Origin of the sequence: Falsiruegeria litorea R37 (assembly GCF_900172225.1) — a bacterium.
GTDB lineage: Bacteria > Pseudomonadota > Alphaproteobacteria > Rhodobacterales > Rhodobacteraceae > Falsiruegeria > Falsiruegeria litorea.
Genome location: NZ_FWFO01000005.1, coordinates 55,781 through 111,707 on the forward strand (window position 1 = coordinate 55,781; position 55,927 = coordinate 111,707).

Annotated in this window: 55 protein-coding genes and 1 riboswitch (2 of these 56 cut by a window edge); of the genes, 36 read left to right on the forward strand and 19 right to left on the reverse strand. The window is 58.8% G+C overall.

The window, feature by feature from the left end:
• Positions 1–726, forward strand: partial view of an NADP-dependent malic enzyme gene (locus TRL7639_RS20090; RefSeq protein WP_085797684.1) — the 3' end only. It extends 1,530 nt beyond the left edge of the window; the window shows 726 of its 2,256 coding nt (coding positions 1,531–2,256); its start codon lies beyond the left edge, outside the window; its stop codon occupies positions 724–726.
• Positions 727–729: 3 nt separating this feature from the next.
• Positions 730–1,602, forward strand: coding sequence for a ribokinase (locus tag TRL7639_RS20095; RefSeq protein ID WP_085797685.1), 873 nt, complete (start codon positions 730–732; stop codon positions 1,600–1,602).
• Here the strand turns inward: TRL7639_RS20095 and msrA are convergent.
• Positions 1,599–2,273, reverse strand: coding sequence for a peptide-methionine (S)-S-oxide reductase MsrA (gene msrA / locus TRL7639_RS20100; RefSeq protein ID WP_085797686.1), 675 nt, complete (start codon positions 2,271–2,273; stop codon positions 1,599–1,601). The genes TRL7639_RS20095 and msrA overlap by 4 nt on opposite strands.
• 107 nt (positions 2,274–2,380) lie before the next feature.
• Positions 2,381–3,019 carry a thiopurine S-methyltransferase gene (gene tmpT, locus TRL7639_RS20105; RefSeq protein WP_085797687.1) on the reverse strand — a complete coding sequence of 213 codons (639 nt, stop codon included), beginning with the start codon at positions 3,017–3,019 and terminating at the stop codon, positions 2,381–2,383.
• 141 nt (positions 3,020–3,160) lie between these two features.
• On the opposite strand from tmpT, the gene TRL7639_RS20110 reads away from it, so the two are divergent.
• Together TRL7639_RS20110 and TRL7639_RS20115 are read left to right on the forward strand one after the other, a co-directional pair.
• Positions 3,161–3,874: a sulfotransferase-like domain-containing protein gene (locus TRL7639_RS20110; RefSeq protein WP_085797832.1), complete on the forward strand. Its 714-nt coding sequence runs from the start codon at positions 3,161–3,163 to the stop codon at positions 3,872–3,874.
• Between the two features lie 287 nt (positions 3,875–4,161).
• Positions 4,162–4,341 (forward strand): YegP family protein, encoded by a 180-nt coding sequence (locus TRL7639_RS20115; protein ID WP_085797688.1) that lies wholly within the window; start codon positions 4,162–4,164, stop codon positions 4,339–4,341.
• Positions 4,342–4,375: 34 nt separating this feature from the next.
• On the opposite strand, the gene TRL7639_RS20120 is transcribed toward TRL7639_RS20115, so the two are convergent.
• Positions 4,376–4,660, reverse strand: a complete 285-nt coding sequence (locus tag TRL7639_RS20120; protein WP_085797689.1) for an SCP2 sterol-binding domain-containing protein — start codon at positions 4,658–4,660, stop codon at positions 4,376–4,378.
• A gap of 221 nt (positions 4,661–4,881) precedes the next feature.
• On the opposite strand from TRL7639_RS20120, the gene TRL7639_RS20125 reads away from it, so the two are divergent.
• Both TRL7639_RS20125 and TRL7639_RS20130 read left to right on the forward strand, forming a co-directional pair.
• The gene (locus TRL7639_RS20125; protein WP_085797690.1) at positions 4,882–5,832 is read left to right on the forward strand and encodes a Hint domain-containing protein; all 951 of its coding nucleotides are present in this window, start codon (positions 4,882–4,884) and stop codon (positions 5,830–5,832) included.
• A complete protein-coding gene (locus TRL7639_RS20130; protein ID WP_207559701.1) occupies positions 5,829–6,347 on the forward strand; it encodes a toxin-activating lysine-acyltransferase in 519 nt (172 codons plus the stop codon). The genes TRL7639_RS20125 and TRL7639_RS20130 overlap by 4 nt, the downstream gene beginning before the upstream one ends.
• Before the next feature lie 79 nt (positions 6,348–6,426).
• Here the strand turns inward: TRL7639_RS20130 and TRL7639_RS20135 are convergent, their stop codons facing one another.
• Positions 6,427–7,653 (reverse strand): argininosuccinate synthase, encoded by a 1,227-nt coding sequence (locus tag TRL7639_RS20135; protein WP_085797692.1) that lies wholly within the window; start codon positions 7,651–7,653, stop codon positions 6,427–6,429.
• A 144-nt stretch (positions 7,654–7,797) separates the two neighbouring features.
• Here TRL7639_RS20135 and TRL7639_RS20140 point away from each other — a divergent pair, with 144 nt between their 5' ends.
• From TRL7639_RS20140 to ilvA, 3 genes are all read left to right on the forward strand, one after another.
• Positions 7,798–8,568, forward strand: a complete 771-nt coding sequence (locus tag TRL7639_RS20140) for a hypothetical protein (RefSeq protein ID WP_165759856.1) — start codon at positions 7,798–7,800, stop codon at positions 8,566–8,568.
• Between the two features lie 104 nt (positions 8,569–8,672).
• On the forward strand, positions 8,673–9,437 hold the full coding sequence (locus TRL7639_RS20145) for a hypothetical protein (RefSeq protein WP_133057682.1): 765 nt from the start codon (positions 8,673–8,675) through the stop codon (positions 9,435–9,437).
• 50 nt (positions 9,438–9,487) lie between these two features.
• Complete coding sequence (ilvA, locus tag TRL7639_RS20150; RefSeq protein ID WP_085797695.1) at positions 9,488–10,714, forward strand: threonine ammonia-lyase IlvA; 1,227 nt, start codon at positions 9,488–9,490, stop codon at positions 10,712–10,714.
• On the opposite strand, the gene TRL7639_RS20155 is transcribed toward ilvA, so the two are convergent.
• Positions 10,715–11,041: an Hpt domain-containing protein gene (locus TRL7639_RS20155; protein ID WP_085797696.1), complete on the reverse strand. Its 327-nt coding sequence runs from the start codon at positions 11,039–11,041 to the stop codon at positions 10,715–10,717.
• 176 nt (positions 11,042–11,217) lie between these two features.
• On the opposite strand from TRL7639_RS20155, the gene TRL7639_RS20160 reads away from it, so the two are divergent.
• A complete protein-coding gene (locus TRL7639_RS20160; protein ID WP_235820470.1) occupies positions 11,218–12,486 on the forward strand; it encodes a PP2C family protein-serine/threonine phosphatase in 1,269 nt (422 codons plus the stop codon).
• Positions 12,487–12,537: 51 nt separating this feature from the next.
• Here the strand turns inward: TRL7639_RS20160 and TRL7639_RS20165 are convergent, their stop codons facing one another.
• Positions 12,538–12,984, reverse strand: coding sequence for an NUDIX hydrolase (locus TRL7639_RS20165; RefSeq protein ID WP_085797698.1), 447 nt, complete (start codon positions 12,982–12,984; stop codon positions 12,538–12,540).
• Between the two features lie 77 nt (positions 12,985–13,061).
• On the opposite strand from TRL7639_RS20165, the gene hslO reads away from it, so the two are divergent.
• The 8 genes from hslO to TRL7639_RS20205 all read left to right on the forward strand — a co-directional run bounded on the left by hslO (position 13,062) and on the right by TRL7639_RS20205 (position 22,318).
• Entirely contained in the window at positions 13,062–14,048 is a 987-nt protein-coding gene (hslO, locus tag TRL7639_RS20170) for an Hsp33 family molecular chaperone HslO (RefSeq protein WP_085797699.1), read from the forward strand.
• Between the two features lie 25 nt (positions 14,049–14,073).
• Positions 14,074–14,637 (forward strand): CoA pyrophosphatase, encoded by a 564-nt coding sequence (locus tag TRL7639_RS20175; protein ID WP_085797700.1) that lies wholly within the window; start codon positions 14,074–14,076, stop codon positions 14,635–14,637.
• Positions 14,634–15,788 carry a CCA tRNA nucleotidyltransferase gene (locus TRL7639_RS20180; RefSeq protein WP_085797701.1) on the forward strand — a complete coding sequence of 385 codons (1,155 nt, stop codon included), beginning with the start codon at positions 14,634–14,636 and terminating at the stop codon, positions 15,786–15,788. The genes TRL7639_RS20175 and TRL7639_RS20180 overlap by 4 nt, the downstream gene beginning before the upstream one ends.
• A gap of 197 nt (positions 15,789–15,985) precedes the next feature.
• The gene (locus TRL7639_RS20185) at positions 15,986–17,824 is read left to right on the forward strand and encodes an ABC transporter ATP-binding protein (RefSeq protein ID WP_085797702.1); all 1,839 of its coding nucleotides are present in this window, start codon (positions 15,986–15,988) and stop codon (positions 17,822–17,824) included.
• A complete protein-coding gene (locus tag TRL7639_RS20190; RefSeq protein ID WP_085797703.1) occupies positions 17,821–19,653 on the forward strand; it encodes an ABC transporter ATP-binding protein in 1,833 nt (610 codons plus the stop codon). The genes TRL7639_RS20185 and TRL7639_RS20190 overlap by 4 nt, the downstream gene beginning before the upstream one ends.
• A 41-nt stretch (positions 19,654–19,694) precedes the next feature.
• A complete protein-coding gene (locus TRL7639_RS20195) occupies positions 19,695–20,927 on the forward strand; it encodes a class I SAM-dependent RNA methyltransferase (RefSeq protein WP_085797704.1) in 1,233 nt (410 codons plus the stop codon).
• Positions 20,928–20,949: 22 nt separating this feature from the next.
• Entirely contained in the window at positions 20,950–21,735 is a 786-nt protein-coding gene (locus tag TRL7639_RS20200; protein WP_085797705.1) for an ion transporter, read from the forward strand.
• A 61-nt stretch (positions 21,736–21,796) separates the two neighbouring features.
• Entirely contained in the window at positions 21,797–22,318 is a 522-nt protein-coding gene (locus tag TRL7639_RS20205; protein ID WP_085797706.1) for a L,D-transpeptidase family protein, read from the forward strand.
• Here TRL7639_RS20205 and TRL7639_RS20210 read toward each other — a convergent pair.
• From TRL7639_RS20210 to cysQ, 6 genes are all read right to left on the reverse strand, one after another.
• The gene (locus TRL7639_RS20210) at positions 22,315–23,748 is read right to left on the reverse strand and encodes a sulfotransferase domain-containing protein (protein WP_085797707.1); all 1,434 of its coding nucleotides are present in this window, start codon (positions 23,746–23,748) and stop codon (positions 22,315–22,317) included. The two genes, TRL7639_RS20205 and TRL7639_RS20210, sit on opposite strands and share 4 nt — an antisense overlap.
• A gap of 6 nt (positions 23,749–23,754) precedes the next feature.
• The gene (locus TRL7639_RS20215) at positions 23,755–25,452 is read right to left on the reverse strand and encodes a DUF5927 domain-containing protein (RefSeq protein ID WP_085797708.1); all 1,698 of its coding nucleotides are present in this window, start codon (positions 25,450–25,452) and stop codon (positions 23,755–23,757) included.
• Positions 25,449–26,435, reverse strand: coding sequence for a glycosyltransferase family 2 protein (locus TRL7639_RS20220; protein WP_085797709.1), 987 nt, complete (start codon positions 26,433–26,435; stop codon positions 25,449–25,451). The genes TRL7639_RS20215 and TRL7639_RS20220 overlap by 4 nt, the downstream gene beginning before the upstream one ends.
• A 213-nt stretch (positions 26,436–26,648) precedes the next feature.
• Positions 26,649–27,686, reverse strand: coding sequence for a glycosyltransferase family 2 protein (locus TRL7639_RS20225; protein ID WP_085797710.1), 1,038 nt, complete (start codon positions 27,684–27,686; stop codon positions 26,649–26,651).
• An 11-nt stretch (positions 27,687–27,697) separates the two neighbouring features.
• Positions 27,698–28,498, reverse strand: coding sequence for a 3-deoxy-manno-octulosonate cytidylyltransferase (locus TRL7639_RS20230; RefSeq protein WP_085797711.1), 801 nt, complete (start codon positions 28,496–28,498; stop codon positions 27,698–27,700).
• A complete protein-coding gene (gene cysQ, locus TRL7639_RS20235) occupies positions 28,498–29,295 on the reverse strand; it encodes a 3'(2'),5'-bisphosphate nucleotidase CysQ (protein ID WP_085797712.1) in 798 nt (265 codons plus the stop codon). Before cysQ ends, TRL7639_RS20230 begins: the two co-directional genes overlap by 1 nt.
• A gap of 169 nt (positions 29,296–29,464) precedes the next feature.
• Here cysQ and TRL7639_RS20240 point away from each other — a divergent pair, with 169 nt between their 5' ends.
• A complete protein-coding gene (locus TRL7639_RS20240) occupies positions 29,465–30,238 on the forward strand; it encodes an ABC transporter permease (RefSeq protein WP_110647194.1) in 774 nt (257 codons plus the stop codon).
• Between the two features lie 56 nt (positions 30,239–30,294).
• Complete coding sequence (locus TRL7639_RS20245) at positions 30,295–30,828, forward strand: SH3 domain-containing protein (protein WP_165759857.1); 534 nt, start codon at positions 30,295–30,297, stop codon at positions 30,826–30,828.
• On the opposite strand, the gene TRL7639_RS20250 is transcribed toward TRL7639_RS20245, so the two are convergent.
• On the reverse strand, positions 30,825–31,427 hold the full coding sequence (locus tag TRL7639_RS20250) for an alpha-ketoglutarate-dependent dioxygenase AlkB family protein (RefSeq protein WP_085797715.1): 603 nt from the start codon (positions 31,425–31,427) through the stop codon (positions 30,825–30,827). The genes TRL7639_RS20245 and TRL7639_RS20250 overlap by 4 nt on opposite strands.
• A 213-nt stretch (positions 31,428–31,640) precedes the next feature.
• Between TRL7639_RS20250 and dnaK the strand changes: the two genes are divergently transcribed.
• The 13 genes from dnaK (at position 31,641) to radC (ending at position 43,223) form a co-directional block, all read left to right on the forward strand.
• Positions 31,641–33,551 (forward strand): molecular chaperone DnaK, encoded by a 1,911-nt coding sequence (gene dnaK / locus TRL7639_RS20255; RefSeq protein WP_085797716.1) that lies wholly within the window; start codon positions 31,641–31,643, stop codon positions 33,549–33,551.
• Between the two features lie 74 nt (positions 33,552–33,625).
• Positions 33,626–34,774: a molecular chaperone DnaJ gene (gene dnaJ / locus TRL7639_RS20260; protein ID WP_085797717.1), complete on the forward strand. Its 1,149-nt coding sequence runs from the start codon at positions 33,626–33,628 to the stop codon at positions 34,772–34,774.
• Between the two features lie 139 nt (positions 34,775–34,913).
• Positions 34,914–35,015, forward strand: a riboswitch (TPP riboswitch).
• A 46-nt stretch (positions 35,016–35,061) separates the two neighbouring features.
• Complete coding sequence (thiD, locus tag TRL7639_RS20265; protein WP_085797718.1) at positions 35,062–35,862, forward strand: bifunctional hydroxymethylpyrimidine kinase/phosphomethylpyrimidine kinase; 801 nt, start codon at positions 35,062–35,064, stop codon at positions 35,860–35,862.
• Positions 35,859–36,836 (forward strand): FAD-dependent oxidoreductase, encoded by a 978-nt coding sequence (locus TRL7639_RS20270; protein WP_085797719.1) that lies wholly within the window; start codon positions 35,859–35,861, stop codon positions 36,834–36,836. Before thiD ends, TRL7639_RS20270 begins: the two co-directional genes overlap by 4 nt.
• Entirely contained in the window at positions 36,820–37,014 is a 195-nt protein-coding gene (gene thiS, locus TRL7639_RS20275) for a sulfur carrier protein ThiS (protein ID WP_085797720.1), read from the forward strand. Before TRL7639_RS20270 ends, thiS begins: the two co-directional genes overlap by 17 nt.
• Before the next feature lie 4 nt (positions 37,015–37,018).
• Positions 37,019–37,783: a thiazole synthase gene (locus TRL7639_RS20280; protein WP_085797721.1), complete on the forward strand. Its 765-nt coding sequence runs from the start codon at positions 37,019–37,021 to the stop codon at positions 37,781–37,783.
• On the forward strand, positions 37,780–38,376 hold the full coding sequence (locus TRL7639_RS20285; protein WP_085797722.1) for a thiamine phosphate synthase: 597 nt from the start codon (positions 37,780–37,782) through the stop codon (positions 38,374–38,376). Before TRL7639_RS20280 ends, TRL7639_RS20285 begins: the two co-directional genes overlap by 4 nt.
• Complete coding sequence (locus tag TRL7639_RS20290; RefSeq protein WP_085797723.1) at positions 38,373–39,338, forward strand: HesA/MoeB/ThiF family protein; 966 nt, start codon at positions 38,373–38,375, stop codon at positions 39,336–39,338. The genes TRL7639_RS20285 and TRL7639_RS20290 overlap by 4 nt, the downstream gene beginning before the upstream one ends.
• 19 nt (positions 39,339–39,357) lie before the next feature.
• Complete coding sequence (locus tag TRL7639_RS20295) at positions 39,358–40,293, forward strand: ABC transporter substrate-binding protein (RefSeq protein ID WP_085797724.1); 936 nt, start codon at positions 39,358–39,360, stop codon at positions 40,291–40,293.
• Positions 40,290–40,973, forward strand: a complete 684-nt coding sequence (tenA, locus tag TRL7639_RS20300; protein WP_085797725.1) for a thiaminase II — start codon at positions 40,290–40,292, stop codon at positions 40,971–40,973. The genes TRL7639_RS20295 and tenA overlap by 4 nt, the downstream gene beginning before the upstream one ends.
• A complete protein-coding gene (locus tag TRL7639_RS20305) occupies positions 40,973–41,698 on the forward strand; it encodes an ABC transporter ATP-binding protein (protein WP_085797726.1) in 726 nt (241 codons plus the stop codon). Before tenA ends, TRL7639_RS20305 begins: the two co-directional genes overlap by 1 nt.
• Positions 41,695–42,432 (forward strand): ABC transporter permease, encoded by a 738-nt coding sequence (locus tag TRL7639_RS20310; protein ID WP_085797727.1) that lies wholly within the window; start codon positions 41,695–41,697, stop codon positions 42,430–42,432. The genes TRL7639_RS20305 and TRL7639_RS20310 overlap by 4 nt, the downstream gene beginning before the upstream one ends.
• A 35-nt stretch (positions 42,433–42,467) precedes the next feature.
• Positions 42,468–43,223 (forward strand): RadC family protein, encoded by a 756-nt coding sequence (gene radC / locus TRL7639_RS20315; RefSeq protein ID WP_085797728.1) that lies wholly within the window; start codon positions 42,468–42,470, stop codon positions 43,221–43,223.
• Positions 43,224–43,283: 60 nt separating this feature from the next.
• On the opposite strand, the gene TRL7639_RS20320 is transcribed toward radC, so the two are convergent.
• The 3 genes from TRL7639_RS20320 to secA form a co-directional block, all read right to left on the reverse strand.
• A complete protein-coding gene (locus TRL7639_RS20320; protein ID WP_085797729.1) occupies positions 43,284–44,843 on the reverse strand; it encodes a substrate-binding domain-containing protein in 1,560 nt (519 codons plus the stop codon).
• Between the two features lie 24 nt (positions 44,844–44,867).
• The gene (locus tag TRL7639_RS20325) at positions 44,868–45,854 is read right to left on the reverse strand and encodes a hypothetical protein (protein ID WP_085797730.1); all 987 of its coding nucleotides are present in this window, start codon (positions 45,852–45,854) and stop codon (positions 44,868–44,870) included.
• Positions 45,855–45,982: 128 nt separating this feature from the next.
• A complete protein-coding gene (gene secA / locus TRL7639_RS20330) occupies positions 45,983–48,700 on the reverse strand; it encodes a preprotein translocase subunit SecA (protein ID WP_085797731.1) in 2,718 nt (905 codons plus the stop codon).
• A gap of 177 nt (positions 48,701–48,877) precedes the next feature.
• Here secA and TRL7639_RS20335 point away from each other — a divergent pair, with 177 nt between their 5' ends.
• The 3 genes from TRL7639_RS20335 to mutT are packed head-to-tail and all read left to right on the forward strand — an operon-like array spanning position 48,878 to position 51,356.
• A complete protein-coding gene (locus TRL7639_RS20335) occupies positions 48,878–49,729 on the forward strand; it encodes a peptidylprolyl isomerase (RefSeq protein ID WP_085797732.1) in 852 nt (283 codons plus the stop codon).
• Between the two features lie 5 nt (positions 49,730–49,734).
• Positions 49,735–50,961, forward strand: a complete 1,227-nt coding sequence (argJ, locus tag TRL7639_RS20340; protein ID WP_085797733.1) for a bifunctional glutamate N-acetyltransferase/amino-acid acetyltransferase ArgJ — start codon at positions 49,735–49,737, stop codon at positions 50,959–50,961.
• Positions 50,958–51,356: an 8-oxo-dGTP diphosphatase MutT gene (gene mutT, locus TRL7639_RS20345; RefSeq protein ID WP_085797734.1), complete on the forward strand. Its 399-nt coding sequence runs from the start codon at positions 50,958–50,960 to the stop codon at positions 51,354–51,356. The genes argJ and mutT overlap by 4 nt, the downstream gene beginning before the upstream one ends.
• Before the next feature lie 463 nt (positions 51,357–51,819).
• On the opposite strand, the gene infB is transcribed toward mutT, so the two are convergent.
• The 3 genes in view from infB to nusA are tightly spaced (at most 23 nt apart) and all read right to left on the reverse strand, a layout consistent with a single transcriptional unit that may run on beyond the window.
• Positions 51,820–54,294 carry a translation initiation factor IF-2 gene (gene infB / locus TRL7639_RS20350; protein ID WP_085797735.1) on the reverse strand — a complete coding sequence of 825 codons (2,475 nt, stop codon included), beginning with the start codon at positions 54,292–54,294 and terminating at the stop codon, positions 51,820–51,822.
• A 9-nt stretch (positions 54,295–54,303) separates the two neighbouring features.
• Positions 54,304–54,927: an RNA-binding protein gene (locus tag TRL7639_RS20355; RefSeq protein ID WP_085797736.1), complete on the reverse strand. Its 624-nt coding sequence runs from the start codon at positions 54,925–54,927 to the stop codon at positions 54,304–54,306.
• 23 nt (positions 54,928–54,950) lie between these two features.
• Positions 54,951–55,927: the 3' portion of a transcription termination factor NusA gene (nusA, locus tag TRL7639_RS20360; RefSeq protein ID WP_085797737.1), read on the reverse strand. The gene runs 658 nt beyond the window's last position; the window shows 977 of its 1,635 coding nt (coding positions 659–1,635); the start codon falls outside the window, past its right edge; the stop codon is at positions 54,951–54,953.

Genomic DNA, 55,927 nt, shown 5'->3' on the forward strand with positions numbered 1-55,927 from the left:
AACTTCCTCTACAAACGCCTGCAGCGTAAGGGGTTTGACGGCAAGGATATTCATCGCTTGGCTGCACGTGATCGACATGTGTTCTCGGCGTTGATGTTGGCGCATGGGCATGGCGATGGTCTGGTAACCGGTGCGACGCGCAAGTCGGCGCATTGCCTGGATCGGATCAACCACGTGTTTGACGCCGACGCTGACCACGGCGCAGCCGGTGTGACGGCGCTGTTGCACAAGGGCCGGATCGTACTGATCGGTGATACGCTGGTGCATGAATGGCCGGACGAGAACAACTTGGCCGACATTGCAGAACGCGCAGCCGAAGTGGCCCGCCACATGGGGCTTGATCCGCGCGTGGCCTTTGTCAGCTTCTCGACCTTTGGTTATCCGGTGTCGGAACGTGCTGAAAAGATGCACATTGCGCCCGAAGTGCTAGATCAACGCGGCGTTGATTTCGAATACGAAGGCGAGATGACCGTCGATGTGGCCCTGAATGCGCATCAGCAAGAGGCCTATCCGTTTTCACGTCTGACAGGCCCGGCCAACATTCTGATCGTACCGGCGCGCCACTCGGCCAGCATCTCGACCAAGCTGATGCAGGAAATGGGCGGCGCGACTGTGATCGGTCCGATCCTGTCGGGTGTCGACAAGCCTATTCAGATCTGCTCGACTGGTTCGACGGCCAACGACATTCTGAACATGGCCATTCTGGCCGCTTGCGACATCGGGTAAGCCATGGCGATCTGGAACCTGGGCTCGATCAATGCGGATATGGTCTATGCCGTGCCGCATCTGCCCGGACCGGGGGAAACCTTGGCCGCAACTGAACTCTCGCAGTTTCTGGGCGGCAAAGGGGCAAATATGTCAGTTGCGGCTGCGCGGGCCGGGGCGCATGTGTGCCACATTGGGGCTGTGGGTGCTGACGGGCGCTGGGCGGTTGATCGCCTGACCGAATACGGGGTGGACACCCGGCAGATTGCTGAGGTGTCGGCACCAACCGGCCACGCCATCATTGCGGTCGAGGCGTCAGGCGAAAACCAGATCCTGCTGTTTGCCGGAGCGAACCATGCGATCACGACCGATCAATTGGGGCAAGCGATGTCTCAAGCCGGGGCAGGGGATATTCTGGTTCTGCAGAACGAAACCAACGCACAGGTCGAGGCGGTCAAAATGGGCCGCGAGTTGGGGCTGAAGGTTTGCTATGCCGCTGCTCCCTTTGATGCGGATGCGGTGCAGGCGGTCTTGCCGTATCTGGATTTTCTGATCTTGAACGAGGTTGAAGCGGCGCAGCTTCAAGAGGCGACGGGCATGGCGCCTCAAGACCTTCCTGTGGCGCAGGTCATCGTCACTTTCGGGGCGGATGGCGCGCGGTATTTTGACACTAACACAGGCGAAAATCAGGTTTTCCCAGCCTTCAAAGTCAAGGCCGTGGACACCACCGGGGCAGGCGATACCTTTACCGGCTACGTGCTTGCAGGGATGGATCGGGGCTTGCCAATGCCACAGGCGATCAGTCAAGCAATGCGTGCCGCAGCCATCATGGTCACGCGGCACGGGACGGCGGATGTGATCCCGGACCTCAAAGACGTCCAGGACGCCATTCTTTAGCTGCCAACAAAGGGTGCGTCGCTGCCCCAAAGCTGTTTCACACGCTGATCGCGACCACAGGCGTTGCGATAGGCCTTGTAGGCCGACGCCTGACGTTTGGGACCAAAGCGGGTAAAGACCAGTTTCGAACCTTTGTAGTAATCCTGGTGATATTCCTCAGCCGGATAGAACGTGCTTTCGGACAGGATGGGCGTCACGACGTTCTGGCCCAATGCACTCTGTGCCTCGGCCTTGATTTTGTCTGCGAGGGTCTTTTCGCCCGAGTTAGAGACGAAAATCGCGGTGCGATAGCTTTCCCCGCGGTCGCAGAACTGACCGCCTGCATCTGTCGGATCAACCGAGCGGAAAAACATGGTCAAAAGCTGCTCGCGCGAGACTTTGGCGGGGTCAAACGTGATCTGCACCGCCTCATAATGTCCGGTTCCGCCTGCTGTCACTTGCTTGTAGGTCGGGTCCTTTGCCTTGCCGCCGGTATAGCCCGAGACGGCCTCGATCACGCCGGGGACGCTTTCGAAATCGGATTCGACGCACCAAAAGCATCCCCCGGCAACCGTCAGGGTTTCCGTACCCGCTGCCGAAGCCGCACCAACGCGCAGCAGCGAGGCGGCGGTAATCAGGATCACAAGTGCGATCACTTTGAAGTCGGATTTCAGATCGTGGGTCAGGGTCATGGCAAATCTCCTTTGAGCACAGGCTGACAGTCGATTAATCACGCAGCAAGTCACTGTCATGTCAGGTCACGCCGAGGTGAGGGCAGGTGATCTGTGGTGACGGATTGTTACCGCCTTTCCAGCAACCAGGCTTGTTCTTGCGCCGGGGCAACACCCTTGAGTCCGCCAGGGATGTCATGGGTGAACAACAGCGTCTTGGTGTATCTGCCCCCGTACATTGCCTTGATCTGGCCTTCAGGCACCGAAAACGGCGGACCCGCAATCAGGCTTTGGTCATAATCGAACGAGATGACGAACTGCCGCGCTTGGTCGGTGATATTGGCCAGATGTGCGACGTATCTGGCGCGCATATCATCCGGCAACGCAACCATGGCAGCGCGGTCGTGGGTAAGGTCGACGGGGCCAAGCTGTTCGGGGTTAATGTCAAAGACATCGCCAACAAATACATCCAGATCCGGCGCCTTGAAATGTTTCAGGGTGCCCAAATCCTTAACCTCTGGTGTGAACCCCAGATCGTCGAACAATTGGCGGATTGCGATTTCACTCAGTTCTGCTGCGACGACGCGGTAACCTTTGGACAGCAACCAACCGATGTCGCGGGTTTTGCCGCACAGGGGCACAAAGACCCGAGAGCCTTGGGGCAGGGGCGCGGCGTCAATAAACTTGACCAGCAGATGGTGCGCATCCACTTGATGCCAGCCCAGGCGATTTTCTTCCCAGCGGTTGATCCAGAAACTGCGGTCCATTCCAGCCTTCCTTTGTGATTGTCTGACGCAGATGGAATGCGGAACCGCGTGCCGTCAAGGGACCCCAGCATTCCGATTGCAATGCGCGTCAATTCGGCGTTTGGTGCGGAGACAGGCAATCACCAATCTATCGAGGGCAGAATGCGTATAGCGATGTGGTCTGGTCCGCGGAACCTTTCGACGGCCATGATGTACAGCTTTGGCGCGCGCACCGACTGCGCCGTCGTGGATGAGCCATTTTATGCGGCCTATCTGCAGATGACCGGGCTGGACCACCCTATGCGAGAGGAGATCCTGACCTCGCAACCCCAAGACCCGGCGCAGGTGGCGTCAGCTTTGGTTGGTCCGACCCCGGGCGCGCGGCCGGTCTGGTATCAAAAACACATGACCCAACACATGATCCCCGGTGTTCCGCGCGACTGGATGCGCAAGGTGCGCAATGTGTTCCTGATCCGCCACCCGGCGCGGGTGATCGCCAGCTATGCGGCCAAACGCGAGAACCCGACGCTGGATGACATCGGGTTCTGGCAACAGGCCGAGTTGTTTGATGAGGTGCAGGGGTGGGGCGGTGATCCGGTGGTGATCGATAGCCACGACATCCGTGATGATCCGGCAGGCATGCTGGAACGGTTGTGCGTTGCGATTGATCTGCCGTTTTCGCCCGAAATGCTTGGTTGGCCACAGGGCGGGCATCCACAGGACGGGGTCTGGGCGTCGCATTGGTACGGCGCGGTCTGGCGCAGCACCGGATTTGCCGAGCCCGAAGAGGGCTTGCCCGAGGTACCGGAGCATTTGCAGCCCGTGTTACAGGCAGCGCTGCCGTTTTATGAGAAGATGAAGGCGATAAAAATCTAGTTTGATTGCCCTAGCCGCACACACAACATTTCGTACTTTCTGCCAGCGTGGGTAGATATATTGTGCATCAACACCAAAAAAGACTCGACTCTCAATGCGGGACTCGGAATCATAAGGGCACCTACTCGCTCAAGTAGGTGCCCAAGACTGCCGTAGACGACAGCCAGTCCTGTTAAGACACTGTGACGATCACAGTTTTGGTTTCTTTCGTCAAGCATGATGCGGCGTCCTAATCGTATCCGGCAATGATGCCGGGTGCGATACTCTGCTGATGAAAGGATTTGAACATGTACTTTGTTCTATTCAAAGACGTCGCTGGTTATTGGCGTTGGACGCTTAAGGCATCCAATCACGAGCCAATTGCAGTATCGTCAGAAAGCTATGTCCGAAAATCGGACGCCGAATACTCCATTCGGCTTGTAAAGTCTGCAAGCAATGCTCCGGTCTATGACCGCGCCGCAGCCTAAGAAAGAAGAGGGCCATCTGCTCGGCCCTTTTCACTTAACCCAAAAGCGATCCCAGTTTCATCGCAACACCCATATTACCCGAGATCTTGAGCTTGCCCATGGCCACGCCCGTCATCGGGTTCAGCTTGCCGGTGAGCAGTTTGACCAGGTTGTCTTGACTGATGCGGATGGTGCAGTCGGTATCACGGTCCTGAGTGGTTGCGGTGTTGTCGGCCAGAACGATCACGCCGTCGTCACCACAGTCAAATTTCAGCGAGCCATCAAAGCTTTTGTCCGACAGTCCCGATTGAATGCGGTTTGCGATCTCTTGCAGTGCCATTTTGTCCTCCTGGTTCGGACCGATTATCGGGTGCGGGGACAGGGGCGCGCAATGATGACGTAGCAGGAGTTGCGCGGCTGATTGAGGTAAATTTGCACGAATTGCGCAGGTAAAAGCCGACCCGTGCAGGGACGGCATGACATCCTGGGGTGTTTTGAGTAATCTATATCTACAAAACACTATTCAGCGCCTGAAAACAGGTGCGATCGAGCAGGTTCAAGATGGGTTACAACATCTCTGATGTTGGTGGTCAGGCCACCGACGGCGTTGACGTATGGAATGCGACGCTGGATCTGAGTTTGTCGAACGCCACGACGGTCAGCGGCGACTTCGATGTGGTCTCGTTGTTTTCGGGGGCGTCCTTAGGCGAAGCTACGGGCGGCTACAGCTTTTCGGCGCTATCCAATCCGTCTTTGGGAACGCTGGATTTCAATGAAACAACAGGCACCTATACGTTTACCGTGGACTGGGGCGCCGTTCTGGCGACCGGGGCGGATCAGGTCGTCAGCTTTACCGTTACGGGCACGTCGGGTGGCAGTTCCGATACAGACACGGTTGTCATCAACCTGCTCATCTGCGTTGCGCAGGGAACTTTGATCCAGACCACCAAGGGACCGGTCAGGGTCGAGGCTTTGGGCTGCGGTGATCTGGTAGAAACGCTTGATGCTGCTCCACAAGCTGTACGGTGGATCGGTTCGCGCAAGCTTTCGGTGGCCGAACTTATTCTGGACGAAACCAAGCGCCCCATTGTTTTCGAACCCGGCTCATTGGCCGAGGGTGTGCCCGAGCGCGAGTTGAGTGTCTCACCCCAGCATCGGATGTTCTTGCAGGGATGGCAGGCGCAGTTGCTGTTCGGAGAAGACCAGGTCTTGGTGCCTGCCAAAAGCCTGGTGAACGGATCTTCGATTCGACAAGCGGATGTGACCGGAGAGGTAGAGTATTTTCACCTGCTGTTCGACGAACATCAGATCATCTTTACCGAAGGGGCGCCAACCGAGAGTTTCCATCCGGGCGCCTACACATTGTCCGAGTTGGATGAGGCCGTGCGGGATGAGCTGTTTGCCCTGTTCCCCGAATTGCAGTCCGACGATGGCTATGGCGAAACGGCGCGTACAGCATTGCGCCCGTGGGAGGCGACCCTGCTTTCCCACACGATGGAGCAGTTTGCGTGAGCGTCCTGGTGGACAGCCATGGGAACCCGCTTCCTGATCACGAAGCCCCATCAGCGGACAGGTTACGCGTGTACGGTGACTTTTCGTTTCTGGCGTTGCGAAGTGCGCGCCATTCCAGGATGAGCGTTGCGACCCTGCGGACCTACATGGAGCCGCCCATCGTGTCCGGGCAATTCCGTATCTTTCGCTTTGATGATGTGCCCCGTGCGATGTTCACCTGGGGTTGGCTGGGCCCAGAGGCAGAGCGCAAGCTGATCACAGGGCAACCGCTGGAAACGGCGGATTGGACATCGGGTGATCATCTTTGGATCATAGATCTGATTGCACCTTACAAAGGGCTCACGGCGCAGATTGTCCGGTGGATCATGGTGCGCGGAAATTTTTCTGAGCGCGATTTCTATTTCCGCCGGGTAGGTGGGGAAAACGAAACACGCCGGATCGTCCACATCGATTTTGATGCTGATCGTTTGTCCCGCGTATACACGGACGCCAAGTATCTGGAGCGCTTGGGTTAGCCAGCTCCTGTTTCCAAAAGAAAATGCCCGCCGTTGTTTCGGCGGGCATTTCGATGTCTGGTTGGTTCTTTGCTGATGCTTAGCTTTTGACCCGCTTGTCGCGCGCGGCCAGCAGCTTGAGCCGCAGGGCGTTCAGCTGGATGAAACCAGCTGCGTCGGTCTGATCATATGCACCTGCGTCTTCTTCGAACGTCACGTGCGCCTCGGAATACAGTGAGTGCTCGGACCAGCGGCCCACACAGGTGGCCGAACCCTTGTACAGCTTGATGCGAACGGTGCCGGTCACATGGGTTTGCGAGGCGTCGATGGCGGCCTGCAGCATCTCGCGCTCGGGCGAGTACCAGAAGCCGTTATAGATCAGCTCGGCGTACTTCGGCATCAGTTCGTCTTTCAGATGCATCGCGCCGCGGTCCATGGTGATGGATTCGATGCCGCGATGCGCCTCGAGCAGGACGGTGCCGCCGGGGGTTTCATAGATGCCGCGCGACTTCATACCGACAAAGCGGCCTTCGACCAGATCCAGACGGCCAATGCCGTGCTTGCCGCCGTATTCGTTCAGCTTGGTCAGGATGGTGGCCGGGCTCATCGCCTCGCCATTGATGCTGACCGCGTCGCCTTTTTCGAAACCAATCTCGATGAACTCGGGCTCGTTCGGCGCGTCCTCGGGGTGGACGGTGCGCTGATAGACGTAATCGGGCGCGGCAACGGCCGGATCTTCCAGAACCTTACCCTCGGACGAGGTATGCAGAAGGTTGGCATCGACCGAGAAGGGGGCCTCGCCGCGTTTGTCCTTGGCGACGGGAATCTGGTTCTGCTCGGCAAATTCCAACAGTTTGGTGCGCGAGGTCAGATCCCATTCACGCCAGGGCGCGATCACCTTGATTTCGGGGTTCAGGGCATAGGCCGCCAGCTCAAAGCGAACTTGATCGTTGCCCTTGCCGGTTGCGCCGTGTGCGACCGCGTCGGCGCCGGTTTGTTCGGCAATCTCGACCAGACGTTTCGAAATCAGCGGGCGCGCGATCGAGGTGCCCAGCAGATACAGACCCTCGTACACCGCATTGGCGCGGAACATCGGGAAAACGAAATCGCGCACGAATTCCTCACGGACATCTTCGATAAAGATGTTCTCGGGCTTGATGCCCAGCAGTTCGGCCTTTTGGCGGGCGGGTTCCAGCTCTTCACCCTGACCCAGATCGGCGGTGAAGGTGACGACCTCACAACCATACTCGGTCTGCAGCCATTTCAGGATGATCGAGGTATCAAGGCCACCGGAATAGGCCAGGACAACTTTCTTGGGCGCGGACATCAGCATTTCCCCTTAAACGTATGACGTCTGGCCCCTAGCGGTTTTTCTGCGCGGGGGCAAGTTGTGTGCTGTGTCGCAGGCGTGTAGAAAGATGAGCAACAGGCAAGTGATACAAGTATTGATTGAGGAGCAGGGCACACCATGATGGGTTGGCGCATTTTCAAACACTCGGTGCAGATGGTTCTGCGGAACTTTCAGCAAGCGTTGCAGATCGCGCTTGTGCCGGGTGTGATCGGGATGGCGCTGTTGATCGGGTTGGCGATGGTGACCGGGACCTGGGACAGTTTGCAAGCGCCTGTGTCTGATCTGAATCCCGGATCAACGGACACCGATCTAGGTGGTTTAGGCGCGTTTGGCATCTCTGCCATGCTGATCATCTGGACGATTTCGTTCTGGATCGTCGTAACCTGGCACCGGTACGTTTTGCTCGAAGAGATGCCAAAGGGTTGGTTGCCACCATTTCGGGCGGACCGTGTTCTGGCGTATACTGGGCTTTTCCTGATGTTGGGACTGATCGCCATGGTCGCTATGTTCCCATTTGGTATCTTGCTGGGGGTTATGGGACAGTCCGCGCCGGGTTTGGTGGTCATTGTCGGGTTTTTCTATTTGATCGCGCTTATCCTGTGCATCTATCGGCTCTGTGTCATGTTGCCGGCCTCGGCCATTGGGCAGCCCATCACGTTGGCCACGGCCTGGAGCAAGACCGAAGGAACATTCGGAACCTTGATCGTTCTGCTCATCGTCAGCGGGATCTTTCAGATCATCGTACAGGCGATCTTTAGCCTGCTCATGGCAATTCCTGTCATCGGTCTTGCTCTGGTTCTGATCCCATCGATCCTGATCCTGCCACTGATCAACGTGAGCATCCTGACCACAATGTATGGTGTTTACGTCGAAGGGCGATCCATCGACTGATTGCAGCAGATTCAGCACCAGGTTCGGTGCATTGCGTCTGGAGCGACGCACCACTATTACCTGTTTTGTAGGAAAAATTTCTAACTAAGATTGAGGATCGTGCCGTGTTAGGCTGGCGTCTATTTAAGCATTCTATTTCAATGATTTTTCGAAATCTTCCCGTCATCATAAGGATTTCTTGGTTCCCCCTGCTCTGTTTTGGAGGAGCCATCTGGGCATTTTTCTATTCGATTGGCCTTCCTTTGAGCACGCTTTGGGGGCCGAGCGTCCGGTTAACAGGTAGCGAGTTGAGTTCTGGGCTTTTCCTGAAGTTCGGGCTCTTTTGGTTGTTCTCGGCCTTCTTGGCGATTTGGGGCGTTGTCGCCTGGCACCGATATGTCCTGCTCGAAGAAGCTCCTGAAGGGTGGATCCCAAAGTTCCAACGCACGGCCGTCGGGACGTACATTTGGCGGCTGATCTTGTTGGTGTTGGCGTTTCTGGCCTTGGGTGTCCCTCTTGGTTTCTTGTTGCTTGGCGTGGTCTCAGCTTTGGGGTGGATCGGGATCACGCTCTTCGTCGTGGCAGGCGTGGTTTTGGCGACTGCATTCACCCAGATGGCGGTGACCTTACCTGCAGCGGCGTTGGAAAAACCCATATCGTTTGGCGAAGCTTGGGAAGCGTCGATAGATGATTTCTGGCAAGTTCAGTTGCTTGTCGTTCTGGTCGGCGGTTTGCAGTATGCGGCGGATTGGATCAGCACTCAGCTGGTGTTTGTGCCTGTGTTGGGTTTTGCCGTACCGTTGCTCTGTGCTGCTTTTCTGGCGATGCTCAATGTCAGTATCCTGACAACGCTTTATGGGCACTTTGTCGAAGATCGACCCGTTTCCTGAATACTGATGTATTCCTTGCGTTGGCTTCAGCCTTGCGGCAGTGAACGGGCATGACTGATTTCATGACCCGAGCCCGCGCCGCCCAAGAGGCGATGCGCCAAGTGTTTCCCGTAACGCCGCTGCAGCGGAATGTGCATCTGTCCGAGCGGTTTGGGGCCGACATCTGGCTCAAGCGCGAAGATCTGAGCCCGGTGCGGTCCTACAAGATCCGCGGCGCATTCAACGCCATGCGCAAGCAGCCGGATCAGGATCTGTTTGTCTGTGCCAGCGCGGGCAACCACGCGCAGGGCGTGGCGTTCATGTGCAAACACTTGGGGGTCAAGGGCGTGATCTTCATGCCGGTGACGACCCCGCAACAAAAGATCCACAAAACGCGGACATTTGGCGGCGATCAGGTCGAAATCCACCTGATTGGCGACTATTTCGACGACTGTTTGGCGGCAGCCAAGGCCTGGTGCGCGGAAAAGGGCGGACATTTCCTGTCGCCCTTTGATGATGAGGATGTGATCGAAGGCCAGGCCTCTCTCGCGGTCGAGATCGAGCAGCAACTGGGCCAGGTTCCGGATCATGTGGTGTTGCCCGTGGGCGGCGGCGGCATGTCGTCGGGCGTGGCGACCTGGTTTGGTGATCGTACCCATTGCCTGTTTGTGGAGCCAGCGGGCGGCGCCTGTTTGCGGGCCGCGTTGGCGGCGGGGCATCCGGTCACGTTGGATCACGTTGATACCTTTGTGGATGGGGCCGCCGTGGGGCGGATCGGGGAAAAGACCTTTGATCTGTTGCGCAACGTTCATCTATCCGACGTGCATGTCCTGCCCGAGGATCGGATCTGTACCACGATGATCGAAATGTTAAACATCGAAGGCATCGTTCTGGAGCCTGCCGGCGCGTTGGCGATCGAGGCAGTCGAGGACATCCAAAGCTTTGTGCGCGGTCGAACGGTTGTTTGCGTAACCTCTGGTGGCAATTTCGATTTTGAGCGATTACCCGAGGTCAAGGAACGCGCGCAGCGCTATTCAGGTGTCAAAAAGTATTTCATCCTGCGCCTGCCGCAGCGCCCCGGCGCGTTAAAAGAGTTTCTGGGCATTCTGGGGCCGGATGACGACATCGCGCGGTTCGAATACATGAAGAAGTCGGCGCGCAACTTTGGCTCGGTCCTGATCGGAATCGAAACCAGCAAGCCCGAAAACTTCGTGCGGTTGTTTGCGCATCTCGAGGACGCAGGCTTTACCTATACCGACATCACCAATGATGAGACACTTGCGCAGTTCGTGATCTGATCAGCTGTGCTGCGGCAATTCTTGCAGGAACACGGTTTTCGACTGCTCGTATGTATTGATGATGGCATCAATGTCCACAGTGTCAGCGGCCCCGGATGCGGATTGCCGCTCTCCGTTTTGGCAAAGCGTCGAAAAGCTTTCAAAGCCAAGGCTAAGTGCGCTGCCTTTCAAAAAATGTAGATCCTTCTCCAGCGCATCTCGCGACGCGTCAGCTCGCAATCGGTCGATCACCTCTTCGACCTCTTCCAGAAACAAGTCTACAACTTCGCGAAAATCTTCGGCCCCAACTTCATCCCGCAATTGATTTACGCGTGACCAGTGTATCATTTTTCACCCTCTGACGTTTTTGCCCCGCACTTTACCCTTTGGTAGCTCTTTGGACGTAAACACCGCGTTAAGACGAGGTGAGCATTTTAATCAGTTCCAGACTTCACGTGATGTTAAGACGCGCGGTTTTAGGCTGTGGTCGTCAGTTTCGGGACTGAATGTGAGGAAGTGTGGTGTTGCAGGGTGAGATAGTGCAGGCGGATACCGAAAAGGAATCCGGTGCGATCCAACAGGTTTTGGTGGTCGATGACAGCCGTCTGCAACGCCGTATTCTTGTAAGCTCACTTAAGAAATGGGGCTTTGAAGTGATCGAGGCTGATTGTGGTGAGGCAGCGTTGGAGATCTGCCGAACTTCGCCGCCCGATCTGGTGCTCAGCGATTGGGTCATGCCCGGAATGAGCGGTCTGGAGTTCTGCAAAGCGGTTCGTGAACTTTCCGACAACTCCTATTCCTACTTTATCCTGCTGACCTCCAAGAGTGAAAAGAATGAGATTGCGCAGGGTTTGGACGCAGGTGCCGATGACTTCCTGATCAAACCTGTCAGCTCGGACGAATTGCGAGCCCGAATTTCGGCGGGCGATCGCATTCTGGGCATGCAGCGAGAGCTGTCCAAAAAGAACCGCATGATCGAAGAGGCGTTGGATGAGCTGAAGGTCGCCCATGATGCCATCGACAAGGATCTGATGCAGGCGCGCAAGATCCAGGAATCGCTGGTACCCGAGTTGACGCGTGATTTTGGATCATCTCGGGTCAGTCTGTTGCTGAAACCTTGCGGCCACATCGGCGGCGATCTGGTGGGCATGTTCTCGCCGGGGGTCAATCGTCTTGGATTTTACAGCATCGATGTCTCAGGCCACGGGATCACATCGGCCATGATGACCGCACGTTTGGGCAGCTACCTGTCTAGCACCTATTTCGAACAGAACATCGCGATGGAACGACGGTTCAATCGCTTTTATGCCTTGCGCCAACCCGAGGAAGTAGCGGCCTCGCTTAACTCTCGTCTGATTGCCGATACGGGGATCGAAGAATATTTTACTATGGTCTATGCCATCGTCGATCTACGCAGTGGTCTTCTTAAGATGGTACAGGCGGGACACCCCCACCCATTGGTTCTGCGCCGGGATGGACGCGCCGAATTTGTCGGTGATGGTGGGGTGCCTATCGGGCTTTTGCCTGACATCCCTTATTCGCAATTTGAAACACAGTTGAGCCCGGGAGACCGGCTTTTGCTGTATTCCGATGGCTTTACCGAATGCCGGTTGTCCAATGGCGAGATGCTGGAACCCGAAGGGCTGTTGCAATTGGTCCGCGACTGCGATCCGCAGCAGGGTGGGCAAGAGTTTCTGGATGATTTGTTCTGGCGCCTGACACAGGTCATGTCGGACGAACACGGGATGGAGGACGACGTGTCTGCGACGTTCTTTGAATACAACGGACCTTAAGCCGAGAAGATGATGCGCGGGATGATCGTTCCGGCATGAAACCTTATTCTGCTATAGGGTCCGGGCGAGTTGCTTTGCAAAGTGCCGATCGCCGGGGTTTCCCAAAGCCTCGACCACGACGTCAATGTCCATCCAAACGGCCTCGTGAAATTCTTCGGTTGGCGGGCCTTTGCACTGCACGGGCCGAGCGCAGTAGACCGTACAGACTTTTTCAGCCCACAGATCGTATTCTGGCATATAAGTAAAACGGCGAAACGCACCCAGGCGCCGCGGGCCAGATATGGACCAGCCGGTTTCTTCAAATACCTCGCGGTGCAAGGCGGTTATAGGCGATTCTCCGGGGTCTATGCCGCCGCCGGGCAGTTGAAGTTCGGGGTTTTGCCCGTCGTCGTACCAGGTCACCAGAACTTGCCGCCCGCGCGGCAACAGAACATATGCTCCTGGACGGCGCGTGTAGCGTCGCCCGTGTTCCGGGGTTTCCCCAAGGCGTCGGATCATATATGCACCCCTTTCATCGCGGCGTGTTCCACCTATATGGACGCGGTATGCCAACCCGTGGCGTGTAAGGAAACCCCATGACTATCGGATCCAAAATCGCGTGGGACGACACAGTCCTGCCCTTTCAACTTGATGCATCGGACATGCGTGGACGCGTGGCCCGTCTGGATGGTGTGCTGGACGGCATCCTGAAACAGCACGACTACCCAGAAACAGTCGAAGCGCTGGTGGCGGAAATGGCCCTGCTGACCGCGTTGATCGGTCAGACCATCGACCTGCGGTGGAAGCTGTCGTTGCAAGTGCAGTCCAAAGGCGCGGTGCGCATGATCGCGACCGACTACTATGCCCCGCAAGAGGGCGGTCGCGCAGCGCAGATCCGAGCTTATTCCAGCTTTGATGCCGAGCGTCTGACGGACGGCACCCCGTTCGATCAGGTGGGCGAAGGATACTTTGCCATCATGATCGACCAGGGCAATGGCACCCAACCGTACCAAGGGATCACACCGCTGGCGGGCGGATCGCTCAGCGCCTGTGCCGAGGCTTACTTCGCACAGTCCGAGCAGTTGCCAACGCGGTTCTCGCTGAGCTTTGGCAAATCGACCGAGCCGGGCACGGGCGAGCATTGGCGCGCGGGTGGCATTATGCTGCAAAGCATGCCCAAGGCGTCGCCCTTTGCCGCAAAGAACGACGGCGAAGGCGAGATTCTGACGGCTGCTGATCTGGTCGATGGCGAAGACGGCGACAACTGGAACCGCGTTAACATCCTGCTCGACACGGTCGAGGATCTGGAGCTGATTGGCCCCAGCGTGCCCCCGACTGACCTGTTGGTGCGCCTGTTCCACGAGGAACAGCCGCGCGTCTATGATGCGCAATCGGTTCGCTTTGGCTGTACCTGTTCCGAGGAGCGGGTGCGCCAAAGCTTGTCGATCTATTCCGCACGCGACATCGAAAAGATGACGACCGATGATGGTCGTGTCACGGCTGATTGCCAGTTCTGCGGTGCGCACTATGATCTGGACCCCAAGAGCGTAGGGTTTGAGGCGGAACAGCAAAGCGGTGCATGAGACCGAAGCAAAACTAAGGGCAGCAATGGCCCGGACGGGGGACGGGTCGAGCGATTTTGACCTGAACCCCGACACAGTGCTGCCTCAGGGACGTAAACTGCGGCCCGCCGGTGTTTTGGTGCCGGTAACTTTGGCGCATTCGGAACCTCGGGTCATTCTGACGAAACGATCTTCGGCGTTGAAACATCACCCTGGTCAGATCGCTTTTCCCGGCGGCAAGCAGGACGAAGACGATGCGGATGTCACGGCGACCGCCTTGCGCGAAGCGCAAGAAGAGATCGGCCTTCCGCGTGACCTTCCGCGCATCCTCGGCCATCTGCCCTCGCATGAGACGGTTACATCGTTTTCAGTCACTCCTGTGATCGCCATTCTGGACGACCCATTTGAGGTGACCGCCGAGCCAGGCGAAGTGGACGAAGTGTTTTCGGTTCCGCTTGATCATCTGATGCAGTTGGAAAACTACGTGGTGGAATCGCGTCGTTGGCAAGGTCAGCAGCGGTATTACTATACGGTGCCCTTTGGCCCTTATTATATCTGGGGCGCAACGGCCCGGATGCTGCGCGGTTTGGCTGCGCGGATGCAGGCATGATCCGGATCGCCGAAAACTGGTTGACGTCGCCCGCAACCCAGCGGGTTTGCAAGGTGCTGACCGATGGCGGGGCGCAGGCGCTGTTTGTCGGTGGTTGCGTGCGCAACGCTTTGCTTGGTGCGCCGGTCTCGGACATCGATATTTCGACCAATGTGCACCCTGAACGGGTGATGGAACTGGCCAAGGCCGCTGGAATCAAGGCTGTTCCCACGGGGATCGAGCACGGTACGGTTACGCTGGTTCAGGCTGGCGAACCGTTCGAGATCACCACCTTTCGCCGCGATGTGGAAACGGACGGTCGCCGCGCGGTTGTGGCTTTTGCCGATACTATCGAAGAGGATGCCGCGCGTCGCGATTTCACGATGAACGCGATCTATGCGCAGCCCGATGGAACGGTGATCGACCCCTTGGGCGGTTTGCCTGACCTGCACGCCCGCCGCGTCCGATTCATCGGTACGGCCGCGCATCGCATTCGCGAGGATTTTCTGCGTTCGCTGCGGTTCTTTCGGTTTCATGCCTGGTACGGCGATGCCGAGGCTGGGTTTGACGCGGACTCGCTGGCGGCAATAGCCGACAATCTGGTCGGGCTGGAGCGTCTGTCGCGCGAGCGGGTCGGGGCCGAGACGCTAAAGCTCTTGGGGGCACCTGACCCTGCCCCGTCGGTGGCGGCGATGCGGACATCTGGCGTTTTGGGGGCTTTGCTGCCCGGCGCAGATGACCGGGCACTTGCGCCGGTTGTTCATTTCGAGGGCGAACTGGGACGATCACCCGATCCGCTGCTGCGGCTGGCCGCATTGTGTGGCGCAGAGGTGGTGGGCACGCTGCGGTTGAGCAAGGCGCAGCTGAAAGCCGTGAGTTCCCTGCGCGCGGCGGCAAGTGGAACTGCAAGCGCCGCTGAGCTGGGGTATCGTCTGGGGGCAGATCCCGCCCTCGCCACGATGATCCTGCGGTCGGCGCAGTTGGAAATGCCATTGGCCGCGGATGTAACACGTGACGTCGAAAAGGGCGCGCGAGCCGTGTTTCCTGTAACCGCCAAAGATCTCTTACCTGACTACAAAGGGCGAGAATTGGGGGGAAAACTGTCCCAACTTGAACGCGACTGGATCGAGTCGGGGTTTGCCTTGACCCGTGCAAACCTGTTGTCGACGTAGCGTCAATTTCAAGCTCACAATTCTGTGGTGACAAGTCTTGACCTTTCCGTTTAGGGTGTCGACACCACATAACGGAGGAATGCGAATGTATTACGGGATCTGGCACAGCATCGGCTGAGGTTATGCCCCCGTTCGGGTGATGCCTCGGCTCGCCTATCTTCGCACGTCCAAAATTACGCTCATGTGGAGCATCCGTTATGTTTCGTTTTTTCGAAAACCTTGTTGACCCCTATACCGCCTACGATGAAGTAAACACGCCGCCCACGCGGTTGTGGCCGTTCATGTTGGAATACTCGCGCCCTTTCATGACGGTTTTTGCCTGGACCGCCTTTTTGTCGATCGTTGTGGCAGGGGTTGAGCTGGGATTGATCTATTATATGGGGCGGATCGTTGATCTGCTGGGCTCTCCGCCCGAACAGGTTTGGGCCACCTATGGGACCGAGCTGATCCTGGTTGCGCTGTTCATCCTGTTCCTGCGGCCGATCCTGCATGTCGTGGACGTGTTGTTGCTCAACAACACTATTCTGCCAAACTTTGGCACGCTGATCCGTTGGCGGGCGCACAAACATGTTTTGCGGCAATCGGTGGGTTGGTTTGAAAACGATTTTGCCGGCCGGATCGCCAACCGGATCATGCAGACGCCCCCGGCCGCCGGAGAGGTGGTGTTTCAGGTCTTTGATGCAATCTCATATTCGCTGGCTTACCTGATCGGGGCCGCGATCCTGTTGATGGCTGCGGACATACGGTTGCTGATCCCGTTGCTGATCTGGTTCGCGTTTTATGCTCTGCTTGTGCGCTGGACCGTAAAGCGCGTCGGCCCCGCTTCGCAAGCGGCGTCTGACGCACGATCGACCGTGACCGGAAGGGTCGTGGACAGCTATACCAACATCCACTCGGTCAAGATGTTTGCCCACAATGATCACGAACTGGATTACGCCAAGGACGCGATCGAACAAACCCGCAAGACCTTTCAGGTCGAGATGCGGATTTTCACCATCATGGACGCGGTCCTGGTGACATTGAATGGCCTTCTGGTTGTGGGCGTTGTCGGCTGGGCCATGGCCCTGTGGATGCAGGGGCAGGCTTCGGTTGGTGTTGTGGCTGCTGCATCTGCCCTGACGCTGCGGTTGAGCGCGATGACCGGCTGGATCATGTGGGCCCTGACCTCGTTCTTTCGCCAATTGGGTGTTGTCGCCGAAGGGATGGAGACAATTGCCCAGCCTATCGACCTTGTGGACACCAACGGTGCGAAGCCGCTTGCGCTGTCCCACGGGGCTATTCAGCTGGATGGCCTGTCTCACCACTATGGCCGCGAGGCTGGCGGTCTGGATGCTGTCGATCTGCAGATTTCAGCGGGCGAAAAGGTTGGTTTGATCGGACGTTCGGGCGCGGGTAAGTCGACCTTGGTCAAGCTGCTCTTGCGGTTCTATGACGCCGACAAGGGGCGCATTCTCATCGACGGTCAGGACATTGCCAAGGTAACCCAGGACAGCCTGCGTAGCCACATCGGGATGGTCCAGCAAGACAGCGCGTTGCTGCACCGTTCAGTGCGCGACAACATTCTGTATGGCCGTCCCGACGCGACCGAGGAACAGATCATCGCCGCCGCCAAACAGGCCGAGGCGCATGAGTTCATTCTGAACCTCGAAGACCCGCAGGGGCGCACCGGCTATGGTGCGCATGTGGGCGAGCGGGGCGTGAAACTGTCGGGCGGTCAACGTCAGCGCATCACATTGGCGCGGGTGATCTTGAAGGATGCGCCTATCCTGCTGTTGGACGAGGCGACAAGTGCGCTCGATTCCGAAGTTGAGGCCGCCATTCAGGACACGCTCTATGGCATGATGCAGGGTAAGACGGTGATCGCGATTGCGCACCGTCTGTCCACCATCGCGCAGATGGATCGCATCTTGGTGCTGGATCAGGGTCGGATCGCGGAACAGGGCACTCATGCTGAGCTACTGGCGCTGAACGGGCTTTACGCTCAGTTCTGGACGCGGCAATCAGGGGGCTTCATGAAACCGGAGGCCGCTGAATGAGACTTGCCGATCTGATCAAGCCGTTCCGTGACACGGACACACCGCCCCCACAGACTTTGGGGGCGTTTGTGCGCTGGGCGTTGTCTGGTGCCTGGCCGATGCTATTACTCGCCGCCAGTTTCTCGGCGATGGGTGGTGCGTTCGAGGTGGCAACCGCATGGATCCTGGGGCAGGTGATTGACCAGGCTACGGCCAGCGGGCCTGAGGGCTTCTTTGATGCCAGTAACCTGGGCCTGATCATGGCTGCGATTGTGTTCTTCATGCTGCTGCGCCCGCTGGTGGCGGGGCTTGCGTCCTTTGCGAATAACTATGTGGTTTTGCCCAACATCCCGCCGTTGGTTCTGGCCAAGCTGAACCGCTGGACCTTGGGTCAATCCGTGACCTATTTTGACGATGACTTTGCTGGACGCATTGCGCAAAAGCAGATGCAGACCTCCAGTTCGCTGGCCTCGGTGGTGACGGATGTGGTCAATGCGGTGGTGTTTGCGCTGTCCACACTTTTGGGCACGATGGCCCTGCTTGGGGCAATCCATCCGCTGGTTGTTTTGCCTTTTGCGGTGTGGATGGTGGCCTATTTCGCGCTCATCCGCTGGTATTTGCCGCGCATTCGCAAACGTTCGGCTGCGCGGGCGGGCGCTCGGGCGATGGTGTCGGGGCAGGTGGTGGATGCCATCACCAACATCAAGACGGTCAAACTTTTCGCCCACGCCACGCAAGAGGATCAGGCCGCGCGCGAGGCGATGGTCGAGCTGCGCGAACGCGCGCTGGATTTCGGGCGGTTGTCGGCCACCTTCCGGTTTTTTCTGGTCGCCCTGGCCGGCGTATTGCCGGTTTTGTTGATGGGGTCGACCCTGCTGTTGTGGCAGGGGGGCAATGCGACCACGGGTGACGTGGCTGCGGCTGGCGCAATCGCCATACGGATCGCGCAGATGACCGGTTGGGTCAGTTTCACGCTGATGTCGATGTATGCCAGCATTGGTGAGATCGAAAATGGAATGAAGACTCTCACCCGCCGTGTCCGGGTCGAAGACGCTTCAAATGCCACCGATCTTGTTGTCAGCGGCGGGCAGATCGCGTTTCAGGACGTGGGTTTTGCCTATGGCCGCGACGTGGGTGGGGTGCAAGGCATCGACTTACAGATCGCTGCCGGAGAAAAACTGGGCATTGTCGGTGCCTCGGGCGCGGGCAAATCCACACTCGTGTCGCTGCTGTTGCGGCTTTACGATGGCGAGGCCGGGCAGATCACGATTGATGATCAGGATGTGGCAAAGGTCACGCAGAACAGCCTGCGGCGCAACATCGGCATGGTCACGCAAGAGACCGCGATGTTCAATCGGTCCGCGCGCGAGAACATCTTGTACGGCCGCCCCGATGCCTCTGAGGCTGAATTGATTGCCGCCGCCCAAAAGGCCGAGGCCCATGAGTTCATCCTGGGCCTGCAGGACGGCAGCGAGCGCAAGGGGTACGATGCCCATCTGGGCGAGCGGGGCGTCAAACTGTCAGGTGGGCAACGGCAGAGGATTGCCCTAGCCCGCGCCATCCTGAAGGACGCGCCTATTCTGGTGCTGGACGAGGCGACATCGGCGCTTGATTCCGAGGTTGAGGCGTCGATCCAGGCGGCGTTACATCGGGTAATGGATGGCAAGACCGTTCTGGCCATCGCGCACCGACTGTCAACGCTGAGCGAGATGGACAGGATCATCGTGATGGATCAGGGCCAGATTGTGGAAAGCGGAACGCATGAGGCGTTGCTGGCCCAGGGCGGGCTGTATGCGCAGTTCTGGCAGCGGCAATCGGGTGGCTTTATTCAGACCGAGGCGGCGGAATAGGGGCTTTTGCCCGGGCCGATCCCCGGCTATCACCCGAGGCCATGACCCAGCAATACACCATAGCCAGGCTTGGCCATCAGGGCGACGGGATCGCCGATGGCCCTATTTTTGCCCCCCGCACTCTGCCGGGTGAAATTGTAACCGGCACCGTTGATGGCCAGCAACTGACCGATATCCGGATCGAAACGCCGTCAGATGATCGGGTAAAGCCCCCGTGCCGTCACTACAAGGCGTGCGGCGGATGTCAGTTGCAGCATGCGTCGGACAGCTTTGTTGCCGATTGGAAGGTGGATGTGGTGCGTGCCGCGTTGGCGGCTCAGGGGCTTGATGGCGAGATGCGCCCGATCCACATATCCGCGCCACGCTCGCGTCGGCGGGCGACGATTGCGGTGCGGCGGACCAAAAAGGGGACGCTGTCGGGCTTTCACGGGCGTGCATCTGATGTGATCACCGAAATCCCTGATTGCCATCTGTTGGCGCCTGAACTGCTGGCCGGGATCCCCGTGGCCGAGGCGTTGGCGCTGCTGGGGGGCAGCCGCAAGGGTGTGTTGGCGGTGACACTGACCCTGTCTGGTACTGGGCTCGATGTTTCGGTCCAGGGTGGCAAGCCGCTTGATGGTCCGCTTGAGGCCGCGCTTGCACAAGCGGCCGAACAGCACGGGTTGGCCCGGCTGGCCTGGGATGGCGAAGTTCTGGCAATGCGCAATCCGCCCTATCAGCGGTTTGGTCCCGCCAAGGTCACCCCGCCCCCGGGTTCCTTTTTGCAGGCCACCAAAGATGGCGAAGAGGCGCTGCTGGCCGCCGTGCAAGAGGTGGTTGCCGGATCCAAGAGGCTTGTCGATCTTTTTGCCGGCTGCGGCACGTTCAGCCTGCCACTTGCCGCTGATGCCGAGGTGCACGCGGTCGAGGGGGAAAAGGCGATGACCCAAGCGCTGGATCACGGCTGGCGCATGGCGCAGGGCCTCAAACGGGTGACGACCGAAGCACGCGACCTGTTCCGCCGCCCGCTGATGCCGGATGAGCTGCGCAAGGTGGATGCCGTGGTTCTTGACCCGCCCCGCGCAGGCGCCGAAGCGCAGGTTGCCGAACTGGCGCAGGCGCAGGTGCCGGTGATCGCCTATGTCTCGTGCAATCCGGTGACCTTTGCCCGCGATGCCAAGACGCTTGTCGCGGCGGGCTATATGCTGAATTGGGTACAGGTGGTGGATCAGTTCCGCTGGTCTGCGCATACGGAACTTGCAGCCTCGTTCACCTTGTCCCATATCAGCGGCTAATGTCCCAAGGAGACCGCCAGCAATGAATTTCCGGCAGCGTTTGAGCAGCTTTATCGACCACCCGTCTTTTGGGCAGTTCATCACCGGTGTCATCGTGATCAATGCGGTGCTCTTGGGTCTTGAAACCTCGCCCGAGATCATGGCGGACTTTGGTGGAGTGATCAAAACCCTGGATACCCTCTGTTTGGGGATATTCATTGTCGAGATCGCGCTTAAGCTTGTGGCACAAGGGCGGCGGTTCTTTACCAATGGCTGGAACCTGTTTGATTTCATCATCGTGGGCATTGCCTTGGTACCGGGTGGTCAGGGCCTGTCGGTTCTGCGCGCGCTGCGCATCCTGCGGGTGCTGCGTGTCATCTCGGTTGCGCCGCGGCTGCGTCGTGTGGTCGAGGGATTCATTACAGCACTGCCGGGCATGGCCAGCGTGTTCCTGTTGATGACCATTATCTTCTACATTGGGGCCGTGATCGCGACGAAACTGTTTTCGCAATCCTTCCCGGCGTGGTTCGGTGACCTGGGACTGTCGGCCTATACGCTGTTCCAGATCATGACGCTGGAAAGCTGGTCGATGGGCATCGTCCGCCCCGTGATGGAGGTTTATCCCTATGCCTGGGCGTTCTTTGTTCCCTTCATCATGATCACCACCTTTGCGGTGGTGAACCTGCTGGTGGGTCTCATCGTGAACTCGATGCAGGATGCCCACCAGGAAGAGGATCATGAACGCACCGATGCCTATCGCGACGAAGTGATTTCGCGGCTCGAAGCTATCGAACAGCGATTGGCAGAGCGCTCCAAGACAAAAATGTGATTTTGCACAGGCGCGAATCTGTCGTATTTGGGCCATGTAAAACGTGAGGCAGTGTAGGCAGATGAAACGTCGAGTTTTCGGACTGGGTGCAGTGGCGGCGGTTGGGCTATCCGCATGTGGCAGCGGACGGGATCCCCGATTTCGGTCGTATTACGGCCCCGAGGTTACGTCGATCGTGGTCAACAAGGGCGCACGGCGCATGTACCTGTTGCACCATCAGGAGGTACTGAAGGAATACAAGGTTGATCTGGGCTTTACCCCTTTGGGCGACAAAAAAGTCGAAGGCGACGGTAAGACGCCTGAAGGCACGTATCTGATTGACCGCCGCAATCCCAACAGCAGCTATCACCTGTCGATTGGCATTTCATACCCCAATGCCAATGACATTGCCGAAGCCAAGGCACTTGGCCGCAAACCGGGTGGTGAGATCTTTATTCACGGGCAGCCAAACCTGCTAAAGGAACTGCGCCGCGCACGGCGGACCAAGGATTGGACCGCTGGCTGTATTGCTGTGAAGAATGATGAGATCGAAGAGATCTACGCCATGGTTCAGAACGGTACTACCATCTCGCTGAGGGCCTAATCTTTGCGCCACGGCCCAAAGCCGAACATCATATAGTCGCGCTGATAAATGCTGGCGGCCTCTTTTTCGAGGTCGTCATCATAGATGTCGTCCAGTGTAAAGGGCGTGTCCGGTTGCGCGGCTTCGGGGGCTGCTGTCTCTAGATGGCCATAGCGCGCTGCCAGCAATGGCAACAGTTCAGCAGCCTCGTCTTCACGGAACACATGATCGGGTACAGCAAAGTCGGACATTGCTGACAGCGCTTGGGCTTGAGAACACCACCCGCCATCGACCCGGATCGCGGTTTGTCCGGCCAAGTTCATGCGGACAAAACCCATGAATGCCTCGAATGCAGCGCGGTGATCTGATCGGGAATACCGCGCGTCGGGCGCCTCGTTGGGGATCGGAAGCTTATATTGGCGGCGCAGGGTTTCGCGGATTTTCCTGAAGCTGCCCGGGCCGGTGTTCAGGATCTTGCGGCAGAACACCTGATGCAACCGCGCCAGCGGGTGGCGCAATACCGTAAAACGACGGTGGCCGAGGTTGTTGCGCATCCATTGGCGCATCTGCTTTTGGTTCATGCCGGTGTTCAGCGAACTGATCGGAACGCTGTCCAATCCGGCCATCCACGACATCACCTCATCCTCGGGACCGCCTCGGATCGGCAGATACAGCAGCGGTGTGACCACTCCGGCGACATAACTGGGCACCGCCGGCCCCCTGCGGGGCTCAAAATTTGGGGTGCGGGTCAGGTTAAACCGATCAAGGCCACCCAAGGCCTCGGTCATCTCGTCGACATTGATGACTTTGGTCGTGACCGGGCTCGGGTTCTGGCGTTTCAGGCTTTTGTCGAGCCCGTCGAGTCGCCCCTGAACCCCCAGCCAAGCTGCAAGGCCATTCATCACCTCAACGTTTTGAAGATCTTCGTAATCCACATAGAACGGCGTTTGCCCTTTGGCCTGCAGGCTGTTGAGCAAGAACACCTGAAAGTCCTGCAACGCCTCGACATGGCGCGAGAACTCTTCGGGATCGAACCGCACCTGCGCCTCGCGCCGTTTCTTGACGTTGGTTAGTTTCCACTGGCCGGTTTCCTGCGCGATTTTCCACGAGACATAGCTGTCCAGCGGATTGCGCGTCAGGATGATCTTGGCGCACCGCGGATCGGGCAGGGCGGTTTCCAGAATGCGCTGGTCGTGGTCATGAAAGAACCGAAAGCCCCCGAGCACATCGGGCGTTTCCCGGATTACATCGATCAAACACCCCGGATCGCTGTCGCGCATGGCCTGTGTGATCTCAAGAATCTCAACCTTGTTCGGATAGCCAATGAAGTGCGGGTTGAACGCTTCGCCGAAGCAGGTGACGTCCGAGAGCGCGTTCAGGTTGGTTTCCAGGAAATTGGAACCTGTGCGCATCTCGGCAAAGACGATGAAATAGTCGAACTTTGATGTCATTCCGCGTTATCGCACCAGATAAGGTTTGCGGTTGGGTTTGCTCATATTGGCTGGTCCTTGCTCGACTGGGAAGTCACCCATCAGATACGGGTGCATCCCTTGGTTTTTCAGGTTCTGAAGGAACTGACCAAATCCGGTCAGATCCACCATTTTGGGGGCCTCGCCCAGGCGCCGGGGGTTTGACGGTCCGATCTCGTCAATGATGGTTTGGATTGGTTCCATCGGGGCTTCTACAAACTCGGCCATGGTCCAGATACGCACGCGGGCCTTGGTCCAGACCGAGCGCAAGATCTCCAGGTGATCGCTTTCGACCTTTTGCAGCAGAGCAGCTTCTTTCCTGAGTTCGGCAAAATTTTGGTTCGATTTGAACAGCGGCACCGCCCAAGACCCAGTGATGACCGAGATCTGGGCGTTTGGATCGCGGGCCACCATCCAGTTGATTTTCTGATTGTCTGCCGGGCCGAATTGAAAACACTGGCGTTCGCCCCGGGTGTTCCAAATCAGGCTGGTCAAAAAGCGGTTGGGATCATAATCGCGCAGCACTGCTTTGTCGCTCAGCGCGCCATTGATCTGGTTTTGCCCACCTGCAAACTCGGCCCGTTCTGGCCCAAACAGATGACCATGCACGCGGGCGCCGGTTGCTTTGGCGAGCCAGGGTTCGAAATTTTCGAACAGCTCGGTAAAACCCTGGAACATGGAATAGGGGTTCGAGGTCAAACCGTTTTCATTGCCGTGGCGGGGAAAGCGACTTTGCATGTAAAGACCATCCCGGCCACGCGTCCGGCGCTCGACCGCCTTGGCAAAGATACGGTCGATCTTGCCCGGGTTTGGCTCGGTCTTTTTCATCGCCCCGGCCTGATCGGTTAGGAACGCCTGATACAAACGCTCGGCCCGTGGCCAGATCTTGCGCGCGACAAAGCAGTCAGACCGGCGCAACAGTTGCAGGTGGTCGTCGTAGAAAATGTGCGGTTTGCCCTGAAAATCGAACTTGGACAGGGTCAAAGAGCGGCTTTCGATGTTGCTGGAATAAAGCCGTGCCAGTGTCTGGTAATAGCTTTCGTCCGGGATCCAGACGCGCCGGAAATAGCGGTCATAGATGTCACGCTCGGGGTCTTCCAAGATCGCCGACAGGGTTTGTCGGGTCAGGCACCACCACTGGCTGCCCATGTGGGGCACCAGGCCGGACGGAATCTTGCGCTTGAACCGCAACAGCCGTTGCAGTGCGACATAGCGATCAAACAGCACCCGCTGCTTCTTCCACGAAAAGGGAAAGCGCAGGGTGAAGCGTTCGTGATCCAACCCGCCAACGGTCCAGGGGACATCTGCGGTGGTGGCACTTTCGATGAAATCGGTTCTGGGGCGCGCCGCCAGATAGTCGATCAGCTCTTGCACCGGGCGCAGTGGCAGGCACGAGCCCGATGCCAGATAGACGTGACGCACATCCGGAAACTCTTCGAGCATCAATTCCGACGCGGATTGAGACGCAGCCACAATCCCCCAGGTGCCCCATTCGCAGCGGTGCCGTTGCGAAAACAGGATCATGGAGTTGTCTGAACAAGCAGTGACAAAATCCTTGTAAGCCTTGCGCGAGACATTCTTGTCGACATGCAACACGACCGGACAACCCGAGGCGGTCCAGTGCCGGGCGACCTGTTCGGCACGGTCCAACGCGGTGTGCACCAACATGACAACCCCAACCGTCATGCCCAGTTCCCCTTGGACATCAGGCCCAGGATCTCAAGCTGTCGCCAGTTGATGTATTTTTCGGACCATTTGCACCACAGTTCTGGCTGCGAGCTGAGCGTGTCGGCATAGGCTTTGTATTCGGCCGAGCCCGCGTAATGCTGTTTGCGGGTCAATTCCTCTTCGGCTTTGGCGGTGAATGTGTCGAGGAACTTGGTGTGCATCAGAGCACCGCTGGCCTTTTCCCCGCCCCATTCGTCGTAAACCTGGTTCAACCCGCGCGGCAGCAGCGCATGGGTGGAACTGACATATGCGTAGCGGCGGTTCCATTTGACCAAAGGCGTCTTGTTCAGCGCCGGAGATTTCTTGGGGGTATCAGCAAAGAACATGCGCGCCCTTGGGCCGCCTTGAATCCACAGGTTGCCATACAGCGGGTTCTTCTTGATCGTATAATTGCCGCTGTCGAACCAATTGGCGATTTCAAGCGGATTCTGCCCCTCTTGGTACGGGATGTCGGTCAGCTTGCCCTTGGGATATACGTCGATCAGCATGGCGCTGAAGCTGCGGATCAACGAGTTGTCCAGCCAGTCGGTCAGCGCCTGAATGGGGCGCGTATCGCAGAACGGATAGACAAAGAATTCGTCGGGGTCGACGGTCAGCGTCCAGTGGTTGTGCGCATAGGTGCGCGCCAGCCAGTTCATCCAGTCCACACCAAAGGTCGCACGCCTATAGCTGGACTGAGTGTGCCAGACCGAAATGTCGTGTTGCCCCTTCAGGTAATCCAGTGCGCCATCGGTGCTGTCATTGTCGACGAACAGGAAATGGTCGACGCCTAATTCGCGGTAATACCGCAGGAAATAGGGCAGCCGGATCTTTTCGTTTCGGAACGTGCTGATCAGCAGAACATCGTTTGGCCGGATGGCTGCTGTGTTGTCCTGAACAGTCTTGAGCTCACCTGATTTACGAATGCAACGCAAAAGACGGCGCCGGCGCCGCACTCGCATTCGATAAGAATCCCATAGGCTCACGTGTCAACCAATCCACTAAATGACGCGAGCATGACCCGGATACAGCGAAACCTGCGCACCGATACCGTCGGGCCAACTACCGTCATATGTCATCAATTCCTTCTATGAATCAATGGATTTAGAAACAGTTACAGGGGAAAAGCAATCATTGTCGCTCAGATGCGACTGTGTGACTCTGAGTGGCGCGTTTCACCAACCACCGGAACTCATCAAGCCAAGCTGTTCCAGCTGTTGCCAATCGCGGAATTGGTGCGAGTTTTCCGTCCACATCTGCGGCGCGGCGGCGACACTGTCGTAGTAGCCATCGAAGTCTTGTGGGGTGTGAAAGTGTTGTGCGCGCTCTTTTTCGATTGCCGACTTGGAAACAACTTCGGGCAGGAATTTGGTGTGGAGCAAAACGCCCGAGGCGCGGTTGTCACCGGGGCCATCATAGGCCCGGTTCAATGGCGGAGGCAGGATGGAATGGCAGGAATTCACATAGGCGTAGCTGCGGTGCCATTTGACGAGCGGGATCTTGTTGAGTGTGGGTGAGCGGCGTGGCTCATCGGCAAAGAACACGCGCTCGCGCGCGCCGCCCTGAGTCCAGAGGTTACCCAGAGGCATCTGTCGTTGCGACCGATACGGACCCACGTCAAACCAGTTGATGGTCTCCAACGGGTCGGCTCCGGGGGCGTAGCTCTGCGCGTTCAACTCGCCCTTGGGGTATAGATCGAGCATCAGGGCGCCAAAGACCGTGGTGCCCCGAGCTTCGAGCCAGGCGGTTAGTTCGGGCAGGGGGCGGATGTTGTGATGGGCATAAACCAGAAGTTCATCCGCATCGACCATCAGGCACCAATGACCATGGGCATATTTGCGCTGCAGCCAGGTCATCCAGTTCAGACCAAAGCGCGCCGCCCGATAGCTGTCCGCCGTTTGCCAGAGCGAGACATCGCTTTGTTCAGCGAGCATCAAATCGGTGCCATCGCTGCTGGTGTTGTCGACCACAAGGAAATGGCCAACGCCCAAATCCCTGTAGTACTGCAGGAAATAGGGCAGGCGGCTCATTTCGTTTCTGACCGTCATCACGACCAGAATATCGTTTGGCCTGATCTGCCCTGTGCGATCTGCCATGACACGCAAGCCGTGGCGACTGCGGAACGACTTCCATAACAATCGCCGTCGCTTCCACCGCAAACGATAAGCCTCGGCCCAGGTTTGCGTAGGGGATGTGGCGGCGGTTTGGGTCATAGGCGGCTGGGTCAGTCCAGTCCCATGGCGGCCATCATCGCCTCGAGCTTTGGCACGTCGGATGGGTTGTTGAGTTCCCAGAACTGCCGCCCGCGGGCCTCAACCTCGACGCACAGAATCTTGTGGTTGTTTTCCATGAACCGCAGTTGTTCCAAACCTTCAAGGGTTTCCAGTGGGCCGGTCTCCCATGTGGGATAAGCGGACAGGGCGTCCTTGCGATAGGCGTAGACGCCGACGTGGTGGAACACCGGGGTCGGGTCGGTATCGCCATAGGTCTGTGCGGTAAAGGGCACGACCTCTTTCGAGAAATACATCGCGCTATTGTCGCGCGCGAAAACGGCGGTGGTGCCGCCCACACGGCCATGCTTGCGGTCGTTGAGCAGGCTGTTCAGCGCCTCGCCATCACAACGCAGCACGGGTGTCGCAACACCTGCATTGGGCGCGCTCTTCAGGCCCGCGACCAGATCCTCGACAAACCAATGGGGCGTCAGGGGTGCGTCACCCTGTAGGTTGACCACAATGTCAAACCCGCCGCCAAGAACCTCATGTGCTTCGGCGCAGCGTTCTGTGCCATTGGCACAGTTCTCGGATGTCATCACCACCTCGGCCCCGAACCCTTCGGCGGCTTCGCGGATACGGTCATCGTCGGTGGCAACCACAACGCGGTCAACGCCCTGCACCGCCATCGCGGCGCGCCACGACCGTTCGATCAGAGTTTGGCTGTTGCCTGACGCTCCTGTCAACGGCACCAATGGTTTGCCGGGATAGCGGGTTGAGGCATAGCGGGCGGGGATGGCGATCAGGACGGACATCAGGCCTCCTTCAACTCAACATCAGGCGCATAGGCGATGAAAAACGGGTTTGCATAACCGTCCTTGCCATATTGCAGCGGAGTGTGATCGTCGAAACGCACGACCTTGCCGCCTGCGCCGGCCAGAACTGCATGTCCTGCGGCGGTGTCCCATTCCATGGTGCGGCCCACACGGGGGTAGATGTCGGCCTCGCCCGTGGCGACCAGACAGAACTTCAACGAAGAGCCCGCGCTTTTGCTGTCTTTGACGTTGTATTTGTTGATGTAATCATCGGTCGCCTGATCGCGGTGCGATTTTGAGGCCACGACGAGCAGCGCGTCATTGTCGGCATTAGACACCGAGATCGGTTGCACAGACCCTACCGTTTCCTTGTCCAATACGCCGGTTTCCTCGATCGATTGACCATCGGCCAGTGTAAAGAACATGCGACCCTTGGCCGGAGCATAGACGACACCGCGTGTTGGGGTGCCATTTTCGACCAGCGCGATGTTGACGGTGAAATCGCCGCGGCGGTGAATAAACTCTTTGGTGCCGTCCAGCGGATCGACGATCAGAAAGGTGTCGCCCTTGGTCGAATGGGATGCGGCCTGCTCTTCGGTCACCAGCAACACATCGGGAAATGCTGCGCGCAGCCCAGCCGAGATCAGGGCATCTGCCGCTTCATCCGCTTCGGTCACTGGGCTGTCATCGGATTTGACCTTCACGTCGAAATCATCCGAGTTATAGATCTCCATGATCTTGTCGCCCGCCTCGAGCGCCAGCCTGCGGATCACGGGAATAAGGTCGTCGTAGGTCACAAAAATGCTCCGATTTTGTGTTTTGTTGCTTATTGGGCCTGCTGTTCTTATGCTTTGCAGGCAACGGAACAGCAAGAATTCCGTGCCAATTTGTTGAGCAGTGTCATGGGAAACCGTTTAAGTGTTTGGATATCGACAGCATAAATCCCTGCTAAGTGGTGCGTTCACCATGGCAGAGATCATTTTTCACGCGGTGGTTCGGTCCGTTCGGGCGGGACACAACAATGCGTTCATCGCACTGGGCAAAAACATGATGCAAGTCGTCGTGTTTGTCATGGTCTTCTACCTGATGTTCACCGTGCTGGGTTTGCGCGGTGGTGCAATCCGGGGCGATTTTCTGTTGTACATCATGTCCGGGGTTTTCCTGTTCATGGTGCACATCAAGGCGGTCGGTGCCGTGATGGGGGCTGAGGGGCCAAACAGTGCCATGATGAAACACGCGCCGATGAACACGATCATCGCGCTTTTGGCCGCAGCCATCGGATCGCTTTATTCCCAGTTGCTGACCTTGTTCATCATTCTGTTCGGGTATCATGTCGCGGTCACCCCGGTCTTTATTGATAACCCGGGCGGCGCCTTTGCCATGTTGATGTTGTCGTGGTTCACTGGCTGTTCGGTCGGGCTGGTGTTCTTTGCGATGAAACCATGGCTCCCGACGCTTGTGGGTATCATGAGCACTGTTTATCAGCGGGCAAACATGATCGCTTCGGGCAAGATGTTTGTGGCCAATTCGCTGCCGCCGTTCATGCTGGCAATGTTTGATTGGAATCCGCTGTTTCACTGCATCGACCAATGTCGTGGTTTTGTGTTCCGAAACTACTACCCCCGCAATTCCAGTTGGGAATATGCGTTTTGGGTGGGAATCGCGCTGATCATGGTTGGGTTGATGCTTGAGTTTTACACGCGCCGTCAGGTGTCGAGCAGTTGGTATGCGCGGCGATGATACGTGTTTGGGTCCTTCTTTTGGCCATCTGGCCTGGAACGATCTGGGCGTTCACCTTGCCACAACTTCACGATGTGACCGGCGTTGCTGCTGATGACGTATTGAATGTGCGCGCATCTGCCAGCGCGTCGTCCGAAAAGATTTCAGAGCTGGCTCATAACGCCACAAACGTCGAAGTGGTCGACCGCTCCCCTGATGGCAAGTGGGGGCTTGTAAACTCGGGCGAGGCGTCAGGATGGGTGTCCTTTCGCTTTCTTGCGCCACAGGCCGAAAACCCGGATGTTCCCATCGCCCGCAAGCTGTCGTGTTCCGGAACCGAACCATTCTGGACGCTTGAGGTCGAGCAAGGCGCGCAGGCCCGGTTCGACGGTTTGGGGTTGCAAGCGATGAGCATGACGGCAGATGTGATGCAGCAGGCCCGTGGTCGCATTGATCGGTTTTCTTTGACGGTTGGCTTGTCTGGCGTGGCAATGGTGCGGGTACAGCAGTGTTCGGATGGAATGTCCGACCGGGCTTATGGGTTGGATGTCGATTATCTGCACCAAGATGGCGCGCTGTATTCCGGCTGTTGCAGCCTTGTCGCGCATTAAGTCACGACCCGCAGCGTCAGGTTGATACGCCCACCTTTGGGCAGCAGGCGCGATGATTTGAACCGAATGCGGTCGATGCCATGATAGCTGAGTCGCGCTTCGCCACCCATCACCACCACGTCGCCAGAGCTGAGCCAAAGGGATTCGGTTTTGCCGCCGCGTGTCGGGTTGCCCATGCGGAACAGCGCATCATCACCCAAAGAGACTGAGACGACAGGCCAGGAAAAATCCGCCTCGTCCTTGTCTTGATGCAGGCCCATCTTTGTGTCTTCGCCATAGTAGTTGATCAAACAGCTGTCCGGCAGGCGATCAAGCCCTGTGGTATCGCGCCAGATCGACAAGATCGAATCCGGAATCGCGGGCCATGCCCGTCCGCCTGGATGATTGGGTTCATAGCGATAGCCAGATGTGTCGGAGATCCAGCCACAGGACCCGGCCGACGTCATCCGCACCGACATTTTCTTGCCCGACGCCGTGGTCGGGCTGAACAGTGGGGCGCCCTTCAGGATGGGGCGCAAATCCTGGATCAGATCGGTTTGGGCCTTGGAATCCAGATGGGATTTCCAAACCTCGAACCCCTGTATCAAAAGCCGCGCCACCCGCTGTTCCCCATTCGTTAGCGAAACCTTGTCAAAAAAGGCCCAAGATTCCAGAAAACCTGCAATTCACAGTGCTTGCAGGCCCGTTCACGCGACCTTATATACGCCGGGACGCGCGATGGTGTAGGGCCATTCGTGCAAACGGATCGAGGTCGGGATGCCACAACGGGTTCAGGCCTCGGGTAATCGCCTTGAAGAGAAAAGGGATCGAACATGAGCAAAGTTATTGGGATCGACCTGGGTACAACAAACAGCTGCGTCGCCATCATGGATGGTTCGCAACCCCGGGTTATCGAAAACGCAGAAGGGGCGCGGACCACGCCCTCGATCGTCGCCTTCACCGATGAAGAGCGTCTGGTCGGTCAGCCGGCAAAACGCCAGGCGGTCACCAACCCTGACAACACCGTCTTTGGTGTCAAGCGCCTGATCGGCCGTCGGTTCGACGACGAGCATCTGGCAAAGGACAAGAAAAACCTGCCGTTCAACGTTGTGAACGGTGGTAACGGTGACGCATGGGTTGAAGCAAAAGGCGAAAAGTATTCGCCGTCGCAAATCTCGGCCTTCACCCTGGGCAAGATGAAAGAAACCGCCGAGAGCTATCTGGGCGAAGAAGTCACGCAGGCCGTCATCACCGTTCCGGCGTATTTCAACGACGCTCAGCGTCAGGCCACTAAGGACGCAGGTAAGATTGCCGGTCTTGAGGTGCTGCGTATCATCAACGAACCGACCGCGGCTGCTCTGGCTTATGGTCTGGACAAGGAAGAAACCCAAACCATCGCGGTCTATGACCTTGGTGGCGGTACCTTCGACGTGACCATCCTGGAAATCGACGATGGCCTGTTCGAAGTGAAATCGACCAACGGTGACACCTTCCTGGGTGGTGAAGACTTTGACATGCGCATCGTCAACTACCTGGCGGGCGAATTCAAAAAAGAGCACAATGTCGACCTGACCAAGGACAAGATGGCCCTGCAGCGTCTGAAAGAAGCTGCTGAAAAAGCCAAGATCGAACTGTCCTCGGCCAGCCAGACCGAAATCAACCAGCCGTTCATCTCGATGGATCCGTCCTCGGGCACGCCGCTGCACATGGTCATCAAACTGACCCGCGCTAAGCTGGAAAGCCTGGTGGGTGACCTGATCAAGGCGTCGATCAAGCCGTGCCAGGCCGCTCTGAAAGACGCGGGCCTGTCTGCGGCGGACGTGGACGAGGTTGTTCTGGTCGGTGGTATGACCCGGATGCCGAAGGTGATCGAAGAGGTTACCAAGTTCTTTGGCAAAGAGCCCCACAAGGGTGTGAACCCGGATGAAGTTGTTGCTATGGGCGCCGCCATTCAGGCCGGTGTTCTGCAGGGCGACGTCAAAGACGTGGTTCTGCTGGACGTGACCCCGCTGTCCCTGGGTATTGAAACCCTGGGCGGTGTGTTCACCCGCCTGATTGATCGCAACACCACCATCCCGACGAAGAAGAGCCAGATCTTTTCGACCGCCGAAGACAACCAGAACGCCGTGACCATCCGCGTTTTCCAGGGTGAGCGTGAAATGGCGGCCGACAACAAGATTCTCGGCCAGTTCAACCTCGAAGACATCCCGCCCGCACCGCGCGGCATGCCGCAGATCGAAGTGACCTTTGACATCGACGCCAACGGCATCGTGTCGGTTGGCGCCTCGGACAAAGGCACCGGCAAAGAGCAGAAGATCACGATCCAAGCATCGGGTGGTCTGTCGGATGACGACATCGAAAAGATGGTCAAGGACGCCGAAGAAAACGCGGAAGCCGACAAGGAACGCCGCGAGCTGATCGAGGCGAAAAACCAGGCCGAGAGCCTCATCCACTCGACCGAGAAATCGATGGAAGAGCACGCGGACAAGGTTGACCCGACCACCATCGAAGCCATCGAGCTGGCAATCGCTGCTCTGAAGGACGAGATCGAAACCGACAACGCCGAGAAGATCAAATCGGGCATCCAGAACGTGACCGAAGCGGCCATGAAGCTGGGCGAAGCGATCTACAAGGCGAGCCAGGACGAAGCAGACGAAGAGCCGGCAGCGGCTGACGCTGGCCCCGTCGTCGATGACATCGTTGACGCCGAGTTCGAAGATCTGGACGACGACAAGCGCAAGTAACGCTTAACCGGGCTTAAAGGGGCCGGTCCGGTCGACGGACCGGCCCTCTTTCGTTGAGGCAGAAGGAATAACGGATGTCAAAACGTGACTATTATGACGTGCTCGGCGTGGCCAAGGGCGCTTCGGCGGACGAGATCAAGAAGGGCTTTCGCAAGAAGGCCAAGGAATTGCATCCTGACCGCAACAAGGACAATCCAGACGCAGAATCTCAGTTCAAAGAGGCCAACGAAGCCTATGAGGTCCTGAAGGACGCCGAGAAAAAGGCAGCCTATGACCGCTTTGGTCACGCTGCGTTTGAAAATGGCATGGGCGGCGGCGGTGGTCGTCCCGGTGCTGGCTTCGGCTCTGGCGATTTCTCGTCAGCGTTCTCGGACGTGTTTGACGATCTCTTTGGCGATTTCATGGGTGGCCAACGCGGTGGCGGTGGACGTCGTGCCGCGCGCGGTTCGGATTTGCGTTATAACCTGCGAGTGTCTCTGGATGATGCCTTTGCCGGCATGCAAAAGACAATCAACGTGCCGACTGCGGTTAGCTGTTCGTCCTGCGACGGCAGCGGCGCCGAAGGTGGTGTCGAACCCACCACCTGCCCGACCTGTTCGGGCATGGGCAAGGTGCGTGCACAGCAGGGCTTCTTTACAGTAGAGCGGACCTGCCCGACCTGTTCGGGCCTGGGTCAGATCATCAAGAACCCCTGTAAGTCTTGCCAGGGCGCAGGCCGCGTCGAAAAAGATCGCGCGTTGTCTGTGAATATCCCTGCCGGTGTCGAAACTGGCACCCGCATTCGCCTGGCTGGCGAGGGCGAGGCCGGGATGCGCGGTGGTCCTCCGGGCGATCTATACATCTTTGTTGAGGTGGCCCAGCACGAACTGTTCGAACGCGATGGCGTGAACCTCTATTGTCGTGTGCCGGTTTCGATGGCGAATGCTGCTTTGGGTGGTTCGATCGAAGTGCCGACCATTGATGGCGGTCGTGGCCGGGTGCAGATCCCTGCTGGCAGCCAATCTGGTCGTCAGATGCGTCTGCGTGGCAAGGGGATGCCTGCCCTGCGCGGCGGTGGCGTCGGCGATATGTTCATCGAACTTGCCGTAGAGACGCCGGTCAACCTGACCAGCCGCCAAAAAGAACTGCTGCGAGAGTTTGAGGACTTGAGCGAGGACAACAACCCCGAAGGCAAGACCTTCTTCTCGTCGGTCAAATCCTTTTGGGATGGCATGAAGGGCTGACACCAGCACACTCCAAAACAAGGGCCGCCCCGTCAAATGGGCGGCCTTTTTTGTATCTGGAAAGGTCAATAAGTCCAGACTGGACCCACAAAACAAGGCTTTTGGCTATTGATAAACTGCCCAACCCCTGAGATGTTCGCGCCAACCGTTGGGGTGCCTGCATTGGCTGAGAGGTGTCTACCACCAACCCATCGAACCTGATCCGGGCAATTCCGGCGTAGGAAACGGTCTTAGTCACAGGCTCACCTTCCATGCTCCGATTGCCCACCTAGATGATGGAGCAACCGATGGCATCAATTGCGCTTACAATCGCCGGATCCGACAGCGGCGGCGGCGCGGGCATTCAGGCGGACCTCAAGGCGATGTCAGCGCTGGGTGTTTACGGTGCAAGTGTGATCACCGCCGTGACGGCGCAGAATACACAAGCGGTGACGGCGGTGCATGGCATTCCGCTGGATGTGATTGCGGCGCAAATCGATGCGGTTCTGTCCGATCTGAACGTGGGTGCGATCAAGATCGGTATGCTGGCCACGCCCGAGATCATTCAAACAGTTGCTGATGGAATCACAGGTTTCGACGGTCCTGTGGTGCTCGACCCGGTGATGATCGCCAAATCTGGTGACGCCTTGCTGGCGCGCGAGGCGGTGCAAACCCTGCGCGATGTGCTCTTGCCGCGCGCCACCGTTCTAACGCCGAACCTCCCCGAGGCCGCGTGTTTGCTGGACCGGATGGTCGCCGAAACCCCCGAAGAGATGGTAGAGCAGGGGATGGCTCTGTGTTCACTGGGGGCCAATGCGGTGCTGATGAAGGGCGGTCATGCCGAAGGCGACGTCTGCCATGATCTGCTGCTGGCTGATGAACGCGTTGCGGGCGATTACGCTGCGCCGCGTCGGGATACCAAGAACACTCATGGAACTGGCTGCACTTTGTCTTCGTCAATTGCGGCTGGTCTCGCCAAGGGATTGGACCTGCCCGAGGCGGTCGCGCAAGCACACGCATATCTGCAGGGCGCGATTGCTCAGGCCGACACTCTGGGCGTCGGCCACGGCCATGGGCCTGTGCATCACTTCCACAAGGTCTGGGCATGAGCGATTTTTCCGTCATAGGGGCGGGCGTTGCCGGTCTGTCGGTCGCGACCGAACTGGTTGCGCGTGGCGCCACGGTGAATGTCTATGACCCCGCTGGCCCCCCAGGGCCGCATGGCTGTTCATGGTGGGCCGGGGGCATGTTGGCGCCCTGGTGTGAATATGAGAACGCCGAAGAGCCCGTGCTGCGTCTGGGGCAAGAGGCTATCGGATGGTGGGCCGACAAGACGGATGTGACTTATGTGGGAACATTGGTGGTTGCCAACGCGCGCGACCTGCCTGATCTACGCCGGTTTTCACGACGGACCGAGGGGTTTATTGATGTTGGGCGCGGCGAAATCGCCGAGTTAGAGCCTGATTTGGGGGCGTTCGGCAAAGGGTTGTACTTTGACAAGGAGGCGCATCTCGATCCCCGAAAGGCATTGGCCGATCTGCATGCAGCGCTGGTCGATAAGGGTGTGACCTTTCATCAAACCGTTGCTCCGGAAGGCTTGGAAAACGTCATTGATTGCAGGGGTCTGTCCGCACGCGATACGCTGACTGATCTGCGCGGCGTCAAGGGCGAAATGTTGGTGATCCGCGCCCCTGATGTGGCTCTAACCCGGCCTGTTCGACTGTTGCACCCCCGCCTGCCGCTTTACATCGTGCCGCGTGGCGATGGCGTTTACATGCTGGGCGCCACGATGATCGAAAGTGAGGATTCGGGTCGCATCACCGCGCGCTCGATGTTGGAATTGCTCAGCTCCGCCTATGCACTCAACCCGGCCTTTGGCGAGGCCGAGGTTCTGGAAATCGGTGTCGATCTGCGACCTGCGTTTCCTGACAACCTGCCGCGTATTCGCCGGATCGGCGGGCGGGTTTATGCCAATGGCCTTTATCGGCACGGGTATCTGCTGGCGCCTGCGGTTGCGCGTGGTGTCGCGGACCTGGTGCTGGACAACAAACATTCGGAGATGGTCGATGAAGATCGTGCTTAATGGCGAACCCCGCGAGGTGGCCGCCGAGACCTTGGCCGCTTTGCTTGATGAGTGCGGTTATTCGGGCAGGGTTGCCACGGCAGTGAATGAGGATTTTGTACCCTCGTCCCTGCGCGCCGGTCACCGGCTGAATGATGGCGACCGGGTCGAAGTGCTCGCCCCGATGCAGGGGGGCTGAGGTGATGCGGACGCTGTATGGCACTGAGCTGCCCAACCCGCTGATGTTGGGCACAGCGCAATATCCCAGCCCCGCGATCCTGGAGCAAGCGTTCCGTGACAGTGGTGCGGGTGTGGCGACGGTGTCGCTGCGACGTGAAGGCGGCGCAGGACAGACGTTTTGGAAAATGATCCAGGACCTGGGCGTGCTGATCCTGCCCAACACAGCTGGTTGCCACACGGTGAAAGAGGCCGTCACCACCGCCCATATGGCGCGCGAGGTGTTCGACACCAAATGGATCAAGCTGGAGCTGATCGGGCATACCGATAGTCTGCAGCCGGATGTGTTCCAACTGGTCGAGGCCGCGCGCATCCTGACCGAAGACGGGTTTCAGGTGTTCCCCTATACCACCGACGATTTGATCGTAGGCGAACGGTTGCTAGAAGCCGGGTGTGAGGTGCTGATGCCCTGGGGCGCGCCGATTGGTTCGGGCCGGGGGCTGAACAACGAATACGCCCTGCGCGCGATGCGGGCCGAATTCCCCGATGTGCCGCTGGTGGTGGACGCGGGCATTGGTCTGCCGTCCCATGCGTCACACGCGATGGAGTTGGGCTATGACGCCGTGCTGCTGAACACAGCCGTCGCGCGCGCAGGCGAGCCGCAGTTGATGGCCAAGGCCATGGCGCTGGCGGTCCAGGCCGGGCGTTTGGCGCATCAGGCCGACCCGATCGAGGCGCGCGATATGGCCGAGCCTTCGACTCCTGTCATTGGAAAGGCATTTCTGTCATGAGCCTGGATCGTTTTTATCCCATCTTTGACCACACCGACTGGCTGGAGCGGATGCTGCCTCTGGGTATCAAGCTGGTGCAGCTGCGGATCAAGGATCAGCCGGACGATGTGATCCGTGCGCAGATCGCCAAGGGTCGTGATTTGTGCGCCGATCATGGCTGCACACTTGTGATCAACGACTATTGGCAGGCTGCGATTGATCTGGGCGTTGAATGGCTGCATCTGGGGCAAGAAGATCTGGATGACGCGGACCTGTCTGCGATCCGAAAAGCGGGTCTAAAGCTGGGTGTTTCGACCCATGACGATGACGAATTGGAGCGGGTTCTGGCGATGGATCCGGAGTATGTTGCGCTTGGTCCGGTCTATCCGACCATCCTGAAAAAGATGAAATGGCACCAACAGGGCCTGCCGCGCGTGACCGAATGGAAAGAGCGCGTGCGCGACATCCCCCTGGTTGGTATCGGCGGGATGAGTGTCGAGCGCGCACCGGGCGTTTTGGAGGCCGGTGCAGACATCGTATCGGCTGTGACCGACATCACTCTGAACGACGACCCCGAAGGTCGCGTGCGTCAGTGGCTTGAGGCGACCAGATGAACCGTTACGCCCGCCAGATGATCTTGCCGCAAGTCGGGACGCAGGGGCAGGATCGCCTTTCTCGCGCCCGTGTTCTGGTGGTGGGCTGCGGCGGGTTGGCGGCTCCTGCTTTGCCTTTGCTGGCGGGGGCTGGTGTGGGACATCTGCTGTTGCTGGACGCGGACGTTGTTGCCCTGTCTAATTTGCACCGGCAGACGCTGTTTACCGAAGCGGATTGTGATGCGTCCAAGGCCGAAGTGGCGGCAGGGCGCTGCCGTGCGATCAACTCGGAGATCACTGTTGAGGTAAGAAAACAGGCTCTAACACCGGCAAATGTAGCTGAATTGGTTGCTAAGGCCGATTTGGTTCTGGACTGTGCCGACAGCTACGCGGCCAGTTATACGCTCAGTGACGAATGTCTCAAGCAAGGCAAGCCGTTGATCAGCGCCTCGGTGCTTGGGCTGGGTGGCTATGTCGGTGGGTTCTGCGGCGGCGCGCCTTCCTTGCGCGCCATTTTCCCGGAGGCTCCCGACAGCGGCGCAAGCTGCGCCACAGCAGGTGTTTTGGGCCCGGTCGTGGGCATGATCGGCGCTCTACAGGCACAAATGGCACTGGCAGTTCTGCTGGGCATGGCCCCGTCGCCCTTGGGCCAGATGGTGCAATTCGACGCGCAGACCTATCGCAGTACCGCGTTCCGCTTTGAGGGTGCCCCTGAGCCGGAAACGGCTTTGCGTTTTGCGGCCCCATCTGAACTGACCGATCAGGACATGATCGTCGAACTTCGCGGAGCTGAGGAGGCCCCAGAGCCTATCCATGCTTCTGCCAACCGCATCCTGCCGGAGGAGGTGCAGAACCATCTGCCCACCCCCGAAACCCGCATTGCGCTGTGTTGTGCCACGGGCCTTAGGGCCTGGCGCACGGCAGAGCGCATTCAACAGATTTGGCCGGGCGAGATTGTTCTTGTCGCGGCCGCAACCTCATGAAGCACAAGGAAACGCGAACATGAAAAAAATGCTGACCGCCTTGGCCATGCTGGCCGCAACCCCGGCGATGGCCGCCGACAAGATGACCGTCCTGCTGGATTGGTTCATCAACCCCGACCACGGGCCGATCATCGTGGCGCAGGAAAAGGGCTATTTCGCCGATCAGGGCCTTGAGGTTGAGATCGTTCCACCCGCCGACCCGTCGGCCCCGCCGCGTCTGGTTGCGGCTGGTCAGGCCGATCTGGCCGTGTCCTACCAGCCGCAGCTGCACCTGCAAATCCACGAGGGCCTACCGCTCAAGCGTGTTGGCACCCTGGTTGCGACCCCGCTGAACTGCCTGCTGGTTCTGGAAAACGGCCCGATCAAATCGCCCGCCGACCTGAAAGACAAGAAAATCGGTTTCTCGGTCGCTGGTGTCGAAGAGGCGGTTCTGGGTGCGGTTCTGGGCAAGTATGACGTCAGCTTAAGCGATGTTGAGATGATCAACGTCAACTTCTCGCTCTCGCCGTCGTTGATGTCGGGTCAGGTGGATGCCGTGATCGGTGCCTACCGGAACTTTGAGCTGAACCAGATGGACATCGAAGGCGAGCCGGGCACCTGCTTCTACATCGAGGAAGAGGGCGTGCCGTCCTATGACGAACTGATCTATGTGGCGAACCCCGAGACGATGGATGCCGACAAAGTGGCCCGCTTCCTGCGCGCGACCGAGCTGGCGACCCAATACATCGTCAACAACCCCGAAGACAGCTGGAAAATCTTCTCGAGTACCTCGACCGAGCTGCAGGATGAGCTGAACGCCCGCGCCTGGGTCGACACCCTGCCGCGTTTTGCCCTGCGTCCCGCCGGTTTCGATCACGGCCGCTATGCCCGGTTCGAAGCGTTCCTGAAAGACAGCGGCATGATCGACAGCATCAACCCGGTTGACGCGATTGCCGTGGACGTGACCGCGAAATGAGCGGCGCACCCGATTATGGCCGCGCCTTCGGCCTGATGCGCGCGGCTGCGGGCGATGTGTGGCGGGACTATACCCGCCACGCTTTCGTGGAGGGGATGAAAGACGGCACCCTCCCGCGGGAAGCGTTTCTGCATTACCTGCGGCAGGACTATGTGTTCCTGGTTCATTTCAGTCGTGCCTGGGCGCTGGCGGTGGTGAAATCGGAAACGCACGAGGAAATGCTGCTGGCCTCGGCCACGGTGAACGGTCTGATCAGCGAAGAAATGAAGCTGCACATCGGCATATGTGCCGAAGCGGGGATTTCTCAGGACGAACTGTTCGCTACGCCCGAGCGGCCCGAAAACCTGGCCTATACCCGCTTCGTGCTCGAAGCGGGCTATTCCGGCGATCTGCTCAGCCTGCTGGCAGCACTTGCCCCTTGCGTCATGGGCTATGGCGAGATCGGTGTGCGTCTGTCGGACGAGGCCACCAGCGAGACCTATCGTGATTGGATCAACACCTATGCGGGTGATGAGTATCAGGGGTCGGTCCGCGCTGTGGGTGAGCTGCTGGATGGTGCGTTGGCGCGCCGTTTGGGTGACAGTTATGACCAACTGCCGCGTTGGGATGGCCTGTGTCAGACCTTCAACATGGCGACCCAGCTTGAGGTCGGATTCTGGCAGATGGGGATGACCCCATAATGAACGCGCCCGAGGTCACCTTTCAGGGGCAGGCCAACATCGGCACGGCGCAGCTTTTTGCGCCGCTGTCGCTGTCATTGGTAGCGGGGAAATGGACCTGCCTGTTGGGCGGCTCGGGCGTTGGCAAATCCACTGTGCTCCGGTTGATCGCCGGGCTGCAGACAGGGGCGGTGTTTGACGGCTCCATCACCGCATCGGATAGCGGTGAGGTCGTGCCGCGCGTGGCCTACATGGCGCAGGACGATCTGTTGCTGCCTTGGGCAACCGTGACGCAGAACATCACGTTGGGGGCGCGATTGCGGGGCGAAAAGCCCGATCAGGCGCGGTTGCAACGGTTGCTTGGTCGCGTGCGATTGACCGAACACGCCGACAAGAAACCAACGGAACTCTCGGGCGGGCAACGGCAGCGCGTGGCGCTTGCACGCACGTTGATGGAGGACAAGCCTGTCATCTTGCTGGATGAACCGTTTTCGGCACTGGACGCGCAGACGCGAGCGGACATGCAAGATCTGGCGGTGGAATTGCTTGCGGGGCGCACGGTCTTGCTGGTGACCCATGATCCGGGAGAGGCCGCTCGGCTTGGGCATTCCATCGTCGTCATGGAGCAATCGGGGCTGACCCATTGCCCGCCGCCGCAGGCTGGTGTTCCGCGTAAGGTGGACGATCTGGAGACTTTGGCGGCCCAAGCGGCCTTGCTGCGCCTATTGAGGGGAGAAGCCGCATGACGCGTTACCTTCCCGCCTTGGCGGCTGCTGCCTTTGCGGTGGCTGTCTGGCAACTGATTGTCACCCTGACGGACCTGCCCAAATTCATCCTGCCCGGACCGCTTTTGGTGGCGGAAACCTGGTGGAAGAACCGAGCAATCATTGCCGAACACACGTTGATCACTGGGATCGAAGTTGTAATCGGTTTGGCCGCCGGGGCGACGTTGGGGATTGTAACCGCGATTCAGCTGGCGACCTCGCGCGTGGCGCGGGTTCTGGTGCAGCCAATGCTGGTGTTTACACAAGCTTTGCCGGTCTTTGCGCTGGCGCCGATCCTGACGCTGTGGCTGGGGTATGGGCTGTGGTCCAAGGTGGCGATGGCTGTCTTGATCATCTATTTTCCGGTGACGTCGTCGTTTTTTGATGGATTAATGCGTACGCCGCCCGGTTACCTGGATCTGGCGCGTACGATGCAGGCGAGTCCGCGCGCGGTGCTTTGGCACATCCGCATTCCGGCGGCCTTGCCGAATCTGGCGTCGGGTCTGCGACTGGCGGCGGTTTATGCGCCGATCGGGGCTGTGATTGGCGAATGGGTGGGCGCGTCCAAGGGGCTGGGCTATCTGATGCTTCTGGCCAACGGTCGAGCTAAAACCGATCTGATGTTTGCCGCGATGCTGACGCTTGGCGTGTTTTCTGTCCTGCTGCACATTGCCGTGCGCAAGGCCACAACACGCATGGCTGGCGAGGGCGGTTAACCTTTCAGAAACCGATTCGGGCGGAGGCTGAGAATATGACCCAAAATGCCTTTGCCGAAGCCCCGATGCTGTTTGACCTCGATGAGGCGCCCGAGGCCCCGCTGCCGACGGGTCGGTTGCCGTCTTACATCAAGGATCACCGCAAACGCCTGCGTGAGCGGTTCATGGAGGGCGGGGCGGCGGCCATGCCGGATTATGAGCTATTGGAGCTGGTGCTGTTCCGCTCGATCCCGCGTCAGGATGTGAAGCCTCTGGCGCGGTTGCTGCTGGATACCTTTGGTGATTTCAACCGGGTGCTGACAGCCCCGGTTGAGCGGCTACAAGAGGTCAAGGGCGTGGGCGACGCGGTGATCACGGACCTCAAGATCCTTGAGGCCTCGGCCCATCGGATGGCGCGGGCGCGGGTGATGCAGCGGCAGGTGATTTCGGGCTGGGATGCGCTGCTGGATTATTGCCATACCACTATGGCGCATCGTGAGATCGAGCAATTCCGGGTGTTCTACCTGGACCGCAAGAACGTGCTGATCGCAGACGAGGAACAGGCGCGCGGCACCGTGGATCATGTTCCGGTCTACCCGCGCGAGGTGGCGAAACGGGCGCTGGAGCTGAATGCCTCGGCGCTCATCTTGGTGCACAATCATCCATCGGGTGACCCCACACCATCACAGTCGGACGTCGATATGACCAACCAGATCCAAAGCGCTTGCGTTGCACTTGGTCTGACGTTGCATGATCACCTGATCATCGGGAAATCGACCGAGTTGAGCTTTCGGGCCGAGGGCTATTTGTAAGGGGGCGCTGCCCCCGTCGCTGCGCTCCTCCCCCGGAGTATTTCTGAAAGGTGAAGGGGCTTAGCGCACCCAAACCTCAACCCGGCGGTTTGTTTGGCGGCCCCAGTCGCTGTCGTCGCAAGCCATGGGCATAGCCTCGCCAAAGGCGTCGACGCTAATGTCGATCCGGTCAGCGTTGGCGGTTTCAGCGGCGCGCAGGACGGCATCACGGACCGCTTCCGCGCGTTTCTGGGCGATCTTTTGGTTGCCTGCAGCGGGCCCCTCGCCATCGCTGAAACCCACAAACGCGAGTTGGCGAGCGTCGTATTGCCCAGCTTCAAGCGCGCGGGCTAGTTGGATGATATTGGCGCGGGATTGGGCGTCAGGCCGGGTTGAACCAGTTTCGAAGCGGAACGAGGTGGACAGCCGGGTCATGGGGGAAAGGCGCGTGATCATGCGCTGTATCTCGTCCAGCGGGACTTCTTCCCCGGCGGCGGCGATGGCGTTGGCCATTCGATCACCTTGAGCGTTCACCGAAATCAGCTCGGGTGTCTGATCTACAAAACCCGCACGCCGGATCACGATCTGAGCTGCTGGGCTGCGGGTGTAGGACAGGAACTGCCGCGCCACGTCGGGCAGGCGCCGGGCGGGCAGGTAGAGGAACATCGGCGAATTGAGCGGATAATCCTCGGTCTTGATCGTGCGGCGGCTGGCAGACAGGGAAAAGCCACAGGTGCCGGTCAGCGTCAGCGCGCGCGCTGTGCCGGTTTCGGCAAAGCTGGCAATGCCGATGCCAAAGGGGTCGGTTGTGATGGCACGGGCCAGATCGCTGCTTCGTTTGTGCCGTATGACATTTGCCACCAGCGGAGTTTCCAGTGGACGTAACAGGCGATCTTCGGCGGCTTGGGCAAGGCCGGATCCGGCGGATGGCAGATGCACCGAGATCGGCGCGTCGGGTCCGCCGAGATCCTGCCAGTTGGTGATCTTGCCCGCGTAAACGTCAGCCAGCTCCGGCAATGAGATACGGTGCACCGGGTTGCCCGGCGCCACAATGGGCACCATCGCGTCCAGCGCCAGCACGCGCGAGCGATTGGTGCCGGTCATGTCGCCCATGCCAGCCTCGCGTGCCAATTGGCGTTCTTCGGGTCGGATTTCTCGCAAGGCCATGACAATGTCGGCCTCATTGGCCAGCAGATCAGCAAAGCCCTCGTCGGTTGTGGTGACGCGAAAGGTGAACTCGGCAATCGGTGCGGTTCCGGGGCCCTGGCTGAGGCTGTAGAGGAATTGACCGGGCCCTTGGTTCTTGCGTTGCGCCTGATAGCCATTTCGCAGGGCGAACCCTTCGATCAGGGCGGGCAACAGCACCTCGGCCATGGTCGAGGACCCGGACAGCGTGATCTTGGCGACAAAATCCACCAGGCTAGGGCAGGCCGGGCCATCGCACGTGACGCCCGAGCCATCGACCGTCAACTCGCCAAACTGCGTGTCAACGCGATAAAACTCGCCATCGTAACCCAGCAGGGTTCCGTTGATTTCGACCTTGCCGTCGCGCGACGTCAACGTGATGTCCTGCGCAAAGCCGGCGAACGGAGCGACAAAAAGAATAAGTGCGGCGAAAACCGCCGCACGAGACCAAGCCATGAGAAACCTGAAATTACCTGCGGATCATTTGGCCGCGATTTTCAGGTCTTCGACCAGATTATTCAACACCAGAAAATCACCTGCGGCGTCACATCCGGGGATTGACAAGGTCAGGTCGCGTGTGCGCAACGGGGTGCCGTTGCGTCGTTCCAGAGATTGTGCCGAAATTTCGCGTCCACAATTGGCAGTGGTCACTTCGGTCTCGATGCTCAGCGTCACGGTGCCTGCTTGGGTCGCGGTGCCGCGGGGAAAGCTGTAGACCTCGGCCAATTGCGGTTCAAACGTGTCGTTGCGGCCCAGATGGGTGAACGTGCCCTGGCCCGCTTGGGTGGCGTCCGACCAGACGTGACCGTTTTCGCCGTAACCTGCACCGAATTCCCGCGCGTGGATCTGCAGGCCAGCGCGGTCAGCCCATTGCACGGCAACGCGGTCGATCTGATCAAGATCAGGAACTTGCGTCATGGCCACAGCGCCCTTGCCGTTGCCAAAGGCCACAACAAAGACTGCGTTTTCGGACAGGGCGGGAATGGTGACATTCAACTGTCCGTCTTCGTCGGTGATTTCAGTGAAAATCAGACCGCTGTGATGCACGCTGACACGCTGGTTGCCATAGCACGGCGCATCAACCGAAAGGGCAACGCTTGCCATTGGAGCAGATGTTGTTGTGGCTGTGACCGCGCATCCCAGTTGGGGCACCTCGGGGTCTTGCGGTGTCGCGGGCAGAACAGCACCATCCAGCAGATTACGCTCGGGGTTTGCGCTTTCAAAAGGGGCGTCGGGCAGGCGGCGTGGCGCTGGCATGTCAGGCAGGGCCGAGGTCAGCGTAATGTCCTGGACGCTGTCCAGCACGATGTCTTCACTCACCGTGTTGGCGGCGATGACCTGTTCCGGCACCGCAGGCACTGCCGAGACGATGGCCGGTTTGGTCGCGATGTTGGGGTTCCGGTAGGGGCTGTCCTGTTGCATCAGGTACCCGGTTGCAAGCGCGCAGGTCGCCGTACCGGCGGCCATCAGGATTCTACGTCGAGCAGGCAACATTCCACACCTCATCACACATTGGCTCAGAGGCAGTGTCGTTAAAAAAGACGGCCATGGTGTGGCCGCCTTTGGGATTCATTTTGTCAGAGATAAGGCAGGACTTACGCCAGCCGACCGTGACAGTGTTTGAATTTCTTGCCCGATCCGCAGGGGCATTTGTCGTTGCGTGACGGGTTACCCCAGGTGCTGGGGTCGTTCTCGTCAAAGCCGGGCAGGGCATCGCCCGAAGCTTCGGCCTCGGCAATGGCTTCGGCTTGATTGGTGGCATCCGCGGCGGTTTGTTGCATCTGCGCCTGTTGTGCCTGCATTTGGGCCAGCATCTGGCGCTGCTCTTCTTCGGTCAGCGGACGCACCATGGCCAACTGTTGGGTCACGGTTTCGCGCAGCCCGTCAAGCATGCCTTCGAACAGCTGGAAGCTTTCGTTCTTGTATTCGTTCAGCGGATCCCGTTGCGCATAACCCCGGAACCCCACGACCGAGCGCAGATGCTCCAGCGTCAGCAGGTGCTCGCGCCATTTGCTGTCGATGGTCTGCAGCAGAACCTGCTTTTCGATGTTGCGCATGTTTTCGGGGCCGAAATCGACGGCCTTCTTGGCCATCTGCTCGTCCGTGGCTTTGACCAGACGCTCGCGAATTTCTTCGTCATCGACGCCTTCTTCGGCGGCCCATTCGACAACCGGCACGTCGACGCCCAGCTTTTCCATGACCGAGGTGTGCAGACCTTCGGTGTCCCATTGGTCGGCATAGGTCTTGGGCGGCATGTGCTGGTCGATCAGGTCGTCGATCACCTGCTCGCGCATGTCAGACACGATCTCGTTCAGATCATCGGCGGACATGATCTCGCGGCGCTGGCTAAAGATCACCTTACGCTGATCGTTCATCACGTCGTCGAACTTCAGAACGTTCTTACGGATGTCAAAGTTGCGGCCTTCGACCTTGGCTTGGGCGCGTTCCAACGATTTGTTCACCCAAGGGTGGATGATCGCCTCGCCCTCTTTCATGCCCAGGGTCGTGAGGACTTTGTCCAGACGTTCCGAGCCAAAGATGCGCATCAGGTCGTCTTCAAGGCTCAGGAAGAACACGGTGCGACCTGGGTCCCCCTGACGGCCCGAACGGCCGCGCAGCTGGTTGTCGATGCGGCGGCTTTCGTGGCGTTCGGATGCCAGAACAAACAAACCGCCCGCATCGAGCACCTTTTGCTTTTCTTCAGCGTGGCGCGCCTCTTCTTGGGCGCGCAGCTCAGCCGGATCGGCCTCGGGGTTGGCTGCGATGGCTTCGAGCACGTTCATCTCGACGTTGCCGCCCAGCTGAATGTCAGTGCCACGACCGGCCATGTTGGTGGCGATGGTCACGGCGGCCAGACGGCCCGCATCAGCGACGATTTGCGCCTCTTGCTCGTGCTGGCGCGCGTTCAGGACGTTGTGCTTGATCCCTTCGGCGGTCAGCATCTGGCTGAGCATTTCCGATTTCTCGATCGAGGTGGTGCCTGCCAGAACCGGCTGACCCTTTTCGTATGATTTTTTGATCTCGCGGATCATCGCCTCGTATTTCTCTTTCGCGGTGCGATAGACCTGATCATCTTCGTCGGCGCGGGCGATCGGGCGGTTGGTCGGAACCTCGACGACGCCCAGATTGTAGATCTCGCCAAATTCTTCGGCTTCGGTCGCGGCGGTGCCGGTCATGCCCGACAGTTTGTCATACAGGCGGAAGTAGTTCTGGAAGGTTACGCTGGCGAGCGTCACGTTTTCCGGCTGGATCTGAGCATTTTCCTTGGCCTCGATCGCCTGATGCAGACCATCCGACAGGCGGCGGCCAGGCATCATGCGACCGGTGAATTCGTCGATCAGAATGATCTCGCCATCGCGAACGATATAGTCCTTGTCGCGGGTAAACAGCTTGTGCGCGCGCAGACCCTGATTGACGTGGTGCACAACGGTGGTGCTTTCCGGGTCATAGAGGGATTGCTCTGCTTCCAACAGACCGCGAGCCTTGAGCTGCTCTTCGAGGAACTCGTTGCCCTCGTCGGTAAAGGTCACATTGCGGGTTTTTTCATCCAGCTCGAAATGCTCGTCAGTCAGCGACGGGATCACGGCATCAATGGCGACATACAGATCCGAGCGGTCCTGAGCGGGGCCCGAGATGATCAGCGGTGTCCGCGCCTCGTCGATCAGGATCGAGTCGACTTCATCCACGATGGCGAAGTTGTGATACTTCTGGAACACCTGATCCAGCTCGGACTTCATGTTGTCGCGCAGATAGTCAAAGCCCAATTCGTTGTTGGTCGAATAGGTGACATCGCTGGAATAGGCCGCCATCTTTTCGGCGTCGGGCTGGTTGGAATAGACCACACCAGTGGTCATGCCGAGCGCGCCGAACACTTTGCCCATCCATTCCGAGTCACGTTTGGCCAGGTATTCGTTGACGGTCACAACATGAACGCCCTTGCCGGTCAGCGCGTTCAGATAGGCCGGGAAGGTTGCGACAAGGGTCTTGCCCTCACCCGTCTTCATTTCCGAGATGTTGCCCTGATGCAGGAACACGCCGCCCATCAACTGTGTGTCGAACGCACGCAGGCCCAGGGCCCGCTTGGCACCTTCGCGGCAGTTGGCAAAGGCTTCGGGCAGCAGGTCGTCCAGTTTTTCGCCGTCCAGCGCGCGTTTGCGCAACTCGGCGGTCTTTTCGATCAGACCCTCGTCCGACAGTTTTTCGAACTCTTCTTCAAGTGCGTTGATCTTGGCGATCAGCGGGCGGGTCGCCTTGATCTTGCGGTCGTTCGGCGTTCCGAAGACCTTTTTGGCAAGCGTTCCGAATCCCAGCATGTTCACTCCAACGGATCTATCAGCATCGTGCTTTTCGACAGGCTTGCCCGCCTTGCGCTCAACCCATAGATACGGGGGGTGAAAGGCGGTCCTGTCCTAGGCTTCAAGCGATGTAAGCGGCAGGTCATAGAGTGTCAACGCCGCGCCCCGTCGCGGCCTGAGAATAGGATGATTTGAATGCCCAAAGGCCTCACTTTTTTGCCATCGCTGGCGCTTGCCGCGGTTATGGCCCTGCCCTTGGCAGCCGAGACCAAACCGACGGCCGATACGGTTGTTGCCAGCGTCAATGGCGAAGAGATCACATTGGGTCACATGATCCTGGCACGGGCCGCGCTGCCGCAGCAGTATCAGCAACTGCCAGATGAGGTGCTGTATCAGGCGATCCTGGATCAACTGATCCAGCAGAACCTGTTGGGGCAATCCCGCGGCGCGGACGTGCCCAAGCATGTTGCGCTGGCGCTGGAAAACGAGAAACGCTCGCTGTTGGCCGCCGATGTATTGGAAGACATCGCCAGCGGTGCGATGTCGGACGACGCGGTGCAGGCGGCCTATGACGCTAAGTATTCGGATTGGACAGGCGGCGACGAATTCCAAGCCTCGCACATCCTGGTCGAGACCGAGGAAGAGGCCAAAGCGATCAAGGCTGATCTGGACAATGGCGCGGATTTTGCCGCGATGGCAAAGGAAAAATCGACAGGTCCGTCCGGCCCCAACGGCGGTTCGCTGGGTTGGTTCGGTATGGGCGCCATGGTGCCCGAATTCGAAGCGGCCGTTGTTGATCTGAACCCCGGAGATGTTTCGGACCCGGTCAAGACCCAGTTCGGCTGGCACGTTGTTTTGCTCAGCGACAAGCGCAAGGCCGAAGCGCCCACGCTGGACGAAGTGCGCGGTGAGTTGGCGACCAAGATCCAGCAGGACGCGGTTGACGCAAAAGTGGCCGAGCTGACCAAAGCAGGCGAGATCGAGCGCCCCGAGGTCGAGGGGCTCGAACCTTCGATCCTGCGCAACGTCGAATTGGTTCAGGAGTAAGCCCCATGGCCACGATCACCAAAGTCTCGCCTCTGGCGCCTGCTGCGTTTCCTAAGCTGCCGGTCATTGATGGTGTGCGATTTGCCACCGTTGAGGCGGGCGTGCGGTATCAGGGCCGAACCGACGTCATGCTGGCGGTTCTTGATCCAGGCACATCAGTGGCGGGCGTGTTCACACGCTCGGCCACCCGTGCCGCTCCGGTTTTGGACTGTCAGGAAAAAATTGGCGGGGCCAGTGATGGCCCGGCCGCGATCCTGGTGAACTCGGGCAATGCCAACGCGTTTACCGGGCATTATGGCCAGGCTTCGGTCGCAGCAGTGACGCAGGCAGTTGCGGATGTGACGGGTGTTGCGGTTGAACGGGTATTCACCTCATCCACCGGCGTGATCGGCGAGCCTTTGGCGCACGACCGCATTCTGGCGCAGCTGGACGCGCTAAATGGTGCGCTGTCGAGTGATGCGATCGAAGACGCCGCACGTGCCATCATGACCACCGATACCTTCCCCAAGGGGGCAAGTGCGCAGGTCGATATTGACGGTCAGAGGGTGTCGATTGCAGGCATCGCCAAGGGCTCGGGAATGATTGCGCCGGACATGGCGACGATGCTTGTTTACATTTTCACGGATGCCAAGGTCGAACAGAGCGCGCTGCAGGCGATGCTGAGCAGCCAGACGGACACGTCGTTCAACTGCATCACCGTGGACAGCGACACCTCGACCTCGGACAGTTTGCTGCTGTGTGCGACAGGCGCGTCCGGTGTTGATGCCACGGGCAATGCAGCCTTTGCCAAGGCGCTGAATGGCGTGATGCTGGACTTGGCGCATCAGGTGGTGCGTGACGGTGAAGGCGCGACCAAGTTCGTCGAAATCCGCGTGTCGGGTGCTGCTTCGGACGCAGATGCCAAAGTCCACGGACTGGCGATTGCGAACTCTCCGCTGATCAAGACCGCCGTGGCGGGGGAAGATCCCAATTGGGGCCGCGTGGTCATGGCCATCGGCAAGTCGGGTGCTGCGGCAGATCGCGACAAGCTGAGCATCTCGTTCGGGGAAATTCTGGTGGCTGAAAACGGCTGGGTCAGCCCGAACTACTCCGAAGATGAGGCTGCCGCTTACATGAAAGGCCAAGAGCTTGTGATCGCTGTGGATTTGGGGCTGGGTGATGGGCAGTCGACTGTTTGGACCTGTGATCTGACCCATGGATATATTGAGATCAACGCGGACTATCGCTCATGAAAACAGTTCTGGTGTCAGCGGTTGCGCTGATTGACGTCGACGGACGAGTGCTGCTGGCGCAGCGTCCCGAAGGCAAATCCATGGCGGGCCTGTGGGAGTTTCCGGGCGGCAAAGTCGAGGCTGGGGAGACGCCAGAGGTCGCCCTGATCCGTGAGTTGGAGGAAGAGCTGGGGATCAATACCTGGGCATCATGCCTGGCACCGCTGACTTTTGCCAGCCACAGCTATGATGATTTTCACTTGCTGATGCCGCTCTTTGCTTGCCGCAAGTGGGAAGGCATTCCCCAGTCAAAAGAGGGACAGGCGTTGAAGTGGGTCAAGGCGAATGAGCTTCGGGATTATCCCATGCCGGCGGCTGACGTTCCGCTGATTCCGATACTCAGGGATTGGCTGTAACGCCGCCGTGATTCGCGCTTAAGGCGAGTTTGGCCGGTTGTCGGCCCTCGCAGATCTGGGTCGAGCCCCCTTTTTTCACCGATATTTTGTGCCTTTTTCCTTAACCCTAAGAAATCAAAGGTAGAGTTTCGGTGTATTTTCACTCTCCTTTATGGTATGCTTAGGTTGTCTATTCCTTTGGGGAGGATTTGACTTGCTTCGTACGATCACAATCGGCTCCTGCGTCTCTATCCAAGGCACATTTGTCCGTAGTCTGCCAAATGGACGTATCGCCGTCCGGGTGGATGATAAGGTGTACGTCGGTAAGCCAATTACGGCTGCCGCGTAACTGCAAATTGCACCACCGCTCACACTGACTGCAAAAAAGGGATGGCTTTGGCTGTCCCCTTTTTGTTTTTGAACCCTTGAATGAAAAACGGCGGCCCCATGGGAGCCGCCGTTTTCAATTTCAGCTGAATTTCGATTAGTCGAGGGTCCGAGTGACCTCTTCGCGCTCGAAGATTTCGATTACGTCGCCTGCGCGGATATCGTCGTAGTTCTCGAACGCCATACCGCATTCTTGACCTGACTGGACCTCGGCCACTTCGTCCTTGAAGCGCTTGAGGGTTTTCAGCGTGCCTTCGTGGATCACAACGTTGTCGCGCAGCAGGCGTACGCCTGCGGAACGGCGCGCGACGCCTTCGGTGACCAGACAGCCGGCAACTTTGCCCACGCCTGTGACCTTGAAGACTTCGCGGATTTCGGCGTAGCCGATGAAGTTTTCGCGGATCTCGGCGCTCAGCAGGCCCGATGCGGCGGCTTTGACGTCGTCTACCAGGTCATAAATGACCGAGTAATAACGGATTTCGACACCTTTTTGGTTGGCGGTGTTCCGCGCCGATGCGTTGGCGCGGACGTTGAAGCCCATGACCGGTGCGCCCGATGCTTCGGCCAGGCCGATGTCGGTTTCGGTGATCGCACCCACGCCCGAGTGCAGCACGCGCACGCGCACTTCGTTGTTGCCGATCTTTTCCATCGCCTGAACGATGGCTTCGGCAGAACCCTGCACGTCGGCTTTGACCAGGATCGGCAGCTCGGAAACGTTTTCGTCTTCCTTGGCCTTCTGCATCAGCTGTTCCAGCGTGGTTGCAGCACCAGCAGCAGCACGTTTGTCCTTGGCGGCTTGCTCGCGATATTCCGCGATCTCGCGCGCCTGCGCTTCGGTCTCGGTCACGTTCAGAACGTCGCCCGCTTCGGGTGTGCCGTTCAGGCCCAGAACCTCGACCGGAACCGAGGGGCCAGCCTCTTTGACGCGCTCGCCCTTGTCGTTGATCAGCGCACGGACCTTACCGTACTGCTCACCCACAACAAAGATGTCGCCCTGGCGCAGTGTGCCGTTCTGAATCAGAACGGTGGCAACGGGGCCGCGGCCCACGTCCAACTGAGCTTCGATCACGGCGCCCTGAGCAGCACGTGCCGGGTTGGCCTTGAGTTCCAGGATTTCCGCCTGAAGCGCGATGGCCTCCAGCAGTTCGTCCAGGCCCTGACCGGTGTGCGCGGACACTTCGACGTCCTGCACTTCGCCCGACATGGCTTCGACGATCACTTCGTGCTGCAGCAGTTCCGCGCGGACCTTGTTGGGGTCGGCGGCGGGTTTGTCGCATTTGTTGATCGCCACGATCATCGGCACTTCGGCCGCCTTGGCGTGATTGATGGCCTCAATCGTCTGCGGCATGACCGAATCGTCAGCAGCCACAACCAGAACCACGATGTCGGTCACCTGAGCACCACGCGAGCGCATCGAGGTAAAGGCCGCGTGGCCCGGAGTATCCAGGAAGCTCAGCACCGCGCCGCTTTCGGTTTTCACCTGATAGGCACCGATGTGCTGGGTGATGCCGCCGGCCTCGCCTGCCACAACGCGGGCGTTGCGGATGGCGTCCAGGATCGAGGTTTTGCCGTGGTCGACGTGACCCATGATGGTGATGACCGGGGGACGCGACTGCAGATCTTCGTCCTTGTCTTCGACCTCTTTGATGACGTCTTCGACGTCCGAGTCCGAAACGCGGGTCACCTTGTGGCCAAACTCTTCGATGATCAGTTCGGCTGTATCTGCGTCGATGGTCTGGTTTTGCGTAACCATCATGCCCATGTTCATGAGCGATTTGACGACGTCTGCAACACGCTCGGCCATGCGGTTGGCCAGCTCAGAGACGACGATGGTCTCTGGCAGCTGAACGTCGTGGAATACCTTTTCGCGCTCGACCGAACCGCCCATGGCTTTCTGACGCGCACGCTCTTGCTTGCGCTTCATCGATGCCATCGAACGGTGACGGTTGCTTTCGCCACCGGTGGCCTGGCCGAGGGTCAGTTTGCCCGAACGACGACCGTCGTCGCGACCTTTGCCACGGGTGTTGCGCTGTTCACGCTCGCGGTCAGCCTTGCGCGGGGTTGCGGCAGGTGCCGGTTTGTTCGGTGTCGGGCGGGAAGTAGGCGTATCGGCTTTGGGCGTCGGGGCTGCAGCGGCGCGTTTGGCGGCCTCTTCGGCTTCCTTGCGCTTACGCTCTTCTTCTTCGGCCTTTTGGCGGGCACGTTCAGCGCGCTCTTTCTCTTCGCGTTCCTTGGCTTCAGCCTCGGCACGGCGACGGGCGCGTTCTTCCTCGCGGGCCTTTTCTTCGGCTGCGCGCTTGGCGACTTCTTCCGCCTCGCGGGCCTTGGCGGCCTGAACGGCCTTCAGGCGGCGTGCCATTTCCGCATCAGTAATACCAGCCGGGCGACGCGACGGATCACCCGAAGGGGTTGACCCCCCAGGTTTGCCAGCGCCGGGCTTGGGAACCACCACGCGCTTGCGTTTGGTTTCCACCACGACATTCTTGGTCCGTCCGTGGCTGAAACTCTGTTTCACATTCCCCGGGCGGGACCCACGCAGACCCAATGTCTTTTTGCCGTCACTATCGCTCATAAAGCCTAACTACCCTTCCGTGCGGCCCTTGCCGCCGTCATCCGTTTCGCGCACGCCACGCAAACGCTGCGCTTCCTCTACAACACGTTTACTGAGTCCACCAGAGGCGAGGGCGGCATGTATCACAGTTTGGCGTCCAAATGCCATGCCTAACTCGTCTGCCGTCAGCCAACCGATGTATTTGCCCAGGTGTGGCGTGCTCAATTTCGATTTCCCGCGTCCCGACCCGTCCGAGGCTTGCAGCAATATCTGCGCCTCTTCCCTGTCGAGCATTGATTTGACCTTTTCATACCCGGCGACCGCATCGCCGGATTTGCGCGCAAGGCTCAGCAGGTCGATCACGCGGCGGGTCAAAAGACGTTCGACGTCTTCGACCAAGTCGTTTGCCACGGTCACCTGCATCTTGAAGCTGCGGGAAAACAACTTCTTCTGCACGGCTTTAGTCAGTGCCTCCCGGTCGGCTGCGACATAGGCGCCGCGACCGGGGAGTTTGCCCATCACGTCCGGAAAGACCTGACCGTCAGGGCCCACCACAAAGCGAATCAGCCCAAATTTCGGCTGCACTTCGCCTGTGGCAATGCATTTGCGGTCTGGACCATCCGTGTGATCCTTTGGAACGCCACCGCGACCCATCTCGAACCCCCTGGGGCCTGAGATCAGGCCCCGGCCTCCGGGTCGGTGTTTTCGTCAGTGTCGCCGTCCGCGCCGTCTTCCTCGGCTGCGGCTTCCAACTCGGCCGGATCAACCCAACCCAGCAGAACGCGGGCGGTCATCACAAGATCCTGTGCCTCTTCCAGCGAAACGTCGAAGGGCTCCAGAATACCGTCGTCCTTGACCCGTTCACCATCGACCGACGTCCAGCCACCGGCCAGCTCCCAGTCGGCGCAGGTTGCAAAGTCTTCGAGCGTTTTCACGTCGTCTTTGGCCAGCGCCTCGATCATTTGGGGTGTCAGGCCTTCGAATTCAATAAGGCTCTCTTCGACACCCAGAGCACGGGCATTGTCCAAAGCGGCTTTGGCCTGGGCTTCCAGGAACTCGCGGGCGCGGGTCTGCAGCTCTTCGGCGGTGCCTTCGTCAACACCGTCGATGACCAGCAGTTCGTCGATCTCGACATAGGCCACCTCTTCGAGGTTGGTGAACCCTTCGGAGACAAGCAGCTGAGCAAAGAATTCATCCAGGTCCAGGCTGTCCATGAACAGTTTGGTCCGGGCTTCGAATTCTTTCTGACGGCGCGCCGATTCTTCGGCCTCGGTCATGATGTCGATGTCCAGCGCGGTCAGCTGCGAGGCCAGACGCACGTTCTGACCACGGCGGCCAATGGCCAGCGACAGCTGCTCTTCGGGAACGACAACTTCGATCTTGCCGGCTTCTTCGTCCAGAACCACCTTGGACACCTCGGCGGGCTGAAGCGCGTTCACCAGGAAGGTCGGCTGATCTTCGTTCCACGGGATGATGTCGATCTTTTCACCCTGCAGTTCGTTCACAACGGCCTGCACGCGGCTGCCGCGCATACCAACGCAGGCACCCACAGGGTCGATCGAACCATCATAGCTGATCACGGCAATCTTGGCGCGCGAACCCGGGTCACGGGCCACGGCCTTGATTTCGATGATGCCGTCATAGATTTCCGGCA

Excerpts from the sequence above, each read along its gene's own strand:
- TRL7639_RS20215 (WP_085797708.1), bottom strand. The coding sequence starts at position 25,452 with ATGACGGTTGGGGTTGTCATGTTGGTGCACACCGCGTTGGACCGTGCC.
- TRL7639_RS20165 (WP_085797698.1), bottom strand. The coding sequence starts at position 12,984 with ATGATCCGACGCCTTGGGGAAACCCCGGAACACGGGCGACGCTACACG.
- TRL7639_RS20175 (WP_085797700.1), top strand. The coding sequence starts at position 14,074 with ATGGCCCGGACGGGGGACGGGTCGAGCGATTTTGACCTGAACCCCGAC.
- TRL7639_RS20115 (WP_085797688.1), top strand. The coding sequence starts at position 4,162 with ATGTACTTTGTTCTATTCAAAGACGTCGCTGGTTATTGGCGTTGGACG.
- TRL7639_RS20320 (WP_085797729.1), bottom strand. The coding sequence starts at position 44,843 with ATGGCTTGGTCTCGTGCGGCGGTTTTCGCCGCACTTATTCTTTTTGTC.
- TRL7639_RS20355 (WP_085797736.1), bottom strand. The coding sequence starts at position 54,927 with ATGGGTCGCGGTGGCGTTCCAAAGGATCACACGGATGGTCCAGACCGC.
- tenA (WP_085797725.1), top strand. The coding sequence starts at position 40,290 with ATGAGCGGCGCACCCGATTATGGCCGCGCCTTCGGCCTGATGCGCGCG.
- msrA (WP_085797686.1), bottom strand. The coding sequence starts at position 2,273 with ATGACCCTGACCCACGATCTGAAATCCGACTTCAAAGTGATCGCACTT.
- TRL7639_RS20230 (WP_085797711.1), bottom strand. The coding sequence starts at position 28,498 with ATGTCCGTCCTGATCGCCATCCCCGCCCGCTATGCCTCAACCCGCTAT.
- TRL7639_RS20190 (WP_085797703.1), top strand. The coding sequence starts at position 17,821 with ATGAGACTTGCCGATCTGATCAAGCCGTTCCGTGACACGGACACACCG.
- TRL7639_RS20095 (WP_085797685.1), top strand. The coding sequence starts at position 730 with ATGGCGATCTGGAACCTGGGCTCGATCAATGCGGATATGGTCTATGCC.
- TRL7639_RS20270 (WP_085797719.1), top strand. The coding sequence starts at position 35,859 with ATGAGCGATTTTTCCGTCATAGGGGCGGGCGTTGCCGGTCTGTCGGTC.
- TRL7639_RS20185 (WP_085797702.1), top strand. The coding sequence starts at position 15,986 with ATGTTTCGTTTTTTCGAAAACCTTGTTGACCCCTATACCGCCTACGAT.
- TRL7639_RS20290 (WP_085797723.1), top strand. The coding sequence starts at position 38,373 with ATGAACCGTTACGCCCGCCAGATGATCTTGCCGCAAGTCGGGACGCAG.
- tmpT (WP_085797687.1), bottom strand. The coding sequence starts at position 3,019 with ATGGACCGCAGTTTCTGGATCAACCGCTGGGAAGAAAATCGCCTGGGC.
- TRL7639_RS20135 (WP_085797692.1), bottom strand. The coding sequence starts at position 7,653 with ATGTCCGCGCCCAAGAAAGTTGTCCTGGCCTATTCCGGTGGCCTTGAT.
- secA (WP_085797731.1), bottom strand. The coding sequence starts at position 48,700 with ATGCTGGGATTCGGAACGCTTGCCAAAAAGGTCTTCGGAACGCCGAAC.
- dnaK (WP_085797716.1), top strand. The coding sequence starts at position 31,641 with ATGAGCAAAGTTATTGGGATCGACCTGGGTACAACAAACAGCTGCGTC.
- mutT (WP_085797734.1), top strand. The coding sequence starts at position 50,958 with ATGAAAACAGTTCTGGTGTCAGCGGTTGCGCTGATTGACGTCGACGGA.
- argJ (WP_085797733.1), top strand. The coding sequence starts at position 49,735 with ATGGCCACGATCACCAAAGTCTCGCCTCTGGCGCCTGCTGCGTTTCCT.
- radC (WP_085797728.1), top strand. The coding sequence starts at position 42,468 with ATGACCCAAAATGCCTTTGCCGAAGCCCCGATGCTGTTTGACCTCGAT.
- TRL7639_RS20310 (WP_085797727.1), top strand. The coding sequence starts at position 41,695 with ATGACGCGTTACCTTCCCGCCTTGGCGGCTGCTGCCTTTGCGGTGGCT.
- TRL7639_RS20335 (WP_085797732.1), top strand. The coding sequence starts at position 48,878 with ATGCCCAAAGGCCTCACTTTTTTGCCATCGCTGGCGCTTGCCGCGGTT.
- ilvA (WP_085797695.1), top strand. The coding sequence starts at position 9,488 with ATGACTGATTTCATGACCCGAGCCCGCGCCGCCCAAGAGGCGATGCGC.
- TRL7639_RS20155 (WP_085797696.1), bottom strand. The coding sequence starts at position 11,041 with ATGATACACTGGTCACGCGTAAATCAATTGCGGGATGAAGTTGGGGCC.
- thiS (WP_085797720.1), top strand. The coding sequence starts at position 36,820 with ATGAAGATCGTGCTTAATGGCGAACCCCGCGAGGTGGCCGCCGAGACC.
- TRL7639_RS20210 (WP_085797707.1), bottom strand. The coding sequence starts at position 23,748 with ATGACATCAAAGTTCGACTATTTCATCGTCTTTGCCGAGATGCGCACA.
- TRL7639_RS20200 (WP_085797705.1), top strand. The coding sequence starts at position 20,950 with ATGAATTTCCGGCAGCGTTTGAGCAGCTTTATCGACCACCCGTCTTTT.
- TRL7639_RS20325 (WP_085797730.1), bottom strand. The coding sequence starts at position 45,854 with ATGGCCGCCGGTACGGCGACCTGCGCGCTTGCAACCGGGTACCTGATG.
- TRL7639_RS20240 (WP_110647194.1), top strand. The coding sequence starts at position 29,465 with ATGGCAGAGATCATTTTTCACGCGGTGGTTCGGTCCGTTCGGGCGGGA.
- TRL7639_RS20285 (WP_085797722.1), top strand. The coding sequence starts at position 37,780 with ATGAGCCTGGATCGTTTTTATCCCATCTTTGACCACACCGACTGGCTG.
- TRL7639_RS20140 (WP_165759856.1), top strand. The coding sequence starts at position 7,798 with ATGGGTTGGCGCATTTTCAAACACTCGGTGCAGATGGTTCTGCGGAAC.
- infB (WP_085797735.1), bottom strand. The coding sequence starts at position 54,294 with ATGAGCGATAGTGACGGCAAAAAGACATTGGGTCTGCGTGGGTCCCGC.
- TRL7639_RS20125 (WP_085797690.1), top strand. The coding sequence starts at position 4,882 with ATGGGTTACAACATCTCTGATGTTGGTGGTCAGGCCACCGACGGCGTT.
- TRL7639_RS20305 (WP_085797726.1), top strand. The coding sequence starts at position 40,973 with ATGAACGCGCCCGAGGTCACCTTTCAGGGGCAGGCCAACATCGGCACG.
- thiD (WP_085797718.1), top strand. The coding sequence starts at position 35,062 with ATGGCATCAATTGCGCTTACAATCGCCGGATCCGACAGCGGCGGCGGC.
- TRL7639_RS20295 (WP_085797724.1), top strand. The coding sequence starts at position 39,358 with ATGAAAAAAATGCTGACCGCCTTGGCCATGCTGGCCGCAACCCCGGCG.
- hslO (WP_085797699.1), top strand. The coding sequence starts at position 13,062 with ATGACTATCGGATCCAAAATCGCGTGGGACGACACAGTCCTGCCCTTT.
- dnaJ (WP_085797717.1), top strand. The coding sequence starts at position 33,626 with ATGTCAAAACGTGACTATTATGACGTGCTCGGCGTGGCCAAGGGCGCT.
- TRL7639_RS20205 (WP_085797706.1), top strand. The coding sequence starts at position 21,797 with ATGAAACGTCGAGTTTTCGGACTGGGTGCAGTGGCGGCGGTTGGGCTA.
- TRL7639_RS20120 (WP_085797689.1), bottom strand. The coding sequence starts at position 4,660 with ATGGCACTGCAAGAGATCGCAAACCGCATTCAATCGGGACTGTCGGAC.
- TRL7639_RS20220 (WP_085797709.1), bottom strand. The coding sequence starts at position 26,435 with ATGCGAGTGCGGCGCCGGCGCCGTCTTTTGCGTTGCATTCGTAAATCA.
- TRL7639_RS20280 (WP_085797721.1), top strand. The coding sequence starts at position 37,019 with ATGCGGACGCTGTATGGCACTGAGCTGCCCAACCCGCTGATGTTGGGC.
- TRL7639_RS20180 (WP_085797701.1), top strand. The coding sequence starts at position 14,634 with ATGATCCGGATCGCCGAAAACTGGTTGACGTCGCCCGCAACCCAGCGG.
- TRL7639_RS20225 (WP_085797710.1), bottom strand. The coding sequence starts at position 27,686 with ATGACCCAAACCGCCGCCACATCCCCTACGCAAACCTGGGCCGAGGCT.
- TRL7639_RS20110 (WP_085797832.1), top strand. The coding sequence starts at position 3,161 with ATGCGTATAGCGATGTGGTCTGGTCCGCGGAACCTTTCGACGGCCATG.
- TRL7639_RS20195 (WP_085797704.1), top strand. The coding sequence starts at position 19,695 with ATGACCCAGCAATACACCATAGCCAGGCTTGGCCATCAGGGCGACGGG.